The following is a 57,671-nucleotide window of genomic DNA, read 5'->3' as shown; positions in this document are numbered from 1 at the left end:
CGACCACCGTCGCGTCGTACTCCAGGCCCTTCGCCTCCAGGGAGCCGAGCGCCACCACCCGGTCGCCCAGCTCCGCGAGCCAGCGGGCGGCCTCCGCGCGCCGGTTCATGGCGACGACGACACCGACCGTGCCCTCGACCCGCTCCAGGAGCAGGGCCGCTTCGGACCGTACGGTTTCGGCCAGATCGGCCTTCCCCGCGGTCTCCCGTACCGGGACGAAACGGGGCTCGACGCCCGTCGAGCGGACCGCGCGCGGCGACTCCTTGCCCGGCATGGCGAGGGCGAGCACCTTCGCGGCCAGCTCGGCGATCTCCGCCGGGTTCCGGTAGTTCACGGTCAGCTCGAAGCGGCGCCGCGGCCGGCTGCCGAGGGCCTCGTCGCGCGCCTCGGCGGCCTCGTCCGGGTCCGACCAGGAGGACTGCGCCGGGTCGCCGACGACCGTCCAGGTGGCGTGCCGGCCGCGCCGCCCGACCATCCGCCACTGCATGGGCGTGAGGTCCTGTGCCTCGTCGACGATGACGTGCGCGTACTCGGTGCGCTCCGCGGCGAGCCGCTCGGCCCGCTCGTACTGCGTCTCCTCGCGTACGGGCATGAGCTCTTCCAGGCCCGAGAGCTGGTCCAGCGGGTCGTACTCCCGCTTCTTGCGGGGCCTGGCCGGGGCGCCGACCAGGGTGTGCAGCTCGTCGAGGAGCGCCACGTCGTGGACGGACAGCTCCCGGCGGCGCAGCGAGCGGGCGAGCCGCCGCACCTCGCCCGGGTTGAGGATCCGGCGGGCCCAGCGGCCGAGCCGCCGCTCGTCGGCCATCGCGTCGAGCACCCCGCGCGGGGTGAGCTCGGGCCACCAGGCGTCGAGGAAGCCGAGGAAGGAGTCCTCCGTCGACACGTCCTCGTCGAAGGAGGAGCGCAGCTCGGCAGCGAGCTCGGGGTCGCTGTGCCGGCCGACCGCGCCGGACTTGGAGTAGAGCGCGTCGAGGAGCAGCCGGCGGGCGCGCGGGCGCAGCAGGTTGACGGGGGCGGTGCCGCCGAGGACGTTGTGGCGGATGCGCCGGAGGTCGTCGGCCTCCAGCTCGATCCGCCGGCCGAAGGCGACGACCCGGAGCCGGTTGGGCGTCCCGGTGGGCGCGGCGGCCTCGTCGTCGTCGCCCAGGGCGAGCTGTGCCCGGGGCGCCGGGGTCTCCAGGGCGCCGCGGGCCGCCTTCCGCAGCACGTGGAGCATGCGGGAGGAGCCCTTGATCCGGGCGACGGCCGGTTCGTCGTAGGCGGTGGCCTCGGCGCCGTCGACCAGCGAGCCGACGGCGCGGATCGCGACCTGGCCCTCCTCGCCGAGCGAGGGCAGGACGCCCTCGGTGTACGAGACGAGGAGCGGGGTCGGCGAGACGATGAGGATGCCGCCCGCGTACCGCCGCCGGTCCTGGTAGAGCAGGTACGCCGCCCGGTGCAGGGCGACGGCGGTCTTGCCGGTGCCGGGGCCGCCCTCCACGTACGTGACGGACGCGGCGGGCGCGCGGATGACGAGGTCCTGCTCCGCCTGGATGGAGGAGACGATGTCCCGCATGGTGTGGCTGCGGGCCTGGCCGAGGGCGGCCATCAGGGCGCCGTCGCCGATCACGGGCAGCTCGCGCCCGTCCAGGGCGGCCCGCAGCTCGGGGCGCATGAGGTCGTCCTCGACGCCGAGGACCCTGCGGCCCTTGGAGCGGATGACGCGGCGGCGCACGACCCGGCCGGGGTCGACGGGCGTCGACCGGTAGAACGGCGCGGCGGCGGGCGCGCGCCAGTCGATGACGAGCGGGGCGTAGTCGGAGTCGAGGACGCCGATCCGCCCGATGTGGAGGGTCTCGCCGATGTCGGCCGTGTTGTCCGGGCGTACGGCGTCCTCGGCGGGCTCCACGGAGGTGTACGCGCCGTCGGGGCCCTTCTTGCCGTCCTTGCCGTACAGCAGGTCGATCCGGCCGAAGAGGAAGTCCTCGAACTCGTTGTTGAGCCTGTTGAGGTGGATGCCGGCGCGGAACACCTGGGCGTCGCGCTCGGCGAGGGCGCCGGGCGTGCCGACCTGCCCCCGCTGGGCGGCGTCGTTCATCAGGAACTCCGCTTCGTGGATCTTCTCCTCCAGCCGGCGGTAGACCTGATCCAGATGTTCCTGCTCGACACCGATCTCACGGTCTCTGACCGTGTCCACGGCTTCCTGCGCGGCCACCTAAGGCCCCCTTCTGACGTGCACTGGGCAGCCGTCGAGCGTACGCCACCGGAAGGCACCGTGTCAGGCGCGATCACCGTTCACCGGGAGGGATCCCGGAAAGCCGGGCGGCGGGTCGTCGTGCAGGAGTCGCTGGAAGAGGTGGTGGTCGCGCCATTCCCCGGCGATGTGGAGGTAGCGGGGCGCGGTGCCGATCCGGGTGAACCCGCTCTTGGCCAGGACCCGTTGGGAGACGGTGTGGTCGAGGACGGTGCACGCCTCGACCCGGTGCAGGCCGAGCTCCTCGCGGGCGGCCCGGCAGGCCTCCTCGACGAGCGCGGTGGCCACGCCGCGCCCGGTGTGTTCCCGGTCGACCCAGTAGCCGAGGGAGCCGCTGCGGAAGGGCCCGAGGGCGATCCCGGAGAGGATCGCGGCACCGACCACGGTGTCCCCCTCGACGGCGAACCACCGCACCCCGCCGTCCGCGAGCCGCTCGGCCTGCGCCTCCGGGGTGTAGTACCGCTCGGGGCGGTAGGGCTCCCAGGGCCGCATGTGCTCCCGGTTCCGCAGCAGGGCGGCGGCGAGCGCGACCGCTTCCGCGGGGTCGTCGGGTTCGGCGGGGCGGATGCGGAGTCCTTCGGCGATCATCCCCGTACCGTAACGCCCGCCTCCCGAAGGGCCCTACGGCGTGTCGTACTTGTCGTCCGCGGCCGGGTCGAGGGCCAGCCGGTAGCCGCGCTTGACGACGGTCTGGATCAGTTTCGGGGTGCCGAGCGCCGTCCGGAGGCGGGCCATGGCCGTCTCCACCGCGTGCTCGTCGCGCCCCGCGCCGGGCAGCGCGCGCAGCAGGTCGGCCCGGGAGACCACCCAGCCGGGACGGCGGGCGAGCAGCCCCAGGAGGGCCATCCCGGCGGGCGGGACCGGGCGCAGGTCGCCGTCGACGAGGACCGCGTGCCCGCGGACCTCCATCCGGTGGCCGGCGACCGGCAGGACCCGGGAGCGGGCCGGGAGCTCCTTGCAGAGCAGCTGGACGAGCGGGCCGAGCCGGAAGCGCTCGGGCTGGTACGTGTCGATGCCCTCCGCCTGGAGCGGGAGCGCCGTCACGGGGCCCACGCACACCGCGAGGACCCCGTGCCGGAGCGCGGCGACGAGTTCGTCCCGTACGCCCTTCTCCGCCGCCCGGGAGAGCAGCGAGGCGGCGGCCGGGGCGCTGGTGAAGGTGACGGCGTCCAGGCCGCCCGAGAGGGTCGCGTCGAGGAGCCGGTCCAGGGGGCCGATGTCCTCCGGGGGCATCCAGCGGTAGACGGGGACGACGACGACCTCGGCGCCGCCGGCCGTGAGGGCCTCCACGAAGCCGGGCAGCGGCTCCCCGTGCAGCTGGAGGGCGATGCGCCGGCCGGCCACGCCCTCGGCGAGGAGCCGGTCGAGGACCTCGGCCATGGACTCCGAGGAGGGCGACCAGGACTCGGTGAGTCCGGCGGCCCGTACGGCTCCCTTGACCTTCGGGCCCCGGGCGAGGAGCTCGACGTCCCGCAGGACGGCGAGGAGCTCCTCGCCGTGCCCCCAGCCGTCGGCGGCCTCGACCCAGCCCCGGAAGCCGATCGCCGTGGTGGCGACGACGACGTCCGGGGCGTGGGCGACGAGTTCCTTGGTCGCGGCCAGGAGTTCGGTGTCGTCCGCGAGGGGCACGATCCGCAGGGCGGGGCCGTGGACGACGGCCGCGCCGCGCCGGCGCAGCAGCGCGATGAGTTCGTCCGCGCGCCGCGCCGCGGTGACACCGACCGTGAAGCCGGCGAGGGGGCCGTGTTCTTGCTCGTCCATGGGGCCAGAGCCTGACGGGGGTGCGTGACGGACTCGGTTCGCCCGTATTTCCTGGTCGTTACGGTCCGCGCCGGGCACCGTGGATCACACCTTCGCGTATCCGGGCCGGGTCCGCTCGTCCACGGCCGCTCCCGTGCCCCCCGCCGTGGTCCCTTCCGCAGCCGCCTCCGTGGCACCTTCCGCGGTCTCGGGCACGGCCGTCGGCCGCCGAAGGTATACCGCCCAGGTGACGACGGTGCAGGCCGCGTAGAAGGCGAGGAAGGCGACGAAGGCCCCGGTGCCGGTGCCGGCGGTCTGGAAGGACTGGCGGAAGGCGAGGTTGATGCCGAGCCCGCCGAGCGCGCCGACGGCCCCGATGAGGCCCATGGAGGCCCCGGAGAGCCGCCGCCCGTAGGCCTCGGCGGCCTCTCCGGAGAGGCCCTTGCGGTGCCCCTGGGCGAGGAAGATCGCCGGGATCATCTTGTACGTCGAGCCGTTGCCGAGGCCGCTGAGGACGAAGAGGCCGATGAAGCCGACGAGGAAGACGGCGAGCGACTCGACGACGGAGGCGTAGATCACCACGCCGGTCGCGGCGGCCATCGCCACGAACGTCCCCAGGGTGATGCGGGCGCCGCCGTGCCGGTCGGCGAGGGAGCCGCCGATCGGCCGGATGAGGGAGCCGAGGAGCGGACCGACGAAGGTGAGCGAGGCGGCCTGGAGCGGGGTGCGTCCGAACTGGGTCTGGAGCACCAGCCCGAAGGCGAAGCTGTAGCCGATGAACGAACCGAAGGTACCGACGTAGAGGAAGGCCATGATCCAGGTGTGGCGGGCCTGCACGGCCTCCTTGGCGGCGCCGGTGTCGTTCCTGACGGGCGCGAGGTTGTCCATGAAGAGCGCGGCGCACACGGCGGCCACGACGATCAGGGGCAGGTAGACGCCGAGCACGATCCTCGGGTGCATGGCCCCGGCGGTGCCGATGACGAGCAGGCCGACGAGCTGCACGACGGGGACGCCGATGTTGCCGCCGCCCGCGTTGAGCCCGAGCGCCCAGCCTTTCTTGCGGAGCGGGAAGAAGGCGTTGATGTTGGTCATGGAGGAGGCGAAGTTGCCGCCGCCGACGCCGGTGAGCGCGGCCACCAGGACGAACGTCGTGTACGAGGTGCCCGGCTCCATCACCGCGAAGGCGAAACCGGCGGGCAGCAGGAGCAGCAGGGCGCTGAAGACGGTCCAGTTGCGGCCGCCGAAACGGGCGACGGCGAAGGTGTACGGAATCCGGATCAGCGCGCCGACGAAGGTCGCGGTCGCGATCAGGAAGAACTTGCCGGCCGGGTCGACGCCGTACTGCGGCCCCATGAAGAGCACCATGACCGACCACAGGCTCCAGACCGAGAAGCCGATGTGCTCGGAGAGCACGGAGAAGAGCAGATTCCGCCGCGCGATCCGCTCCCCCTCCTCACGCCAGAAGGTCTCGTCCTCCGGTTCCCACCGTTCGATCCACCGGCCGCCCATGTCGCACCTCCGCCGTGTCGGGTCCTGGGGCGTCCACAGCCCCGGTCCTCCGATCGCAGACGCTAGGGAGGCCGCGTTTCGGCCCGGTGCCGCGCGAGGTGACGGCGCGGGAACCTTGCTCTCACCCGGCGCACGACGACGCTGTGAGCGCTCCCCTCCTTCTTTCGGGCTCGGTTCACCTCCGGGACGCCACAGCCGGGCTCACCTCCCCGACCGTGCTCGCCCCCTCCTCCGTCGGGGGCTCCGCGCGCTCGGGGAGGTTCCCCCGGCGCGTCCCTTCGGCTCACTCGCCGGTCCCGGGGGTGGCGGGTTGTCCGGGTGTCCCCGGCTCCCCCTCCGGCAGCCAGGAGGCCGCCGGGCGGTCCAGCCAGCCCTCGTGGGCGGCGATCTCCGCGGCGGCGGTGCGCAGGGCGTCCAGGCCCCGGTGGCGCAGCCCCTTGCGCCACACCAGGCTCACGGGTGACAGGGGTACGGGGTCGACGAGCGGCCGGAGCACGCAGCCCGGCATCGGCGGGAAGTCGACGACGGCGAGGACCGGGTTGCGGTGCTTGGCCATGATCCGGCGGAACTCCTCGGGGCCGATCGCGAGCGGCGCGGGCGCGGCGACCTCGATACCGCGTCCGGCGAAGAGCCGGCCGGCGAGGTCGGTCCACTCGGGCGTGCGGTCGTTGCCGGCGCCCGCGTAGATCCGCTCCCCGGCGAGCCGGTCGAGCGGGACCTCGGGGAGGGCGGCGAGCTCGTGGTCCTCGGGGAGGATCACGGCCATCCGCTCGTACCGCACGAACTGGCTGTCCAGCCGCGTCCGGAGTCCCGCGGCCAGCCCTCCGTACCGGCCGAAGGAGGTGTCGAGCCGCCCGGCGAGGATCTCCCGCGCGGCGCCGGTGAGGCCGCTCTCGTAGCGGGCCATCAGCTCCTGTTCGGGGGCGAGTTCGCGGGCCCGGCGCAGGATGCGCTCATGGGCGAGGCCGGGGGTGTTGAGGTCGACGAGCAGCGGCCGGGGCGCGGCGCGGAAGGCGTCGCCGAGCTCGTCGTGGGCGGTCAACACCCGCCGTGCGTACGGGAGGAGCCGTTCGCCGTCGGGGGTGAGGGTGACCTGCCGGGTGGTCCGTACGAAGAGCTCGGCGCCCAACTCCCGCTCCAGGCGCCGGATGTCACGGCTCAGGGCTTGCTGGGCGACGTACAGGCGGGCGGCGGCCCGGGTGAAGTGCAGCTCCTCGGCGACGGCGGTGAAGGCGCGCAGGAGGCGGGGGTCGATGTCGTGCGAGGGGCCCGAGAAGGTCACCGCCGCATTTAACAACACAGGTGCGTGAATGGCCACCGATCAGGTGTTGGACCGGCGGGGACCGCGCCCGCGAACCTTGATCCATGCCGCAACCGGACCTCACCCTCACCCCGGCGGGCCCGGCCCTCGCCCCCCGCTACACCGAACCCCGACCCGCCACCCCCGACACCACGACATCCCGCACCACAGCACCCCGCACCCTCCGCTCCCACACCCCCGACTCCCCCACCCCCCGCAACCCCTACCTCCGCCTCTTCGCCCTCCCCGGCACCCGCGCCTTCACCGCCGGGAACCTCATCGCGCGGCTGCCCAGCGGCATGTTCGGCGTGAGCGCCGTGATCATGATCGCGGGCCGCTACGACTCCTACGCCCTGGCCGGTTCGGTCACCGCCACCGGCCTGACCGCCGGCGCCCTGGCCGCCCCCTGGATCGCCCGGCTCGTCGACCGGTACGGCCAGGCGCGCGTCGCCGTCCCGGCCACGGCGTACGCGGTCCTGGGCCACCTCATCCTGCTGCTCTGCGTCCACGGCAAGGCCCCCGCCTGGACGCTCTTCCTCGTCGCCGCCGCCACCGCCACCGCCCCGAACACGGGCGGCATGTCCCGGGCCCGCTGGGCCCACCTCCTCCGGGACGACCCGGACGCCCTGCACACCGCCAACGCCTTCGAGCAGGCCGCCGACGAGCTCTGCTTCATGCTCGGCCCGGTGCTCGCCGCGCTCCTCTGCTCGGCGCTCTTCCCGGAGGCGGGCACCCTCGCGGCCGCGGTCCTCTTCCTCTCCGGCGTGCTGCTCTTCGCCGCCCAGCGCTCCACCGAACCCCCGATCGCGCCCCGCACCGCCGCCGGCTCCCCGCTGCGCACCCCCGGCATGGTGCCGCTGCTCGCGGTCTTCCTCGCCACCGGGGCGATCTTCGGCTCCATGGAGGTCGTGACCCTGGCGTACGTGGACGGCCCCGTCGCCGGCCCGGTCCTCGCCGTCCAGGCCGCCGGCTCCTGCGCCGCGGGCCTCCTCTACGGCCGCGCCCGCCGCACCGCCCGCCTCCGCACCTGCCTGGCCGCGATGACCGTCCTGATGGCGATGCCGCTGCTGGCCGCCACGACCGGCTCCCTCCTCGCCCTCGCGGGCGGCCTGCTCGTGGCGGGCATGGCGACGGCCCCGACGATGGTCACGGGCATGGGCCTGGTCCAGCGCCTGACGCCCGCGTCCCGGCTCAACGAGGGCATGACCCTCGCGGTGACCGCCCTCCTCGCCGGCATCGCGGCAGGCTCCGCCACCGGCGGCTGGTCCGCCGACCACGCCCCCTTCCCCGCCTTCGGCTTCCTCGTCCCGATCGCGGCGGCAGCCCTGGCACTGACCCTGGCACTGTGCGCGAGGCCCTCGGCTCACTGAACTCGTACGAGTTTCCGGTACGAACCCCGTACCATAAAGTCGTACAGGACAGAGAGGAGTGGGCCCATGTCCATAAGCGCCAGCGAAGCCAGGGCGACACTGTTCCCCCTGATCGAGCGCGTCAACACCGACCACGCCCCGGTGCGCATCACCTCCAAGAGCGGCGACGCCGTCCTCATGTCGGCCGACGACTACGACTCCTGGCAGGAGACCGTCTACTTGCTCCGCTCCCCCGCCAACGCCCAGCGCCTCATGGAGACCGTGGCCCGCGATCGCGCGAGCGCACCCACGGCCGCCAAGACGATGGACGAGCTGAGGGAGCTGGCCGGGGGCGAGGAGTGAGGAGCATCCACTTCGACCCCGCCGCGTGGGAGGACTTTCTGTTCTGGCTCGCTTCGGACCGGAAGATGGCCCGCCGGATCACCCGCCTGATCGGCGAGATCCAGCGCGACCCCTTCAGCGGGATCGGCAAGCCCGAGCCACTGAAGGGCGACCTGTCGTGCTACGGGTCCCGCCGGATCGACGACGAGCACCGGCTCGTCTACCGGGCGGACGACAAGGAAGTGAAGATCCTCAAGGCCCGCTACCACTACTGACCGGCCGACAGGACGGGCACGGTCGCCGATCCGCGGGCTTGGCATGACAAAGGCCCGACAGTCCGAAGACTGCCGGGCCTCTGCCCACATGGGATGAGGTGTCCGAGGGGCCATGCCACTCGGACGCTCGGTGGAGATGGCGGGAATCGAACCCGCGTCCAACGGTACGGAAACAGAGCTTCTCCGTGCGCAGTCCGCTACGAGTTTCTCAGCCCCGGAGATCACGCGGACAAGTCTCCGACGGGCTCAGTCACTGTTTGATTTCCCTCTCACCCCCGTGACCGGGGTGAGAGGTTTAGATCCCTAAATGACGCCAGGATCCGGGTCGGGACCATCCCCGGGCTGACGCTCCTCACAGAGGCTTCTTGTCGTTACCTAAAATTAGGCAGCGAGGGCGAAGCGGGAGTTATCGCTCTTGGAGTTGGCGATTATTGGTTGCGACATATGGTTTACGAGATCATTGCCGCTTCCTCGACACGCTTCCTCTGCATCGGTATCCGCTGTCGAAACCGATCATCCCCATGTTTATTTTTCAAAGCGCGCACCTGTTGCGAGGTGTGCAAGGCCCATCGTACGTGACCGACAGGCGCCGTCGCCAGCGTATTACCCGCCGACCCGCCGCTAGGCGATCTTGGCCGCCCGCTCCCTGCGCTTGGCCGCCGCGATGGCCCGGTTGGTCTCGCGGGTGTCCTGCTGCTCGCGCAGGGTCTGACGCTTGTCGAACTCCTTCTTGCCCTTGGCGAGCGCGATCTCGACCTTGACCCGGCCGTTCAGGAAGTACAGCGCGAGGGGCACGATCGTGTGACCCGTCTCCTGCGACTTCGACTCGAGCTTGTCGATCTCCTCGCGGTGCAGGAGCAGCTTGCGCTTCCGCTTCGCCGAGTGGTTGGTCCAGCTGCCCTGCATGTACTCGGGCACATGGATGTTGTGCAGCCACGCCTCGTGGTTGTCGATCTGCACGAAGCCGTCGACCAGCGAGGCGCGGCCCATCCGCAGCGACTTCACCTCGGTGCCCATGAGGACCACACCGCACTCGTACGTGTCGACGATGTGGTAGTCGTGGCGCGCCTTCTTGTTCTGCGCGATGATCTTGCGCTCCGGCGCCTTGTCCTGGTTCTTCTTCGCAGGCTTGCCCTGCACGTTCACGAGTCCCTTTGCCATAGTGCGGTCATTTTCGCACTACGAGCCCCCTCCGAGGCCACTCAATACCGTACGAGCTCGTTCCTCGGCCCTCTCCGCTGCCGTCAGGTCGGGGGTGATGCCCCGCCCGTCGACCGCGTGCCCGGCGGGCGTGCGGTAGTGGCCGACGGTCAGCTCGGCGACGGAACCGTCCGGCAGCGTGCTCGGCATCTGCACCGATCCCTTGCCGAAGGTCCGCGAGCCGACCGTGACCGCCCGGCCCCGGTCCTGGAGGGCGCCGGTGAGGAGCTCGGCCGCGCTCATCGTGCCGCCGTCGATCAGCGCCACCAGGGGCCGGCCGGTGTCACCGCCCCCGTCCGCGTACACGGCCCGCTGCTCGCCCTCGACGTCGTACGTGGCGACGAGGCCGCCGTCGAGGAAGGCGGAGGCGGCGACGGCGGCCTCCGCGACCAGGCCGCCCGCGTTGCCCCGCAGGTCCAGGAGGACTCCGGCGCCGGCCGGGGCGTCCCGTACCGCGTCCCGCACGCGCGAGCCCGCGCCCTTGGTGAAGGCGGCCACCTTGATCAGGACGGCCCCGTCGTCGAGGCGGCGGACGGTGACGGGGTCCGTCGCGACCCGGGCCCGGCGCAGGGTCTTCGTCCAGGCGGCGCGGCCGCGCTCGACCCGGACGGCGACGGTCGATCCGGAGACGCCGTCGCCGCGCAGCAGGGAGACGACCTCGGAGACGGAGAGCGCGCCGACCGGGCGTCCGTCGACGGAGACGAGCCGGTCGCCGGCCCGCAGCCCGGCCCGCTCAGCGGGGCCGCCGGCCTGGACCCGGGTCACCTTCACCCCGCCGCCGTCGGCGGCCCGCCCCGCGGAGAGCCCGACCCCCGTGTAGGCGCCGTCGAGGGCCTGCTCGAAGTCGGCGTACTCCTTCTTGTCGTACACCGCGCCCCAGCGGTCGCCGCTGCGGCTGACGAACTCCTCTGCGGCCTGCTTGCCCGACTTCCCGTCGGCCATGGCCGCGGCGGCGGCCCGGTTGAGCGCGGCGCGGTCCACCGTGTCCGTACGGGCGGCGTCCGACGACTCCGCGCCCGCGCCGCCCTGCCGGGGCAGGGACCCGGTGGCGGCGGCGGTGGCGAGGACACCGGTGAAGACCAACGTCAGAACGGCCCCACGGAGCACTCCGCGGGGCCGGATACAGAATCGGTGATCGGTGCCGGCCGGCATGGCGCCCACTCTAGGACAAGGGAATGGCGCCGCACGGGCTTTGCCCGTACGACGCCGTTCGCCGTCAGTGGTGTCTTCTCACACCTTCAGGTACTTGCGCAGCGCGATGAACGCGGCAATGGCCGGCATGAGCAGACCGATGGCGAGGACCAGCGGCAGCTTGGCCAGGACGGCGTCCCAGCCGATGAAGTTGACCAGCTGCATCTTCTCGGCGAGCGCGATGCCGTGGTCGATGAGGAAGTACCGGCCGACGAGCAGGAGCACACAGGCGACGGTGCCGCCGAGGAGTCCGGCGAAGGCGGCCTCCATGATGAACGGCATCTGGATGTAGAAGCTGGACGCGCCGACGAGCCGCATGATGCCCGTCTCGCGGCGGCGGCTGAAGGCCGAGACGCGGACGGTGTTGACGATCAGCATCAGCGCGATGACCAGCATCAGGCCCATGACACCGAGGGCGGCGATGTTCATGCCGTTCATCAGGTCGAAGAGGTTCTGCAGGATGTTCCGCTGGTCCTGGACCGACTCGACGCCGTCCCGGCCGGCGACGGCCGTGGCGACCACCTTGTACTTCTCCGGGTCCTTGAGCTTGACCCGGAGCGACTCCTGCATCTGGTCCGGCGTGATGACGGACGCGATGGCGGTGTCGCCGTACTGCTGCTTGTAGTGGTTGAACGCCTCGCCGGCGGTCTCGTGGTGGACGGTCTCCACGATGTCCATCTTCTTCAGATCGGCCTCGATCTGTTCCCTCTGCTGCTTCGTGGCCGCGCCCTTGGCGCACTTGGGCGCGGTGGTCGCGTCCGTCTTGTTGCAGAGGAAGATGGAGACGTTGACCTTGTCGTACCAGTAGTCCTTCATCGTGCTGACCTGCTCGCGCATGAGCAGCGCGCCGCCGAAGAGGGCGAGCGAGAGGGCCACGGAGACGATGACGGCGAAGGTCATCGTCAGGTTGCGCCGGAGGCCGACGCCGATCTCGGAGAGCACGAACTGAGCGCGCATGGTGACTGCTTTCCCCTACCTGTTCTTCGCCGACCCGCTCAGTGCTGGTATCCGTAGACGCCGCGCGCCTGGTCGCGGACGAGGCGACCCTTCTCGAGCTCGATGACGCGCTTGCGCATCTGGTCGACGATGTTCTGGTCGTGGGTCGCCATGACGACGGTGGTCCCTGTCCTGTTGATGCGGTCGAGCAGCTTCATGATGCCGACGGAGGTCTGCGGGTCGAGGTTGCCGGTGGGCTCGTCGGCGATCAGCAGCATCGGGCGGTTGACGAAGGCGCGGGCGATGGCGACGCGCTGCTGCTCACCACCGGAGAGCTCGCCGGGGCGCCGGTCCTCCTTGCCGCCGAGCCCGACGAGGTCGAGCACCTGCGGGACGGCCTTGCGGATCTCGCCGCGCGGCTTGCCGATGACCTCCTGGGCGAAGGCCACGTTCTCGGCGACGGTCTTGTTGGGGAGCAGGCGGAAGTCCTGGAAGACGGTGCCGAGCTGGCGCCGCATGTGCGGCACCTTCCAGTTGGAGAGCCGGGCCAGGTCCTTGCCGAGGACGTGCACCTGGCCTTGGCTGGCGCGCTCCTCACGCAGGAGCAGCCGCAGGAAAGTCGACTTTCCGGAGCCGGACGAACCGACGAGGAAGACGAACTCCCCCTTCTCGATCTCCAGGGAGACATCCCGGAGCGCGGGGCGGTTCTGCTTCGGATAGGACTTGGAGACGTTGTCGAATCGGATCACGGATGCACCACGGTCGGCCGGGAGTAGGTGTGCGTGACCTTACGCGAACGGGGATGGCCCGCGCAGTCGCGGTCCTGGCTTGCGTGCTTTATCCTTTTCGCCCTTTCGGGCGGAAGGCGGACAATCCGGCGGGGCGCGCCGAAACGCCCCGGAGCTGGCACAGTGGTAGGGGGAACGTCCGGACCCCTCCGGGCGTTGTCCTGGTGTGGATCCCTGTGCGGGAGGAGGAGAGCGCATGACCTACGACCGACTGGTGTGCGCCAACTGCGCGGGCCCGGTCGCCGAGGGCCGCTGCCGCGTCTGCCGCGCGAACCGGGAGCGCCTGACCCCGCAGGGGCTGACCCCGGCGATGCTTCTGACGCTGGCGATCGCCCTGCTGGCCGCGATCGCCCTGCTCGCGGTGATCCAGGCGGCCTGAACGGCCCAAGACCTTGTACCGGACGGGGAGAGACACCCAGACGAGCCGGAGCGCGACGAAGGGCCGGGGAGAGTGATCTCCCCGGCCCTTCGTCATGCGCGCGCTCTCACGCGCTCACGCGGGTCCGTCAGACGGCGGCGTTGCCGCCACCGGCGACGAGACGCGGCAGCATGCGGAAGCCGATGCCGCCGGCGATCATGGTCGCGGCGCCGATGATCAGGAACGAGGTCTCGGCCGCACCGGTCTCGGCGAGCTCCTCCTTCGCCTGACCCTGCTGCACGGGCTGCGAGCCGGCGTTGTTGGTGTCGGTGTTGTTGTTGCCGGTGTCCACGCACTCGGCGCCGTCGAGGTCGACGGTGCAGGTGCCGGGGTCGCCCGCACCGGAGCCGGTGGAGCCGCCGTCGGCGCCTTCGTCCGGGGTGACGGGGCTGTCGGTCGAACCGGGGTCGGTCCCGCCGTTCCCGTTGCCGCCGTTGCCGTTGCCACCATTGCCGTTGCCGTTGCCGGGCTTGGTGGTCTCGCCACCGGGCTCGGTGGTCTCACCGGGGCCGGGCTCCGTGGTCTCGCCCGGACCGGGGTCCGTGGTCGGGGGCTCCGTGGTGGGGGGCTCCGTCGTGGGCGGCTCGGTGGTCGGAGGCTCCGTGGTCGGAGGCTCCGTCGTGGGCGGCTCCGTGGTCGGGGGCTCCGTGGTGGGGGGCTCCGTCGTGGGCGGCTCGGTGGTCGGAGGCTCCGTGGTGGGCGGCTCCGTGGTCGGCGGCTCGGTGGTCGGCGGCGGCGTCTCGCAACCGGCGTCACCGGGGAGGCACGTCTCCGTCGGGGCCGGCTCGCCGAAGGCGCCCACGGCCTGCGCGGCACCGGCCGCGGTCAGCGAAGCTCCGGCGGCGATCACCGCACCGGCGGCGATGCGCGCGAATCGGACTCGCATCTGCTTGGTCATCTGGCTGCTACCCCCAGTAGCTCAAACTCGTCATGGGGCAGCGCTCGGGGCCCCGCGCAGCAGGGGCGGCGTCACGACTGGGCCGGCCCCCGTTCACACGCGCCCCAGAAATGCGCATGCCAGTACGTCACCCTTCCGAGTTTCCGATGAAGCGTCAAGGCCGTTGCGCGTGCGATGCCCGAAAGATCCACAAGTGCCCGCCATGAGACGATGCAACTGTGACGTAAACCCGTAACTCCGGGCCCTGTGACAGCAGTTCCCTTGTCGACAAAGAGCCCCGACGGCCTCGCTTCCGCTTGCGCCAGCGAATCCGCACGACGGTACGGAACGAGTCCGGGCCCCGCACCGAGAAAGTGCGGGGCCCGGACTCGTACGGCTGAACGGGTCAGCCGGGAAGGCTACTTGTCCTGCTACTTGTCCTGCTGCTTGCGCCAGCGGATGCCGGCCTCCAGGAAGCCGTCGATCTCGCCGTCCAGGACCGACTGCGGGTTGCCGACCTCGAACTCCGTACGGAGGTCCTTGACCATCTGGTACGGGTGCAGGACGTACGAGCGCATCTGGTTGCCCCAGGAGCTGCCGCTGTCCTTGAGCGCGTCCATCTTGGCGCGCTCCTCCTGGCGCTGGCGCTCCAGGAGCTTGGCCTGGAGGACGTTCATGGCGCTCGCCTTGTTCTGGATCTGGGAGCGCTCGTTCTGGCAGGAGACCACGATGCCGGTCGGGATGTGCGTGATGCGCACGGCCGAGTCGGTCGTGTTGACGCCCTGGCCGCCGGGGCCCGAGGCGCGGTACACGTCGACGCGCAGCTCGGACTCGTCGATCTCGACGTGGTCCGAGGACTCGACGACCGGGAGGACCTCGACGCCCGCGAAGGACGTCTGACGGCGGCCCTGGTTGTCGAAGGGCGAGATGCGGACCAGGCGGTGGGTGCCCTGCTCGACGGAGAGCGTGCCGTAGGCGTAGGGCGTCTTCACCACGAAGGTGGTCGACTTGATGCCGGCCTCTTCCGCGTACGAGGTCTCGTAGATCTCCGTCGCGTAGCCGTGGCGCTCCGCCCAGCGCAGGTACATGCGCTGGAGCCGCTCGGCGAAGTCGGAGGCGTCGACGCCGCCGGCCTCGGCACGGATGTTGACGAGGGCCTCGCGCTCGTCGTACTCGCCGGAGAGGAGCGTGCGGACCTCCATCTCGTCGAGGGCCTTGCGGACGGAGGTGAGCTCCGTCTCGGCCTCGGCGAGGGTGTCCTGGTCGTCCATCTCCTCGGCGAGCTCGAAGAGCACCGAGAGGTCGTCGATCCGCCCGCGCAGGGTTTCGGCCTTCCGGACCTCCGCCTGGAGGTGCGAAAGCTTGCTCGTGATCTTCTGCGCCGCGTCCGGGTCGTCCCACAGGGACGGGGCCGCGGCCTGCTCTTCGAGCACGGCGATGTCGGCCCTCAGCTTCTCGAGGTCCAGGACGGCCTCGATCGACCCCATGGTCGAGGAGAGGGACTTCAGCTCTTCGGATACATCGACGACTGCCACGCGTCCAGCGTAACGGCTCCGGGCGAGGAGCCGAACCTTTGGCCGTGACGGCCGTACGGCTGTCCCCTGCGGCCGCCCCCCGGGGGCGTCCTGGGGCGGTCCCCTCAGGCTGCCCCCGCGCCCGTACGGCTGTCCCCTACGGCTGGGAGGACTGCTTGGAGTCCTGCGGCGGCGCGTCCCCGTCCCCGGAGGCCGCGAGGTAGCCGCCGGCGCCGAGCGCGCCGGCGACCACGACCGCCGCGACGGCGAGGGTGATCCGGCGCTTGCGGACCACGCCCGCCTTGTGGCGGGCCGAGCCGGGACGCCGGGCGCCGGCCGGGCGGGGGGCCCGGGCGGTGCCGAGGGGGCCGCCGGAGAGCTCGTCGGGGGCCGGGACCCGCATGGAGGTGTGGGTGTCCCGGTTGGAGTCGGCGGACGCGCCGGGGACGAGCGGGACGGCGGCCCGGCGCGGGCCGGGCTCACCGGCGCCCGTGCCGGTGGCGTACGCGTCGTCCTCGTACGGCTCCGACGCCTGCGCGGACCCGGGTGCCGGGTCCGAGTCCGGCTCGTCCACGTCCAGCGGCGGAATGCCCTTGAGCAGCGGCAGGACGTCCTTGAGGCGGGCGGCGAGCTCGGAGGCGCGCAGCCGGGAGGCGGGGGCCTTCGCCAGGCACTGCACGATCAGCTGCCACAGCTCCTCGGGGATGCCGGGGAGCGGGACGACGGTCTCGGTGACGTGCCGGCGCAGGACCGCGCCGGGGTGGCCGCCACCGAACGGCGTGAAGCCGGCCAGCAGCTCGTAAAGGACGGTGGCGAGGGCGTAGATGTCGACGGCGGCGCGCGGCGGGAGGCCCTCGACGATCTCGGGGGCGAGGTAGTCGGGGGTGCCGATGATCCGGGTCGCCTTGGTGCGGCCGGGGGTGTCGATCAGCTTGGCGACGCCGAAGTCGGTGAGGAGGGCGGGGTGGGCGCCGCCCGGGCCGAGCGGGCCCTCCATGTCGAGCAGGATGTTCTCCGGCTTGACGTCGCGGTGGACGACCCCGGCGGCGTGCGCTGCGGCCAGGGCGTCGGCGACGTCGGCGGTGATCGCGACGGCGGCCTCGGGGGCGAGCCGTCTCTCCCGGTCCAGGCGGGTGCGCAGGTCGGTGCCGCGCACGAGGTCCATGACGAGGGCGAGGTCGTTGCCGTCGACGACGAGGTCGCGGACCTTGACCACCCGGGGGTGGTCGAGGCCGAGGAGCGCGGTGCGCTCCTGGACGAAGCGGCCGACGAGCTCCTGGTCGGATGCCAGGTCCTCGCGCAGCAGTTTGACGGCGACGGGCCCTTCGGGTCCCTCGCCGAGCCACACCGTTCCGGCGCTGCCCCGCCCGAGGATCTGGTGGGCGGTGTAGCGGCTGCCGATGTTCCGTGCCAAGACTGCTCCCTCAGCGGCTGCGGTTCGCGTCAAAGCTACGCGTCCGCAGCCGCCGGTCGTCACTTCCGAAGCGAAATCACCCTTCGGAAGTCGATAAATCGGCAGTATTACTGCCCCGTACCGCCGGTAGTACCCCCGGAGCCGGTGGCCTCGCCGATCGTGGAGACCCAGTCCGTGATCTTCGTGATGCCGTCGCCGATGGCCTCCCAGTAGCCCTTGCCCTGGGCGACCCAGTCCTGGAGCGGGGTCAGCTCCCAGACGAGCCAGCCGGCGACGACGAACAGGACGATCGTGAACAGGCAGCCCTTGAGGCAGCCGAGGCCGGGGATCCGCATCGGGTTCGCGCCGCGCTGGCGCGGCGGGCGCGGCTCGCGGGGCGCGGGCGCCTGGGGCGGCGGCTGCGGCGGCGTGTACTGCTGCTGGGGCGGCTGCTGCGGTTGCGCGTACTGCTGCGGGGGCGGCGGGGGCGCGTACTGCTGCGGCTGGTGCTGCTGCTGGTACTGCTGCGGCGGGGCGGGACGCTGCGGCGCAGGCCGCTGCGGCTGACCCTGCTGCCCGTACTGGCCCGGCTGGCCCTGCTGCCCGTACTGGCCGGGCTGCCCCTGCTGACCCTGCTGGCCCTGCTGCTGCGGGCGCTGCGGGCGGCGGCGCAGCGGGTCCTCGCTCGGGTCGAGGTACTGCACCTGCGTCTGCTCGTTGCGGTCGCGGGCCGCGCGCAGCTGGCTCTGCCAGGGGTGCGGGTCCTCGGACTGCGGCGGCTGGGACGGTACGGGCGGCATGACGGCCGTCGGGTCGGCGACGCCCGCCGGGCCGCTGGTCGGCATCACGCTGGTCGCGGCGGCGGGGTCGTAGTGCGCCGGGGCGCCGGCGCCGCTGGGCAGCACCTGGGTGGCGTCGGCGGCCCCCGGGGTCTCCGGGACGGGCGCGGGCGCCGGGTCCGGGGCCAGGAGCGCCCCGACGCCGTCCGCGGCCTCGATCTGCGCGGGCGTGGCGTGGACGCCGATGCCGGCGGCGACGGCGCGCAGGCCGCGGGCGAGGTTCTCGGCGCTCGGCCGGCGGTCGGGGTTCTTGCTGAGGCAGCGCTCTATGACCGTCCACAGCGGGCCGGGCACGGTCGAGGGGCGGCGCGGCTCCTCGCTGAGGTGCCGGTGGAGGACTTCGAGGGCGGTGCCGCCCGCGAAGGGGGGCCGGCCGGTGACGAGCTCGTAGAGCAGGATGCCCGCGCCGTAGATGTCGACGGCGGAGGTCTGCGGGCGCCCCTCGGCGGACTCGGGCGCCACGTACGCGGGCGTGCCGACGAACTCGTGCGTCCGGGTCAGGCCCGGGGAGTCCGCGAGGCGCGCGATGCCGAAGTCGGTGAGCATCGGGTGCATCTGGCCGCCCTGCTCGGCGAGCAGGACGTTGGCCGGCTTGAGGTCGCGGTGGACGACGCCGTCGGCATGGCTGGCGGCGAGCGCGTCGGCGATCTGGGCCGTCAGGAGGGAGGCGGCGACCGGGGTGAGCGGTCCGCTCTCCCGGATGTACCGGTGCAGGTCGGGGCCCTCGACGAGGTCCATGACGAGGGCGAGGACATCGCCCTCGACGACCAGGTCGCGGGTGCGCACGATGTTGGGGTGGGTGAGCCGGAGGAGCACGGACCGCTCGCGCAGGAAGCGCATCACGATGTCCGCGTCGTTGGCCAGCTCCTCCTTGAGGACCTTGATCGCGACGGTCTCGCCGGGCTGCCCGGCCACGGCCGCCTCGGCGCCCGCCGTCTCCCGCTGGCGGGCTCGCCAGACGGTGCCCGTGGCGCCGCGTCCGAGCGGCTCCTCGAGCAGGTACTTGCTGCCGATAGGCCGCACGTCACGCGCTCCCTGCTGATCGTGGTCCTGGGGTGATCTCGTGTGCTCCCCGGGGTCCCTGTTCTCTGTTGTGACCCGTCCGGGCGTCCGACCCACTTTAGTGCCGCCGAACGGGTCACAGGCCGGTCGTCCACAGGCGGAATATGCACCGAACTTGTCCGGAAGAAGACGCTCCGCGGGCCGTGACGGTTGCCAGGCATGGTCCGAAGGCATGCCCAACCAGGCATTTTTAGGACCACAGCCGACCATTCAAGATCACTTGTGGCCGACCCGCGGGCGTGTTGTCGGTGGCAGGTGCGAGGATGCCTACAGCACGTCGCATCAGTGGGGTCGGGAGCCCCCCGCGCCGTGCCGACCTGTACCGGACGACGCGTCCGTGCCGGGTGGGGGGAGTCACAGGGCGGTTCCCCTGCCGGGCATCTCGCGCAGAAGGGACCGCTGACGGCGATGCAGATCCGGCTGACCGTCCTCGCGCCGCATTCCGGCCATGGCAGCCACGGCGGCCACGGCGCCGGGCGCGCCTGCGACGTGCTCGTCACGGCCCCCGCGGGGACGGCGCTCGCCGCCGTGGCCTCCGGTCTGGCCGCCGCCGTCACCGGCCCCGACACCTCCGCCTCGGGCACGACCGTGCTCTACGCGGGCGGGGACCGGCTCGACAGCAGGCGCTGTGTGCTCGGCGAGCCTCCGCTCGTCGACGGCGCCGTTCTCTCGCTCCAGGTCCCCGGCCCCGACGACCGGCTCGGCGAGGCCGCGTCCGCCCGGCTGCACGTGGTGGCGGGACCGGACGCGGGCGGGGTGCACCTGCTGCACGGCGGACCGATCAGAATCGGCCGCTCCGTCGACGCCGACGTGCCGCTCGACGACCCGGACGTCTCGCGCGCGCACTGCACGGTGATCGTCGGCGACGACGGCCGCGTCACCGTCTCCGACCTGGGCTCGACGAACGGGACGACGCTCGACGGCGTGCCGGTCGGCGACCGCCCGGTCCGGCTCCGCCCCGGCTCCCTGCTGCGCCTCGGCGAGTCCGCCCTCCGCCTGACGGGCCCCGGCGACGGATCCGACGGTACGGAGACGGTGGCGACTGCCCCCGACGGCGAGGGCCACCTGCGCGTCGCGCGCGGGACGTCCGGGCCGGACGGGACGCCGGCGCCCGCCGGTCCCGACGCGCCCTCGGGACGCGCCGGACGACAGGGACCTCCGGGATCTCCCGGTTCTCCGGGGCTTCCCGGACTCCCCGCCGACGACACCACCCACGGCGGCGCGCGGGGCATCCCGTACGACGCCTCTCACCACGCCCCCCAGGGCACCCGCCACGACGACGTGTACGCGGATCCGTACGCCGCCGAGCCCTACGGCGACCGCCCCGGCTCCCCCGGCCACGCGCGCGCGGAGGAGCCCGAGGGCCCCCACGACCACGTCGGCGGCGAGGCCCACAGCAGGACCCGCGAGTCCGGCCGCCAGGGCGCCGCACCGTCCCCGGCACCCGGCCGCGCGGGCGGGAAGCGCGGGCTCGGCGCCTGGGCCCGGCGCCTCGCGGGCGGGCGCGAGGAGCTCCCCGCCCGGGAGGCCGACCCCCGTACCGCCCCGGACACCCACGCGGGCGCCTCCACCGGTGCCCTGAGCAGCGGCCGTCCGGGCCCCGCCGGACGGGACGCGGCCACCGGCCCCGGCCCCGTGGCCGGCACCTGGCCCGACCCGGCCACCGTCCTGCTCGCCGCCCTCGGCCCGGGCCCCCGCCTCTGGGAGCGGGCCCAGGACCATCCCGAGTCCCTGGTGGTCCGGCTCGGCACGACCGACCGCGCCGAACTCTCCGGGGTGCCGGTCACCGTCGGGCTGCGCGAGGCCGGTTCCCTCGGTCTCGCCGGCCCCGCCGACCGGCTCGCCGGACTCGCCCGCTCCGTCGTGGCCCAGCTCGCCGCCCTGCACTCCCCCTCCGACCTGGAGATCGTGCTGATCAGCGCCGACCGGAACCGCTCCCTTGAGGAGCGGCGCCGCGCCTGGGGCTGGCTCGGCTGGCTCCCGCACGTCCGCCCGGCCCACGGCCAGGACTGCCGCCTGCTCCTGGCGTACGACCGCGAGCAGGCCCACGCCCGGACGACCGAGCTGACCCGGCGGCTCGACGACGGTCCCCTCGGTCCCGGCTGGCCCAGCGCCGACCGCGCGTCCGTCGCCGAGGCCGCCGCGCGCCACACGGGCACGGCGACGGTCGTGATCGTCGACGGGGACCCCGGTTCCGCCGCGCTGCGCGAGACCGTCGCGCGTCTCGCGGGCGCCGGGGCCGCGGCGGGCATCCACCTGCTGTGCCTCGCCGAGGCACCCTCGGCCACCCCGGAATCGCCGGTGGCCGCCACCTACGAGGCGGCCTGCGCCGCCTCCCTCGCCTTCCGCGAGTGCGGGGCCGCCGCGCTCCTGAGCGGCGACGTCGCGACGGCGCTGCGGCTGGTCCGCACCTCCGGCGGACGGGTCGCGGGCCACGGCACCGTCGGCATCGTCGACGCGGTCTCCGTCGCCTGGGCCGACCGGTTCGGCCGGGCCCTCGCCCCGCTGCGTACGGAGACGGCGGCGGCGCCGCACGGCCGGGCCGCCGCGCTGCCCCCGTCGGCCCGCCTGCTCGACGAGCTCGGCCTCGCCCGGGCGACCCCCGCCTCCCTGCTGGCCCGCTGGGCCTCCGCCGGCGACGGGACGGCCGTGCTCGGCGCGGGCCCGCGCGGCCCGCTGTCGGTGGACCTCACCCAGGAGGGCCCGCACCTGCTGATCGAGGGACCGGCGGGCAGCGGCCGCACGGAGCTGCTCCGCTCGATCGCCGCGTCCCTCGCGGCCGGCGGCCGCCCGGACCGGCTGGGCCTGCTCCTCGTGGACGGGGCGGGCGGCGAGCGCGGCGAGGGCCTCGCGGTCTGTACGGAGCTGCCGCACGTCACCGAGCACCTGGTCGCCTCCGATCCGGTACGGATGCGGGAGTTCGCGCAGGCGCTCGGCGCCGAGCTCAAGCGCCGGGCCGAGCTCCTGGGCGACGGCCACTTCGCCGACCGGCGCGGGAGCCGCACCGCGCCCGCCGCCGACCGGCTGATCGGCCAGCGCTCCCCGAGCGCCGCGGAATCCGTGCCGCAGGGCGCCCGCGCGACCGTCCGCGTGTCCGAAGCGGGCGACCTGACGGACCGTCCGAGCGGCCGTACCCTGCGCACGGGCGACGGCACGATCGGCGCGCTCCCGAGCGCGCGCGGCGCCCGTACGCCCGACGGCGACCTCGGCGGCCGCCCGAGCGGCCGGATCACGTACTCGGGCGCGGACGAGCTCGGCGGCCGCTCCAGTGGACGCACGCTCCGCACGGGCGACGGCAGCCTCCACGACGGCTCCAGCGGCCGGGTCCCGTACCCCGGCGCGGACGACCTCGGCGGACGTTCCAGCGGGCGCGTGCCCTACCCCGGCGCCGACGACCTCGGCGGACGTTCCAGCGGGCGCGTGCCCCGCACGGGCGACGGCAGCCTCCAGGACCGCTCCAGCGGCCGCGTGCCGTACCCCGGCGCGGACGACCTCGGGGGCCGCTCCAGCGGGCGCGTGGCGCGTGACGGTGGGACCGGCTTCCTGGCCGACACGCCCAGCGGGCGGCTCCCCCGGCGCGAGGGCGGGTCCCTGGACGACCGGCCGAGCAGCCGCACCCTCCGCACGGGCGACGGCGACCTCGCCGACCACCCGAGCGGCCGCGTACCGCACCCCTCCAGCGAGCAGCCCGGGGCCGCCGACCCGACCGGTGGGCGGATTCCTCGGCCCGCCGTCGGCGAGTCCGGCTCCGCCCGGGCGGCGGGCGCCGGGCCGCTGCCGCGGCTCGTCGTCCTCGTCGACGACTTCGACGCCCTGGTCGCCCCCGCGCTCGGGGCCCCCGGCCGGCCGGCCGCCGGGTCCGTCGTGCGGGCCCTGGAGGCCGTCGCGCGGCACGGCGAGCGGCTCGGGGTGCACCTGGTCGCGACCTCGTCGCGCCCGGACCGGACCGCCGACACGGAGCTGGCCCACGGGGCCCGGCTGCGGATCGTGCTCGACGCGCCCCCGGTGTCCCCCGGCCCGGACGTACCGGCGGCCGGGCGGGGCAGGCTCGGCCATCCGGACGGCCGCGTGACCCCCTTCCAGGCGGGCCGCGTGACCGGCCGCATCCCGCGGACGGCGACGCTCCGCCCGGTCGTCGTCCCGCTGGAGTGGGAGCGGATGGGCGACCCGCCCACCCGCCGCCCGGTCCGCGAGCTCGGCAACGGCCCGACGGATCTGGCCCTCCTCGCGAGCGCCCTCGACCGGGCCGCCCGTTCGGTCGAGGCGACGCCCATACCGCCGCTCGCGCCCGCCACCCGCACCTGACGGCACGTCACGAGGGAGTCACGATCACCCACTTGACACGGAAGGCGGTATTGCGGGGGCTCCGTCACCCGGCGTAGACCTGTCGGCACGGGACAGCGACGCGCACGGGAGAGACGGGGCAGCGATGCGTACAACTCTTCGTCCACGCAAGACCACAGTGACCATCACGGCGCTCACGGCGCTCACCGCACTGGCCCTCGCGGCCTGCGGTGGCGGCGACGGCGGCGGGGCGCGCGAGGATCCGGGGGACGCCACGTCCACCCCCGGCACCTCCCTCAAGGGCGAGAAGATCGAGGTCGCCGCCGTCTGGACGGGCCCCGAGCAGGAGAACTTCACCAAGGTCCTCAAGGAGTTCGAGAAGCGCACCGGCGCGACCGTCACGTTCGTGCCGGCCCAGGACCCGATCGTGAACTTCCTCGGAACGAAGATCGCCGGCGGCTCCCCGCCCGACGTGGCGATGCTGCCGCAGGTCGGCGCGATCCAGCAGGCCGCCGCCCAGAAGTGGCTGAAGCCGGTCGGCCCCGAGGCCAAGGCCCAGCTCGCCGCGAACTACTCGCCCGGCTGGCAGAACCTCGGCGCGGTCGACGGCACCCAGTACGGGGTCTACTTCAAGGCCGCCAACAAGTCCCTGGTCTGGTACAACACCGCGGTCTTCGAGAACGCGGGCGCGACCGAGCCGAAGACCTGGAAGGAGTTCCTCACCACCGCCGAGACCGTCTCGGCCTCCGGCGTCACCCCGGTCTCGGTCGGCGGCGCGGACGGCTGGACCCTCACCGACTGGTTCGAGAACGTCTACCTCTCCCAGGCGGGCCCGGCGAAGTACGACCAGCTGGCGAAGCACGAGATCAAGTGGACCGACCCCTCGGTCACCGCGGCCCTCACCACGCTCGCCGAGCTGTTCGGGAAGCCGGCGCTGCTGGCGGGCGGGACGAGCGGCGCGCTCCAGACCGAGTACCCGGTCTCGGTCACCCAGACGTTCACGGGCGGCGACCAGCCCAAGGGGGCGATGGTCTTCGAGGGCGACTTCGCGGCCGTCAACATCGCCCAGACGGAGGCGAAGATCGGTACGGACGCGAAGGCCTTCCCGTTCCCGGCGGTCGGCGGCGGCATCGCGCCCGTCGTGACGGCCGGCGACGCGGCCGTGGCGCTGAAGGACACGAAGGGCGCGCAGGCGCTGCTCGCCTTCCTGGCCTCCCCGGACGCGGCGCGGATCTGGGCGGCCGAGGGCGGCTTCCTCTCCCCCAACAAGAACCTGGACCCGTCCGCGTATCCGAACGACGTCCAGCGCGAGATCGCCAAGGCCCTCGTCGGCGCCGGTGACGACTTCCGCTTCGACATGTCGGACCAGATGCCGCAGTCCTTCGGCGGGACCCCGGGCAAGGGCGAGTGGAAGGCGCTCCAGGACTTCCTGAAGAACCCGAAGGACATCGCCGGGGCCCAGGCGCGCCTGGAGGCGGACGCGGCGAAGGCGTACCGGGCCGCCGCGAAGAGCTGAGGTACGGGCATGCCGAGGACCCCCCGCACCGACCCCAAGAGCAGGCACAGCACCAGCAGCACCAGCACCAGCACCAAGAACAGGAACAGGAACGGGAACGGGAGGAGCAGGACGGTCGCGGCGGGGTTCCTGCTCCCCGCCCTGCTCCTCCTCGGGGCGCTGGTCGTCTACCCGATCGGGTACTCCGTCCAGCGCTCGTTCTTCGACCGCTCCGGCTCCTCCTTCGTGGGCCTGGACAACTACCTCGCGCTCGTCACCGACGACTCGCTCCGCACCGCCGTGCGGAACAACCTGATCTGGCTGGTTCTCGCCCCCGCGGTCGCCACCGCGCTCGGCCTGGTGTTCGCCGTCCTCACCGAACGCGTCCGCTGGGGCACGGCGTTCAAGCTGGTCGTCTTCATGCCGATGGCGATCTCGATGCTGGCGGCCGGGATCATCTTCCGGCTCGTCTACGAGCAGGACCCGGACCGGGGGGTCGCCAACGCCGTCTGGGTCGGGGTCCACGACACCTTCGCCGAGTCCTCGGGCTTCCCCCGTGCCCGGCCGCTCCCCGTGCACCCGCTCACGGCGGCCGGTGGCGGCGACGGCGACAGGGGTGCGTACGTCACCAAGGAGGCGGTGCACGCCGGGGAGCCCGTCCTCCTCCCGCTCGTCGGGGTGGCTCCCGGCCGGATGCCGAAGGAGGCCCGCCCGGCGCACGAGCCCGCTCCCCCGCCCGAGGGGACGATCACCGGAACGGCCTGGCTGGACTTCACCCGGGGCGGCGGCGGAAAGCCGAACGTCGTCGACCCCGCCGAACTGGGCCTCGCCGGGCTGCGGATCGAGGCGGTACGGGACGGCACGGTGGTCGCCACGGCCACGGCGGCGGCCGACGGCACCTTCACCCTGCCCGCCGACCGCGCCGACGGAGCCGTACTCCGCCTCCCCGCGAGCAATTTCCGGGAGCAGTACAACGGCGTGGAGTGGCTGGGCCCCTCGCTCGTCACCCCGGCCGTGATCGGGGCGTACGTGTGGATGTGGGCCGGGTTCGCGATGGTGCTGATCGGCGCCGGGCTCGCGGCCGTGCCCCGCGAACTCCTGGAGGCGGCGCGGGTGGACGGGGCGAACGAGTGGCAGGTGTTCCGCAGGATCACGGTCCCGCTCCTGGCCCCGATCCTCGCAGTCGTCCTCGTCACTCTGATGATCAACGTGCTGAAGGTCTTCGACCTGGTCTTCGTCATCGCGCCGGGCTCGGCGCAGGACGACGCGAACGTGCTCGCGCTCCAGCTGTACCGCTCGTCCTTCGGCACGGACGCGGACCTCGGGGTCGGCTCGGCCATCGCCGTCGTGCTGCTCCTGCTGGTGCTGCCGGTGATGGCGGTCAACATCCGCCGCATTCGAAGGGAGACCCGCCGATGACCTCGCCCGCCCCGACGGCCGTGTCCACCCCGCCGGCCGCTCCCGGCCCGCCGCCGTCCCGCGCCCCTCGCGCCTCCCTCGCCTCCCGGATCGCGGCCCGCGCGGCGGGCGGCGGCGTCCGCGTCTTCCTCGTGCTGGCCGGCCTGCTCTGGCTGCTGCCGACGGTCGGGCTGCTGTTCTCCTCCCTCCGCTCACCCTCCGACATCGCGGCGAGCGGCTGGTGGGAGGTGTTCACGGCGCCGGCCCGGCTGACCACCGAGAACTACACGCACCTCCTCGCGAACGGCACGATCACCGGCTCGCTCCTCTCCACCGTCCTGATCACCGTCCCGGCCACGCTCCTCGTCCTCGTCCTCGGCTCCTTCGCCGGGTACGCCTTCGCGTGGCTGGACTTCCCGGGCCGGGACTGGTGGTTCCTGGGGGTGGTGGCCCTGCTCGTGGTCCCGGTGCAGGTCGCGCTGGTCCCGGTGTCGAAGCTGTTCGGCGCGGTCGGGCTCTTCGAGACGACGGTCGGGGTCGTCCTCTTCCACACCGCCTTCGGCCTGCCGTTCGCGATCTTCCTGCTGCGGAACTTCTTCGCGGAGATCCCGCGCGAGCTCCTGGAGGCGGCGCGGCTCGACGGGGCGGGCGAGGTGCGGCTCTTCACGCGGGTGGTGCTGCCGCTCGGCGGTCCGGCGATCGCCTCGCTGGGGATCTTCCAGTTCCTGTGGGTGTGGAACGACATGCTGATCGCGCTGATCTTCGCGGACTCGCAGTCGCCGCCGATCACGGTGGCGCTCCAGCAGCAGGTCCGGCAGTTCGGCAACAACGTGGACGTGCTGGCGCCGGGGGCGTTCCTGTCGATGGTGGTGCCGCTGGCGGTGTTCTTCGCGTTCCAGCGGCAGTTCGCGTCCGGGGTGATGGCGGGCGCGGTGAAGTAGTGGCGGCGGGCGCGGTGGAGTAGTGCTCCCGGGCGGCCTCAGGCCTTGAGCGCCGCCACCGCCGCGCGCGCGAGCTCGTCCACGTACTCCGCGGGCAGCGCCGTACGGACGACGACGAGGCGCCAGTACAGCGGTCCGACGACGAGGTCGAGGGCCTTGGCCGGGTCGGTGCCCTCGGGGAGCTCGCCGCGGGCGACGGCCTCGCGGACGATCCGGGTCATGACGCCCTGCTGGCCGTCGAGCAGCGCCTCCCGGATCGCGTCGGCGATCTCCGGCTGCCGTGCGGCCTCGACGAGCAGGTCGGGGATGACCCGCGAGGCGACCGGGTGGCGCAGGGCGTACGAGGCCATCTCCAGGAGCGCGCGCACGTCCCCGTCCAGCGAGCCCGTGGCGGGCACCGGCAGGCCCTGGACGGCGAAGGCGCCGACCAGGTCGAGGACGAGGGAGAGCTTGGACTTCCACCGCCGGTAGACGGCGGTCTTGCCGACGCCCGCGCGGCGCGCGATGCCCTCGATGGACATCCGGGCGAAGCCGACGGCCGCGAGCTCCTCGAAGACGGCGGCGCGGATGGCCTCGGTCACGTCCTCGCGGAGTACGGCGGCTCCGGCGGGGGCGCGGCGGGGGGTCGGTTCGGTCATGAACGGCATCCTAACCAACGGTGACGTGACGACGATACGGTTGCGTTCCGACGTGTGAGCGTCCTAACCTCCACGTAGCGACGATACGGACCCGTTCCATCGCCGACGACACCCGCACCCTTCGTCGAAAGCGGCCCGCGTGACCACGACCCTCGCCCCACCCGTACGAGACGACCGGCACCAGCCCCCGCCCCCGCCCGAGGACCTGCGCGCGCTCGCCCTGCGCCACGGCCTGACCGTCAGCGGGGCCCGCCCCTCGCTCCCCGCCTACGTCCGGCAGCTCTGGTCCCGCCGCGACTTCATCACCGCCTTCGCGACCGCCCGCCTCACCGCCCAGTACAGCCAGGCCCGGCTCGGCCAGGTCTGGCAGGTGATGACCCCGCTCCTCAACGCGGCCGTGTACTACGCGATCTTCGGCGTCCTCATGAACGCCAAGCACGGCGTCCCCGACTACGTCCCGTTCCTGCTCACCGGCATCTTCGTGTGGACCTTCACCTCCGACACGGTCCTGGCCGGCACCCGCGCGATCAGCGGCAACCTGGGCCTCGTCCGGGCCCTGCACTTCCCGCGCGCGAGCCTCCCGATCTCCCTCGCGCTCCAGCAGCTCCAGCAGCTACTGCTCTCGCTCACCGCGCTCGGCGCGATCCTCGTCTGCTGCGGCGAGTTCCCCACCTGGAGCTGGCTGCTCGCCGTTCCGGCCCTCCTCTGCCAGGCCCTGTTCAACACCGGCGCGGCGCTCGTCCTCGCGCGGCTCGCGGCGCGCACCCCGGACATCAGCCAGCTGATGCCGTTCGTGCTGCGCACCTGGATGTACGCCTCGGGCGTCATGTTCTCGATCCAGAACCTGGCGGGCGCCGGCCGCTTCCCGGACGCCGTGGTGCTGGCCCTCCAGTGCAACCCGGCGGCGGTCTACATCGACCTCATGCGCTTCGCGCTGATCGAGAGCTACACGGCGGCCCAGCTGCCGCCGCACGTCTGGGCACTGGCCGTCGGCTGGGCCCTGCTGGCCTTCACGGGCGGCTTCATCTGGTTCTGGAAGGCGGAGGAGACGTACGGCCGTGGCTGACACACAGGACACCACCCACGCGGACCCCCGCACCCCGACCGTCGTGGTCGACGGCGTCCACATCACCTACACGGTCCACGGCGGGCACCCCGGCGGCCGGGGCAGCGCCACCGCCGCCCTCGGCCGGATGCTGCGCCGCGGCCGTACGACTCCGGCCGGCGGCCGCCTGGTCCACGCCGTGAAGGGCGTCAGCTTCGCCGCGTACCGGGGCGAGGCGATCGGCCTGATCGGTTCGAACGGTTCGGGGAAATCGACGCTCCTGAAGGCCATCGCGGGCCTCCAGCCCGTCGAGCGGGGTCAGGTCTACACCCAGGGCCAACCCTCGCTCCTCGGCGTCAACGCGGCCCTGATGAGCGATCTGACCGGCGAACGGAACGTGGTCCTGGGCGGCCTCGCGATGGGCATGAGCCGCACGGAGGTGCGGGAGCGCTACGACGACATCGTCGAGTTCTCCGGCATCAACGAGAAGGACGACGCCATCTCCCGCCCCATGCGGACGTACTCCTCCGGGATGGGGGCCCGGCTGCGCTTCTCCATCGCCGCCGCCAGGAGCCACGACGTCCTGCTCATCGACGAGGCCCTGTCGACCGGCGACGCACACTTCCGGCGGCGCAGCCAGCGGCGGATCGACGAGCTGCGGGCGGAGGCGGGGACGGTCTTCCTGGTCAGCCACTCCAACTCCACCATCACGGAGACCTGCGAGCGGGCGCTGTGGCTGGAGGCGGGGACGCTGCGGATGGACGGTCCGGCGAAGGAGGTGGTGGCGGCGTACGAGGAGTTCACAGGCACGAGGGCGGCAACTCCTAAGAAATAGGGCATAACGGACTAGAGTGCCGGGGGATGACGAACGATCACCCGCAGCCGCCGCGTCGCCGGGCCCGGAACGACGCTCCGTCACCCACCGAGCCCCGCACCCCCGCCGCTCCCGCATCCCCCGCCGCTCCCGCCACCGCTCCCCCACCCCCCGCGTCCCCCGCCACCGCACCCCCTCCCCCCTCCCTGACCAAGTCCCCCTTCGACTCGGACACCTTCACCTCCGCCACCTTCGTCACGGTCGGCCGCGGCCCCGCCCTCGCCCTCGCCGTCGTCTGGCTCCTCACCCGCGCCGGGATGCTCCTGCTGCTCCTCCGCGACGACCTCGGCATCGGCGGGGTCGGCCGCGAGGTGGACCTCTACCGTTACTGGTACGGGCAGTTCGCCTCCGGGACCTTCCCGCCCGGCGACGTCACCTGGCAGTACCCGCCCGGCGCGGGCCTCGTGATCATGGCCCCGGGGATCGTCCCCTCCCTCACCTACTTCCAGGCCTTCGTCGCCCTCGCCCTCCTCGCGGACGCGGTCGTCACCCTCGCCCTCGCCCGCGCGGACAGCGAACGCGTCACCCACGGCGCCTGGTTCTGGGTCTGCGGCCTCCCGCTCCTCCTGCACCTCCCCCTCGCGCGGTACGACGTCCACACCACCGCCCTCGCCGTCCTCGCCCTGCTCGCCGTCAACGCCCGCTCGACGGCCGCCCACCAGCTCGGCGGGGCGCTCGCCGGGATCGGCGCCATGGTCAAGGTCTGGCCGGTACTCACCCTGATCGGCACCCCCCGGGGCCGTACCACCCGCGAGGCCTGGACCGCCGCCGTCGTCGCCGCGCTCGCCCTCCTCGCCACCCTCGCGCTGCTCTTCGACAACTCCCTCGGCTTCCTGCGCCAGCAGGGCAACCGCGGCATCCAGGTCGAGTCCCTGGGCGGCACGGCCCTCGCGCTGGCCCGGGCCGCCGACATCTGGCCGGGCCGGGTCGAGTTCCGCTACGGCTCCTTCGAGTACCTCGGCCCGTACGTCTCCACCCTCGGGCACCTCGCCCTGCTGCTCACCGTCATCGCCCTCGGCTGGCTGCTGCTCTGGCGCGTCCGGGCCCGGCGCTGGACCCCTGCGACACCGCTCGACGCGGCCTTCGCCGCCGTGCTGCTCTTCACCGTCACCAGCCGGGTCATCAGCCCCCAGTACATGGTCTGGCTGCTCGGGCTCGCCGCCGTCTGCCTGACCTCCCGCAGCACCGTGATGCGCCCGGCGGCCCTGCTGCTGCTCCCGGCGGCGGCGCTGAGCTCGCTCGCGTACCCCGTCCTGTACCTGGAGGTCCTCGCCGGCACCCCCTCCGGCCTCACCGTCATGGTGCTCCGCAACGGCCTGCTGCTCGCGGCGGCCCTGCTCGCCGCCCGCCGGCTGTGGAAGGAGACGGTGACCACCCCTGCCGACAGCTGAAGAGCGGAGAGAAAGGAGAAGGGCCCCGCCGGAACACCGGCGGGGCCCTTCCTCACGTCACGATCAGCTGTGCGACCGCAGCAGCGTGCGCATGGTCCGCATGGCCACCGACAGGTTCGCCAGGTCGAAGGTGTCCGAGCCCTGGATCTCCTCCAGGGTCGTCCGCGCGCGGCCCAGGATCGCCGTGTTCTTCTCCTCCCAGGCCTTGAACCGCTCCTCGGGGCTCGTCGTGCCGTTGCCCACGGTCAGGACGTCCGCGGTCAGCGCCGAGTGCGCCGCGAACAGGTCCTCACGGATCGAGGCGCGGGCCATCGACTGCCAGCGGTCGCTGCGCGGCAGCTCGATGATCCGGTCCATGAGGTCGGTGATCCGCAGGCGGTCGGCCAGGTCGTAGTAGACCTCGGCCACCGCGAGCGGCTCCTTGCCCGTCCGGTCCGCGATCGCGACGATGTCGAGGATCGGGAAGGCGGACGAGAAGCCGGCGACCCGCAGCGCGAGCTCCTCCGGCACGCCGACCTCGGTCAGCTCGGCCAGGATCGACTGGTACCACTCCAGGTCCGAGCCGCGCAGCAGCTGCGGGAGCTGCGTCCAGACCTCCTCGACGCGATCCGCGAAGAACTCGATGGTCTCGCTGAGCTGGAGCGGCTGCGGCCGGTTGTTGAGCAGCCAGCGCGTGCCGCGCTCGACGAGCCGACGGGAGTGCAGCCGCATCCGGGTCTGGACGTCGGCGGGCACCTGGTTGTCGAGGGCCTCGACGGCGTCCCAGACCTGGCTGAGGCGGAAGACCACCCGGGCCGCGGTCTGCGCGCGGACGATCTCCTCGATCGACGCGCCCGTCTCCTCGCGGAGGCGGTGCAGGAAGGTCGAGCCACCGGTGTTGACGGTGTCGTTGACCAGGACGGTCGTGATGATCTCGCGGCGCAGGGCGTGACCGTCGACGGCCTCGGTGAACTTCTCGCGCAGCAGCGTCGGGAAGTACGCGTGGAGCAGCCCGCGCAGGTACGGGTCGTCCGGGAGCTCCGTGCCGATCAGCTCGTCGGCCACCGTGATCTTGGTGTACGCGAGGAGGACGGCGAGCTCCGGCTGGCTGAGGCCCCGGCTGTTGTTGAGCAGCTCGCGGATCTGCCGGTCGTTGGGCAGGAACTCCAGCTCGCGGGAGAGGCTGCCGTCGCGGCCCAGGCGGCGCATGAAGCGCTGGTGGGCGTGGAGCAGCGAGGGCGACTGCGCGACGGCGTTGGCCAGGGCCGTGTTCTGCGCGTAGTTGTTGCGCAGGACGAGCGTGCCGACCTCGTCGGTCATCTCGGCGAGGATCTTGTTGCGCTGCTTGACGGTCATGTCGCCCTCGGCGACGAGCCCGTTGAGCAGGATCTTGATGTTGACCTCGTGGTCGGAGGTGTCGACGCCGGCGCTGTTGTCGATGGCGTCGGTGTTGACCTTGCCGCCCTGGCCCTCGGGGCCGCCGCTGCGGGCGAACTCGATGCGGCCGAGCTGGGTCGCGCCGAGGTTGCCGCCCTCGCCGATGACCTGGGCGCGGACGTCCTGGCCGTCGACGCGGATGGCGTCGTTGGCCTTGTCGCCGACGTCCGCGTTCGACTCGGCGGAGGACTTGACGTACGTACCGATGCCGCCGTTCCACAGCAGGTCGACGGGCGCGTGGAGCACGGCCTTCATCAGCTCGGCCGGGGTCATCTTGGTGACGCCGTCCTCGATGCCGAGAGCGGCCCTGACCTGCGCGTTGACCGGGATGGACTTGGCGCCGCGGGGGTGGATGCCACCGCCGGCGGAGAGCAGCGACGTGTCGTAGTCGGCCCAGGACGAGCGGGGCAGGTCGAAGAGGCGGCGGCGCTCGGCGTACGAGACGGCCGCGTCCGGGTTCGGGTCGAGGAAGATGTGCCGGTGGTCGAAGGCGGCGACCAGACGGATGTGCTCACTGAGCAGCATGCCGTTGCCGAAGACGTCGCCGGACATGTCGCCGACGCCGACGACCGTGAAGTCCTCGGTCTGGGAGTCGTGGCCCAGCTCGCGGAAGTGGCGCTTGACGGACTCCCAGGCGCCGCGGGCGGTGATGCCCATGCCCTTGTGGTCGTAACCGGCCGAACCGCCGGAGGCGAAGGCGTCGCCGAGCCAGAAGCCGTAGGCCTCGGCGACCCCGTTGGCGATGTCGGAGAAAGTCGCGGTGCCCTTGTCGGCGGCGACGACGAGGTACGTGTCGTCCTCGTCGTGGCGGACCACGTCGAGCGGCGGCACGACCTCGCCCGCGACCAGGTTGTCGGTGATGTCGAGCAGCGCCGAGATGAAGGTCTTGTACGAGGCGATGCCCTCGGCGAGCCAGGCGTCCCGGTCCACGGACGGGTCCGGGAGCTGCTTGGCGACGAAGCCGCCCTTGGCGCCGACGGGCACGATGACGGTGTTCTTCACCATCTGCGCCTTGACGAGGCCGAGGATCTCCGTACGGAAGTCCTCACGGCGGTCGGACCAGCGCAGGCCGCCTCGGGCGACCTTGCCGAAGCGCAGGTGGACGCCCTCGACGCGCGGCGAGTACACCCAGATCTCGAAGGCGGGGCGCGGGGCCGGCAGCTCGGGGATGGCCTGCGGGTCGAACTTCATCGACACGTAGGAGTGCGACTTCCCGTCCGCCGCCTTCTGGAAGAAGTTGGTCCGCAGGGTGGCCTTGATGACGGTGAGGAAGGCCCGCAGGATCCGGTCCTCGTCCAGGCTCGCGACCTGGTCGAGGGCGCCGTCCAGCTCCTCCAGGATGCCGTCGGTCAGCTCGGTGCCGGCGCGCTGGCGCTCCGGCGCCATCCGGGCCTCGAAGAGGGAGACGAGCAGCCGGGTGGTGTGGACGTTGTTGCGGAGGGTGTCCTCCATGTAGTCCTGGCTGAAGGTCGAACCGGCCTGGCGCAGGTACTTGGCGTAGGCGCGCAGCACCATCGCCTCGCGCCAGGTGAGCCCGGCGGAGAGGACGAGGGAGTTGAAGTTGTCGTTCTCGGCCTCGCCGGTCCAGGTGGCGGCGAAGGCCTCCTGGAAGCGCTCGCGGGCGTCGTCGCCGAGGTAGTCGCCGCCGTTGCCGGTCGGGAGCGGCATGCGCAGGCCGAAGTCGTAGACCCAGGCGTGGGTGCGGTCGGAGCAGCGCAGCTCGTACGGGCGCTCGTCGGTGACCTCGACGCCGAGCCGGTTGAGGACCGGCAGGACGGCGGAGAGGGAGATCGGGTCGCCGGTCTTGTAGATCTTGAAGCGGCGCTCGCCGGGGCCGGCGACGACGGGCTCGTAGAGGGAGAGCGCGAAGTCCTTGTCCGTACGGGCGAGGGCCTCCAGGTGGACCAGGTCGGACACGGCCGCGCGCGGCGAGTGGTCGGCCTTGTAGCCCTCGGGGAAGGCGTTGCCGTAGCGGCGGAGCAGCTCGGCGGCGCGCTCCTCGCCCAGCTCGGCGTTGAGCGCCTCGCCGAAGCCGTCGGCCCAGGAGCGGGCGGCCTCGACGAGCCGGGACTCGATGCGGTCGACGTCGGCGTCGGTCAGCTTGGCGAGCTCGGTGCCGGGCTTGACGCGGACGACGAAGTGCAGCCGGGAGAGGATCGACTCGGTGTTCCAGGCGGTGAAGTCGACGCTGGTGCCGTCGAGCTCCTCCTTGAGGATGTCGATGATCCGCAGCCGGACGCGGGTGGTGTAGCGGTCGCGCGGCAGGTAGACGAGGGCCGAGTAGTAGCGGCCGTACTCGTCCTGACGCAGGTAGAGCCGCAGCCGGCGCCGCTCCTGGAGGTACAGGACGCTGGTGACGATGGACTGGAGCTGGTCGACCGGGGTCTGGAAGAGCTCGTCGCGCGGGTAGGTCTCCAGGATCTGGAGCAGGTCGCGGCCGTCGTGGCTGTTCGGCGAGAAGCCGGCGCCCGCGAGGACCTCCTGGACCTTGCGCTTGACGACGGGGACGCGCCGCACGGACTCGGTGTACGCGGCGGACGAGAACAGGCCGAGGAAGCGCCGCTCGCCGATGACGTTGCCGTCGGCGTCGAACTTCTTCACACCGACGTAGTCGAGGTACGAGGGGCGGTGCACGGTCGCCCGGCTGTTGGCCTTCGTCAGGATCAGCAGCTTGTGCTCGCGGGCCTTGGCGCGCGCGTCGGCGGGCAGCCGGCTGAAGGAGGGCGAGACGGGGTGGGCGTGGTGGCCCTCGTCGTCGGCGCCGTGCTGCGGGTCGGAGCGCAGGATGCCGAGGCCGGTGCCGGCCACGGCGGACAGGGCGTCGCCGTTGACAAGCTCGTACTCGCGGTAGCCGAGGAAGGTGAAGTGGTCGTCGGCGAGCCAGCGCAGCAGCTCGCGGGCCTCCTCCACCTCGGTCGGCCGCAGGTCGGAGGCGGTGGGCTCGGCCGGGAGACCCTCCGCGATCCGCAGCGCGGCGTCGCGCATCTTGTCCCAGTCCTCGACCGTCTCGCGGACGTCGGACAGGACGCGCAGCAGGTCGGCGGTGATCTGCTTGAGGTCGGCGCGGTCGGTCTCGCGGTCGATCTCGACGTGGATCCACGACTCGGTGATCGCGTCGTGCGGCAGCTCGCCCTGGATCTGGGCGGCGAGGACCTCGATGAGCTTGCCGGCGACGTCACGGCGGACGAGGACCTGCGGGTGGATCACGACGTGGATGCCGCGGCCCTGGCGGGACAGCTCGTTGGTGACGGAGTCGACGAGGAACGGCATGTCGTCGGTGACGACCTCGACGACGGAGTGGCTGCTGGTCCAGCCGTTCTCCTCCACCGTCGGGGTGTGGACGCGCACGCTCGCGGTGCCCTGCGGGCGGTTCTCCGCGAGCCGGTAGTGAGAGAGCGCGGCGCCGAAGACGTCGACCGGGTCCCGGTCGCCGAGGTCCTCCGGCGCGGTGTGCAGGTAGTAGCGCTGGAGGTATTCGAGCACGGTGTCCCGGTCCGGGCGCTCCCCGGCACCCTCCGGCCCCGTCGGAAGTCGCCCCCCGACCGGGCTGTGCTCAGCTACCCGAGCGGCCCTTTCGAGCAGCTCGGCCTTGGCTTCGTCCAGCTTGGTCTGCATGTCCTCTGACTCCTGTCGCGCGCCGTTGCGTGACGTCGGTGGAAGAAAGGACACAACGCCACGACGCGGTGATTCCGGTCGAAGACGACGTTATGCCCGGATGAGAGATGCCCGGGTCGTTATCGGCCACAGAGCGCGGCGCGCCCGGACGGAAGGGATCGGCGAACGCACGGTCGGCCCGGCCGCTGTCGCGGGTCGGGCGGCAGCCGGGGGCTTCACTGCCCCCTCGGCGTATCGCGCTGATCACGGCAAAAGCCTATCTCCCCCGACCCCCGAACCGTCATGGTCCGTATGTGTACAAAAGCAGGGGGGGAAGTTTGACGTTATGGACAGCGACACATGTCCTCTTGGCAAAGCGCCCCGCCAGGGGCAGCGTGTACGCGAGCATGGGCGCAGCACGGCAGACCGACCATCTGTGACCTGGGAGAGCCATGGCGAAGATCCTGATCGTGACCGGTGACGCGGCGGAGTCGCTCGAGGTGATGTACCCCTACCAGCGGCTCCTGGAGGAGGGTTACGAGGTCGACATCGCGGCCCCGGCCCGCAAGACGCTCCGCTTCGTCGTCCACGACTTCGAGCCCGGCTTCGACACGTACACCGAGAAGCCCGGCTACACGTGGCCCGCGGACCTGGCCTTCTCGGAGGTCGACCCGGGCGCGTACGTGGCGGTGGTGATCCCGGGCGGCCGGGCGCCGGAGTACCTGCGCAACGACCCGGAGCTCCGCAAGATCCTGAAGGCCTTCTTCGACGCGGACAAGCCGGTGGCCCAGATCTGCCACGGCCCGCTCCTGACGGCGGCGATCGGCGGCCTGGAGGGCCGCAGGGTCACGGCGTACCCGGCCCTGGAACTCGACATGCAGGCGGCCGGAGCCACCTTCCAGGACTCGGCGGCCGTGGTCGACGGCCTCCTGGTCTCCTCCCGGGCCTGGCCGGACCACCCCACCTGGATGCGCGAATTCCTCAAGGTCCTCCGAGCCAAGGCCTGACACCCCGAAGGGGTGGTTGTGGGCACGCGCCCCCCAGGGTGGTTGTGGGCATGCGTTCCGCCGGGGCGGAACGGGTGGGCACAACCACCCACCGGGCCGGATCCGGCCCCCCGCCCCACCCACCACCGGACAGGGCCGCCCCACCGGCCCGGACCCAGCCCGGCCCGGCCCAGTCCGACCGCTACCCCAACCCCTCCGCCACGGACACCGCCTCCGCCAGCGAGTCGACCACCGGCACCCCCACCCGCTCCAGGGACGCCCGACTGTGCGACCCCCCGGTGTAGAGCACCGCCTGCGCGCCGACGTGCGCCGCCGCCACCGCGTCGTCCGCCGCGTCGCCGATGACGACCACCCGGTCCGCGGGGACGCGGAGCGCCTCCAGGTGCCGCACCATGTGCCCGGACTTCCCGTCCGTCGAGTCGCCGACCCGCCCGTCCATCCGGAGGAACCGCTCGGCGATCCCGTGGCGCCGCACGAGCGGTATCAGCTCGGCGTGCGGCGCGAGCGACAGCAGCGACTGCGTGAGCCCGGAGTCCTGCCGCGCCGCGAGCAGCTCCGCGGCGCCGAGCGTGAGCCCGCACCCTTCCGCCCGCGCCCAGTAGTGCCGGTGGAAGGCGCCGTCCATGACGGTCCATTCCTCGTCCGTGGGCAGCCGCCCCATGAGCCGCTCGTAGAACTTCGGCACCGGCACCGTGTACAGCTCGCGGTACTGCTCCAGCGTGATCGGCGCGAGCCCGATCTCGGCGAAGGCGGCGTTCGACGCCCCGATCACCGCGCCGATGTCGTCGAGCAGTGTCCCGTTCCAGTCCCAGACCAGATGCTTAGCGTGCTTCCCCATTGGAAGAACGGTACCGGCAGGCGCCGACAACGCACCCAGCCCGGTCCCCCCTAGGGCCGGACAGGCCCTAGCCCAGCAGCCCGGGAATCTCCTGCACCCCGAACCACAGCAGCTCGTGGTCCTCGGCCCCGTCCACCACGAAGCGCGCGTCGTCGTCTCCCTGGTCCGCCGCCCCGAGCGCCGCGGCCGCCGCGGTGACGTCCGCCTCGGCGTCGTCCGCGTCGGCGTGCACCGCCGCGGCCTTGGCCAGCGCTACGGCCCCGGCGATCCGGACCTCGCCGATCGACCCGGCGTCGAGCCCCCGGTCGGGATCCACGGTGGCGTCCTTGTCGGCCACGTCGACGGCGACGACGACCCGGCGCCGCGGCGCCCCGGGGTCACCGGCGATGAGCCGCAGGGAGGCGGAGGCGGCCCGGTTGAGCGCCGCGTACTCCAGCTCCTCGATGTCGTCGGAGACGTACCACTCGCGCAGCGCGGGCGTGACGGCGTAGGCGGTCAGCGGGCCGGGGCCCAGCTCGCCCGCCTTGTGCGCCTGTGCGAGACCGGGGAGGGTCAGGGGGACGTACACGCGCATGGCTGGCCGCTTTCGTAGACGGAGAGGCCCTCAGGATACGTGCGGAGTCCCCCTTCGGGCTGGCGGACCGAACTCCCCGCCCGTCCACCGCCGACGGCCCCCGCCAAGCCCCTGAAGAGGCGCTTTCCCCCCGCGTCACCCTGATAGGTGATTCGCCCGCGGCGCGGCCCCGCGGCCCCGGACTCCTTGCGGGGGCTCGTACCCCACCCGTACAAGATCCCCAACGGAAGTTACCGACTGGTACCACTCGGTTACGCAACGACAGGGGCCCGCCATGACCACCATGAACACCGCACCCGCCACGCCCGTCGCCACGGACATCGCCACGGACATCGCCCCCGCACCCCTCTCGCCCACGGCCACCACCCGCCCGCGCACGCCACGTCCCCGCACCGCCCCGGGCGGCCCCGCCGGCACCCGCCCCCGAGGCGGCGCGGGCACCCACCCCCGCACCCCGCCCCGCGCGCTCCCCCCGCACACCGTCTTCGCGGAGCGCCTGCTCGCGGTGCTCAGCGGGGAGCGGCCGGTCCACTGGATGCTCGGTCACACCGTCGGGGAGGCGTACGAGCAGCTCGTCCGGCTGGCTCCGACGACGCCCCTGCGATCGCTCGGCCCCCGCCCCGTCCTGCGCCGCTGCGCCGTACAGCTGGACCCCCACCGCACGGCCGTGGAGGCCTTCGCGAGCATCGCCACCGGCCCTCGCGTCCGGGCCATGGCGTTCCGTCTGGAGCGCGGCCCCGACCACCGCTGGCGCTGCGCCGCCGTCGAGCTCGACGGCCTCGGCACGGCGGCCCGCCAGCCATGACGAAGGGGCCGGCCGCCCACCGGGCGACCGACCCCTCCACCTCACGCCATCACGGCGTCACGGCGTCACGATGTCACTTCTTGCGACGACGCCCACCGCTCGCGTTCTTCTGCGCCTTGCGACGCTCCGCCCGCGTCATCCCGTCGCCCGACTCGTCGTCGGAGGCGAAGTCGCCCTCGACGACCCCGCCGTCACCGTCGACGGTCGGCGCGGAGAAGTGGAGCCGGTCCGGCCGCGCCGGAGCGTCGAGCCCCTTGGCGCGGATCTCCGGACGCCCGTTCCCGGCGCCGGACGGCACCGCGTCGCCCTTGTCGAGCGAGGGGGCGGTCGCCTGCACCGGGACCTCCTCGACCTGCTGCTCGACCTGGACCTCCAGGTTGAACAGGTAGCCGACGGACTCCTCCTTGATGCCCTCCATCATGGCGGTGAACATGTCGAAGCCCTCGCGCTGGTACTCGACCAGCGGGTCCTTCTGCGCCATGGCGCGCAGGCCGATGCCCTCCTGGAGGTAGTCCATCTCGTAGAGGTGCTCGCGCCACTTGCGGTCCAGGACCGACAGGACCACGCGCCGCTCCAGCTCGCGCATGATCTCCGAGCCGAGCTGCTTCTCACGCGCGTCGTACTGCTCGTGGATGTCGTCCTTGACCGACTGGGCGATGAACTCGGCGGTGATGCCGGCCCGGTCCCCCGCAGCGTCCTCCAGCTCGTCGACGGTGACCTTCACCGGGTAGAGCTGCTTGAACGCGTTCCACAGACGGTCGAGGTCCCACTCCTCCGCGAAGCCCTCGGCGGTCTCCTGGCGGATGTAGTCGTCGATCGTGTCGTCCATGAAGTGCTGGATCTGCTCGTGCAGGTCCTCGCCCTCCAGGACGCGGCGGCGCTCGCCGTAGATGACCTGACGCTGCCGGTTGAGGACGTCGTCGTACTTCAGGACGTTCTTACGCGTCTCGAAGTTCTGGGTCTCGACCTGCGACTGGGCGGAGGCGATCGCCCGGGTGACCATCTTGTTCTCGATCGGCACGTCGTCCGGCACGTTGGCCATGGCCATCACGCGCTCGACCATCTGCGCCTTGAACAGGCGCATCAGGTCGTCGCCGAGCGAGAGGTAGAAGCGGGACTCGCCGGGGTCGCCCTGACGGCCGGAGCGGCCGCGGAGCTGGTTGTCGATACGGCGGGACTCGTGGCGCTCGGTGCCCAGCACGTAAAGACCGCCGAGGTCCTTGACCTCCTCGAACTCCGCCTGCACGGCCTTCTTGGCCCGCTCCAGGGCGCCGGGGAGGGCCGCGGCCCACTCCTCGACGTGGTCGACCGGGTCCAGGCCCGCCTGGCGCAGCTCGGCCTCGGCGAGGTCGTCCGGGTTGCCGCCGAGCTTGATGTCCGTACCGCGACCGGCCATGTTCGTGGCGACGGTGACGGCGCCGCGGCGGCCGGCCTGGGCGACGATGCTGGCCTCGCGGTCGTGGTGCTTGGCGTTGAGCACCTCGTGCTGGACGCCGCGCTTGGAGAGCTGCTGCGAGAGGTACTCGGACTTCTCCACGGAGGTCGTGCCGACGAGGATCGGCTGACCCTTCTCGTGCTTCTCCGCGATGTCGTCGACGACGGCGGCGAACTTCGCGACCTCGGTCCGGTAGATCAGGTCGGACTGGTCCTTGCGGATCATCGGCCTGTTCGTGGGGATCGGGACGACGCCCAGCTTGTAGATCTGGTGGAACTCGGCGGCCTCGGTCATGGCCGTACCGGTCATGCCGGAGAGCTTCGCGTACAGGAGGAAGAAGTTCTGCAGGGTGATCGTGGCGAGGGTCTGGTTCTCGTCCTTGATCGCCACCCCTTCCTTCGCCTCGATGGCCTGGTGCATGCCCTCGTTGTAGCGGCGGCCGGCGAGGATACGGCCGGTGTGCTCGTCGACGATCATGACTTCGCCGTCCATGACGACGTAGTCCTTGTCCTTCTTGAACAGTTCCTTCGCCTTGATGGCGTTGTTCAAGTACCCGACGAGGGGGGTGTTCACCGACTCGTAGAGGTTGTCGATGCCGAGCCAGTCCTCGACCTTGGCGACACCGGCCTCGTGGATGGCGACGGTGCGCTTCTTCTCGTCGACCTCGTAGTCGCCGGTCTCCTCGATGCCCTTGAGCGGGTTGCCGGGCTCGCCCTTGGAGAGGCGGGTGACCAGCTTGGCGAAGTCGCCGTACCACTTGGTGGCCTGGTCGGCCGGGCCGGAGATGATCAGCGGCGTACGGGCCTCGTCGACGAGGATCGAGTCGACCTCGTCGACACAGGCGAAGTTGTGGCCGCGCTGGACGAGCTCGTCCTGGGACCACGCCATGTTGTCGCGGAGGTAGTCGAAGCCGAACTCGTTGTTCGTGCCGTACGTGATGTCGCAGGCGTACTGCTCACGGCGCTGGGCCGGAGTCATGTTGGCCAGGATGCAGCCGACCTGGAGCCCGAGGAACTTGTGGACGCGGCCCATCATCTCGGAGTCGCGCTCGGCCAGGTAGTCGTTGACCGTGATCAGGTGCACGCCCTTGCCGGACAGCGCGTTGAGGTACGCCGGGAGGGTGCCGACGAGGGTCTTGCCCTCACCGGTCTTCATCTCGGCGACGTAGCCGAGGTGGAGCGCGGCGCCACCCATCAGCTGGACGTCGTAGTGGCGCTGGCCGAGGACGCGCTTGGCGGCCTCGCGCACCGTCGCGAAGGCTTCCGGCATGAGGTCGTCGAGGCTCTCGCCGTCGGCGTACCGCTGCTTGTACTCGTCCGTGAGCGCCCGCAGGTCGGCGTCGGAGAGGTTGACGAAGTCCTCTTCGATGGAGTTGACCTGGTCCGCGATGCGGTGCAGTTTGCGCAGGATCTTGCCTTCGCCTGCACGCATGAGCTTGTTGAAGACGGACACTGAGGCTGGTCTCCTTGCCGGTCGGGCCTGGCACTGGGTCTTGTGATCGACGCGAGCGCGGGCACGGCAGGTGGTCCCCACCGCAACGGCCATCGTAAGCGAGACCGCCCTCGCGAAGGGAGGCCCGCAGTGCCCGAGCCGCAAGGCCACCCTCAAAGAGAACGCACGAGGTGGGCGGAAGGTGCCGCACCTCCCGAAAAGTGTTCGCTTCCGGTCGGGCGGCTCACCACAATCCAGGCATGGAGCCGATCACCCTCACCACCGACCGACTGCGTCTGCGGAACTTCGTCCCCGGCGACGCCGACGCGGTGTACGAAATCTGCCAGGACCCGGACATTCGGCGCTGGACGGTCGTCCCGGACCCTTATACGCGGCAGGACGCGGACTTCTTCCTGAACCGGCTGGTGCCCGACGGCTGGCGCGAGGACTCGGACTACTCCTTCGCCGTCGAGCCGGTGGCCGGCGGCCCGCTGCTCGCCGCGATCTCGCTGACCAGCCGCAGTTCGGGCGTCTGGGAGGTCGGCTACTGGCTGCGCAAGGAGCATCGGGGCGGCGGCTACATGACGGAGACCGTCCGGGCCCTGGCCCACTGGGCGTTCACGGGGCTCGGCTGCACCCGTCTCGTCTGGCGCGCGGAGCTCGGCAACACCGGGTCGCGCGCGGTGGCCGAGCGCGTCGGCTTCGCCCTGGAGGGCGTCCAGCGCGCCGGCCTCGTCAACAAGGGCACGCTCCGCGACTGCTGGGTCGGCGCCCTGCTGCCCTCCGACTTCGGCCTGCCGAGCCCGCTGCCGTACCTCCCGGCCCCCGACCGGCCCGACCGGCCCGACCAGGCCTGACCCGCGGCCCGCGGCTGTCAGTGCCGGGTTCTAGGGTGCGGTGCATGACGACTGCGCCGCGCCCCGCCGCCGAACTGTCCGCCGACGAAGCCCGCCGGATCGCGCTGCGCGCTCAGGGGTTCCTGGGCGCGCCCGACCGCAGGTCCGGGGTCCGCGGGGTGCTGCGCGCCCTCGGCCAGGTCCAGCTCGACACGATCTCCGTCCTGGCCCGCTCGCACGAGCTCATCCCGTACGCGCGCCTGGGCGCCGTGGGCCGCGGGACGGTCGAGGACGCCTACTGGACCGGCGTCTCCGATGGCGCGCTTCCGACACGACCCCATGCCTTCGAGTACTGGTCGCACGCCGCCTGCGTCCTGCCGATCGAGGAGTGGCCCCACTTCGCGTTCCGCCGCCGCGCCTACCGCGACCGCCCGCACTGGCACCACGACCTGTCGGCCGGGGCGTACGACAAGGTGATCGACCAGCTGCGGTCCGAGGGCCCGCAGACCGCGACCGAGCTGGGCGGCGCGAAGAACAAGGGCGAGTGGTGGGACTGGTCCGACGCGAAGATCGCCGTCGAGCGGGCGCTGATGCACGGCGAGGTGGTGGTGGTCGAGCGGCGCGGCTGGAAGCGGGTCTACGACCTGGCCGAGCGGGCGATCCCGCAGGCACTGCTCCATGACGAGCTGGACGACACCGAGTGCGTACGGCGCCTGGTGCGGCAGGCGGGCGAGGCGCTGGGCGTGGGCACGCGCGCGGACATCGCGGACTACCACCGCATCAAGGGCGAGCAGTTCGACGCGGTGGTCGAGGCCTCGGGGCTCGTTCCTGTCACGGTGGCGGGCTGGGGGAAGCCCGCGTGGGCGGACCCGGCGGCGCTGGCCTCCGAGCCCCGCGGCCGGCACCGGACGACGCTGCTGTCGCCCTTCGACTCGCTGATCTGGGAGCGGGCGCGCACGGAGCGGATCTTCGGCTTCACGCACCGCCTGGAGGCGTACGTGCCGAAGCAGAAGCGGGTGCACGGCTACTTCGCGATGCCGGTCCTGGCGGGGGGCCGTCTGGTCGGCCGGGTGGACCCGGCGCGCGAGGGCGGCACGCTGGTCGCCCGGCAGGTCACCCTGGACGGCCCGAAGGCCGTACCGGCGGTGGCGCGGGCGCTGCGCGAGGCGGCCGAGTGGGTCGGCTGCGACGCGGTGTCGGTGGTCCCGGACCGCGTGAACCACCCCGAGCTCGCACCCGAGCTGGTACGCGCCCTGAGCTGAACGGCCGAGCGGGGGCGCAGGGGCGCCGCCCTACCGGATCTCGAGGATCTTCTCCCGCATCGCGTAGACCACGGCCTCCATGCGGGAGTGCAGCTGGAGCTTCTCCAGGATGTTCCGCACGTGGTTCTTCACGGTGTTCTCGGAGATGAAGAGCTCCTTGGCGATGTCCCGGTTGTTCATCCCGGTCGCGACGAGCTTGAGGACCTCCAGCTCACGGTCCGTCAGCCGGGGTGCGGGCACGAGCCTGCGCTCGTCGGTGCGCTGGATCATCGACTTGAACTCGGTGAGGAGTTTGGACGCCATCGACGGACTGATCTGCGACTGCCCGTCGGCGACCGCGCGGATCGCCGTCGCGACCTCGTCGGTGGAGATCTCCTTGAGGAGGTAGCCGGTCGCCCCGGCCTTGATCGCCTCGTAGAGATCGGCCTCCTCATCGCTGATCGTCAGCATGATGATCTTCGCGCTGGGGGCCACCTCCTTGATGGAGGTGCACGCCTCGATGCCACCGCGCCGGGGCATCCTCACGTCCATCAGGACGATGTCGGGCAGCAGATCGGCGGCCTTGTCGACCGCCTCGGCTCCGTCGCCGGCCTCGCCGACGACCTGAATGTCCTCCTCCTGCGCGAGGACGATCTCCAGACCGCGACGGAAGAGGGCGTGATCGTCCACCACGAGGACCCGAATCGGCTCCTTGCGGCAGTCACCGCTGTCCGAATCCGATCCTTCCGCACCGCACTCCGGAGTGACCGCGCCATAGGGCTCACGTCCCCTGAGCACCGGCCCGAAGCTGTCCGCCATCGTTCCTCCCCCTGAAGGCCGTGGCCTGAATTCGTTTCCGGTCCGCCAACCACTGCTCGACGAGCACCGGTTGGCGTGCACGACATGATTTCATGCCCCGGCGGCGCGCGGGGTTACCCATGGGCGCACGGGGGTGCCCCTGGGGGCGCGAACCGCGCTCCAGGGGCACCGTGAGGGACACCTGAGGTGTGTGTGGGTGGTGCGGTGGCGACCTGTCAGCCGCCGAGTGCACCGCCGGCGCCGCCACCCTCGGCGAGCGGGTCGCTCTCCAGGTGGATGACGCCGTAGTCGTACGCGTGTCGCCGGTAGACGACGCTCGGCTGCTTGTTGTCAGCGTCGACGAAGAGGTAGAAGTCGTGGCCGACCAGCTCCATCTCGTAGAGCGCCTGGTCGAGCGTCATGGGGGCGGCCCGGTGGGTCTTCTCGCGCACCACCAGCGGGCCTTCGCCCTGGACCTCGATCGAGCCCATCATCGTGGTGGGCACCTTGTCCGACTCGTCGGCGACCAGCTGGCCGTCTCCGTTGAGCTGGGCGGCGCCGGGCACCACGTCCCCGACCTCCGCTGCCGACAGCCTGCCGTTTCCACGGCGGGTGTAGCGCTTGTCGTGCTGCTTGCGCAGCCGGGCCTCCAGCTTGTCGCTGGCGAGGTCGAGGGCTGCGTAAGGGTCGCCTGCCGCCGCTTCGGCCCGGATGACCGGGCCTCGGGAGTGGAGGGTGATCTCCACGCGGTCCGACCGGTCGGCCTGCCGCGGGTTGTGCTCCTTGGACACCTCGACGTCGAGGCTGATCACCTTGCCGTCGAGCTTCTGGATCCTCTCCAGCTTCAGCTTCTCGGCCACGTGCTTGCGGAACCGCTCGGGCACCTCGGTCTTGCGGCCCTTGACGACGATGTCCACGCAGAACTCCGTTCCCGGATCGCCCTGATCGGCTCCTCGGCCGCCGGGCATCTCCCTTTGCACCAGACTCCGGTGGTTACCGGAGCTCGGACTTGGCGACTTTCACCTCCTCCTCCCCAGTCGACAAGATCCCCACCCCATCGACAAGAGGTTAATTCGCCCTGAACTCCTGTCCTGTAGGCGCAACCATGTATTCGGCGAGGCAGTGGCGTTCGCCATTCCTCACAACCGAACATAGCCCCTTCGGACGGGTGTCGGCACCCGCTACCGCGACATACCTCCGTTCGGGTGCCTTCACCTCTCACCACCTGCAACGATCCAAGTTCCTGACGAGTTCCGGTTTATTTCGAACGAAGCGGGAGAGGATGCGATCACAGCGGCCCCCCGCTGTTCGAATCCATGCTCCGGCGCGGACCGTTCCGGTGATCTCTCCGCCATTCCCCGCGGTAATCCGGGAATGAACGGAAGATGGACGCCACCGAGTGCGCGCGCCGCCTCCGCGAGCGAAGCACCCGTCGTCATCAGGTCGTCCACGAGAACCACCCTTCCGGCCTCCAACAGGCGCGCGCCGCCCGGTACGACCTCCAGCGCACCCGAGAGGTTCGCCAGACGTCCGGGCGCTCCGAGACCCGACTGGTCCGCCACGAACCGCCGCTGCCGCAGTACGGACACGACCCGGGCGTCCCGTCCCCCGCGCCGCAGCCGGGCGGCGGCGGCCAACGCGATCCGTCGCGTCGGATCGTGGCCACGTGCCCGCACGGAGCGCCGCGAGGACGGCACCGGTACCAGCAGTAGGGGCGGGGAGTCGCGGCCCGTGGCGGGCCCTGCAGCGGCCTCCACGGCACCGGCGAGCGCGCCGCCCAGGGGCCCGGCGAGCGCCAGCGCCCCGCGCTCCTTGTGAGCGAGGAGGAGTTCCCGTACGGAATCGGCGTACGGCGCGACGGCATGGACCAGCGGCAGCCCCGCCGGCTCGGGCGCGGGCCGCACCCTGCGCGGGCCGGCCCCGGTCAGCGCGCCCGCGCACTCCGGGCACAGGACGGTGCGCGGCCTGCCGCAGCCTCCGCAGGCGACCGGCAGCACCAGCCCGGCGATCTCGCGCCACCACCCCCGCATGACTCCACTGTGCGCGCTCCCGCCGCAGCGGACCACCCCTGTGGAAAACCGGCGGGGTTCCCCGGAACCCCCAAGTCCCCAGGAACCCCACCCGACCCCGGAAGTACGTCAGGTGCGCCCCGAGTCCGGCGTGCCGCGAGCGGTCCCGCTATCCGGGATAGACGGGCGAGGTGCCGGCCTTGACCACCGGCTGCCAGTTCGTGCCCGGCGCCAGCCGGACGATGCCGTCGTTCCCGGAGTTCGCCACCACCGGCGCCCCGTCGCCGTTCGGCGCGGTCACCGAGCTCACCCCGTTCAGGCCGGGGAGCACCGAGCTCGCGGAGGTCGAGCCGTCCGTCTGGAGGTAGCGGATCTGCTGGACACCGCCCGCCTCCTTGCCGACGACGACCAGCCGGCTCGGTCCGGCCCAGGAGACGGCCGTGACCGACTCCATCCGCGGCGCGGCGGGCTGCAGGCCTTCGACGGACACCTCGGTCTCCGCCCCCGCCTTCTGCCGCTCGACCCGGCCGATCTGCAACGTGGTGCGCTCGCCCTGCTTGACCAGCAGGGCGATCCGCACGCCGTCCGCCGAGACCCGCAGCGCCTCGACGCGCGTGCCCTCCGTCAGCCACGGCGTACGGACCTCGACGGGTTCGCCGGAGCCGCCCGGCACCATCCACAGGTGCGCCGCCGCGGGGTTGCGGTCGGCGACCCAGAGGTCGCCCCGGCCGTCCCAGCTCGGCGCGGAGAGCCGGTCCGCGGGACGGACCGCCTTGCTCGTCAGCACCGCCGGCAGCGGGTCCTGCTCCGTGCTGATCGAGGAGACGAACAGATCGCGTCCGCCCGACCCGACCCCGGCGGCCCGGGTCTCACCACGGTCGACGGCGACCGAGGTCAGCGGGGTCGTCCCGCTGCCGAACGGCCCCGGCACCACGGTCGGCTCGTCGGTCTCCTTGCCCTGGACCGCCAGCCTCATCAGCTTGCCGTGCTCGTCGAGGAAGTACGGGCTCTCCTCGGACGCGGTGCTGCGGACCGCCGCGAACTCGGCCGCCTGCCCCTTGCCCAGCCGGCACAGCGAGTCCCCGTTCGACTTCTGGAGCTCCACCTGCTCGACGCGTACGGAGGTCAGGTCGCCCAGCGTGAAGAGCAGCTGCGCCGCCATCCGCCGGCACGCCTCGCCGCCCACCAGTTCGGCCTTGGCGTTGAGCGGCACCTTCAGCGTGGACTGGTCGTCGGTCGTCAGCGAGGTGACGCCCGCCTTCAGCTCCGTCCCGGAGGGGAACTGCGAGTCGACGGCCGACTTCAGCCAGTTCGTCGGCCCTTCGAGCAGCGCCCTGACCGTCTGCGTCACCGGGTCCATCTTGGTGACCGGGTCCTGCCGCTGCCGGATGTAGACCGGGTCGGCCACGACCCAGTCCTCCCCGGAGGCGAAGTAGTACTTGTTGACCGACCGGTAGTTGCGCAGGAAATCGGCCTCGCCCAGCACCAGGCCGGACGGCAGGCTGTCGATGCGCCATTCCTTGGTCTTGCCGTCCGCGGAGGGCTGCTGCACGACGTGGATCGACTGGACGTACTGGGTGGGGCTGTTCGGCTGGTACGCGTGGCGGGCGTCCACCCTCGCGATCTTGCGGCCGGAGAGCGGGTAGGCGCGGCCCTGGTTGTCCGGGTCGGCGTTGCGGTCGGCCTGTTCGCGGTCGGGCGCGGTGGTGAGCACGGTGATGCCCTGCTCCGGCTTCCAGCTCCGCGCAGCCTGCTTCGTGAGGTACTTGCGGGCCGTGGCGAAGCCGGGGTCGTCGCTGGTCATGGCCTCCAGGAAGCCGTCGACGATCTCGTCCGGGTCGGCGTTCTCCCGCGGTGCGACGGCGTAGACCCGCACCTGCGAGTCGCCGAGGTTCGCCCCCTTCACCACCTCCACTTCTCCGCTGTCGGGCATCGTCGCGCACCCGGTGACGACGAGCACGCCGCACGCGCTCAGCACGACCGCCCGTGTGCTCCGGCCCCGCCCCGCGTGCCCCTCTCGGGAGTCAGCGCCCACGTGTCCCGTCCTCCCGCTCCGCGTTCCCGGTTCCCCCGGCGGTCGCCGTGCTCGTCTGGCCGCCGTCGCTGTCCGTCGCCGCCCGCGGCACCACCCGGGCTCCGCTGCCGGGCAGCGCCGTCGGGTCGACGGTCGCCCGCGACGGCACGGGCAGCCTCGGAGGTACGGGGAGCGACGGCCGGTCCCCGACGGGCTGCGCCGGAACCGCCACGCGACGCGCGCTCTCCTGTGCGCGTCCGGCGGCGGCCTGCTCACGATTGCGCCGCGAGTCCTCGGGCTCCAGCGGGATCGGGGAGCCCCGCAGCGGCTCGTCCGCGGTCCTCGGCAGGGTCAGCCGGAACTGCGAACCACCGCCGGGCTCGCCCCAGGCCTGCAGCCAGCCGCCGTGCAGCCGGGCGTCCTCCACGGCGATCGACAGGCCGAGGCCCGTACCGCCGGTGGTGCGCGCGCGGGCGGGGTCGGCTCGCCAGAAGCGGTTGAACACGCGGGTCGCCTCGCCCGGCTTGAGTCCGACGCCGTAGTCGCGGACGGCGACGGCGACGGCCCCGCCGGCGGCGGCGAGCTTCACCACCACGTCCCGGCCCTCACCGTGCTCGACGGCGTTGACGACGAGGTTGCGCAGCACCCGCTCGACGCGGCGGGCGTCCGCCTCGACCACCACGGGCTGCTCGTCGCCGAGGACGACGATCCGGGTGCCCTTGCGCTCGGCGAGGGGTTCCGCGCCGCCGATGACCCGGCGCACGACCTGGCGCAGGTCTATCGGCTCGGCCTCCAAGGCCGCCGCTCCGGCGTCGAAGCGGCTGATCTCCAGGAGGTCGGAGAGGAGTGATTCGAAACGGTCGAGCTGGTCGCCGAGGAGCTCGGCGGCACGCCCGGTGACGGGGTCGAAGTCGACACGGGCCTCGTGGATCACGTCGGCGGCCATCCGGACCGTGGTGAGCGGGGTCCGCAGCTCGTGCGAGACGTCGGAGACGAACCGCCGCTGCATCCGCGACAGCTCCTCCAGCTGCTGGATCTTGAGCTGGAGGCTCTGGGCCATCTTGTTGAAGGCCTCGCCGAGCCGCGCGATGTCGTCCTCGCCGGTGACCTTCATCCGCTCCTGGAGACGGCCGGCCGAGAGCCGCTCGGCGATCCCGGCGGCCATCCGGACGGGTGTGACGACCTGGCGGACCATGAACCAGGCGATGGCGCCGAGCAGGACGACGACGAACAGCCCGGCGGTCGCCAGGGTGCCCTTGACGAGGGTGAGGGAGTCCTCCTCCTGCGTCAGCGGGAAGAGGTAGTACAGCTCGTACGGGGTGCCGTCGGCGTCGTTCAGCCGCTTGCCGATCACCAGCCCGGCTTCGGACGCCTTGCCGCTGGTGTACTGGATCCGGGTCGACTTCTGGAACGTGTTCGCGCCCTGGGCGACGGAGAGCCGCAGGTCGGCGGGGATGCTCGTGGTGGGGTCGACCTCGCCCGAGGCCCGGGCCCCACGGCTCGCGGTGTCACCACTGTCGAGGGAGAGCGCGACCACGTTGAAGGCGCTCTGGCCGCCACTGGCGAGTTGCTCGACCAGCGTGGAGCGCCAGTTCACGGACGCGCCGGTCCGCCCGCCGTCCTGCTGGCCGGGTGCCGACGGTGTGGTCGCCGCCCGGTCCTGCGCGGCGGAGAACCCCCCGGCGGCCTGGCTCTGCGCGGCCCTCTCCTTGGCTTCGAGCAGCCCGTTGCGGACCTGCCCGATGACGACGAGGCCGAGCAGCAGCACGACACCGAGAGACATCAGCAGAGTGCCCGCGACGACCCTCAGCTGGATGTTCCGCCGCCACAGCCGCACAGCGGGCAGCAACGGTCGGCGGACCCAGCGAGCGAGGAGCCGGAACACCGGTCCACCCGGCGCCCCGTCGTTGAGGAGCCGTCCGCCCAGCAGACGGCCGAAACGCGGGCCCCCCCGCCCCGGTCCGGCAGTCCGCCCCTTACGGTCTCCCGGGTCCCCGGGCTTCGGAGCAGTACTGCCTGTAGTCATGTCAGCTCGGTCCCGCCTTGTAACCGACGCCACGGACGGTCACCACGATCTCCGGGCGCTCGGGGTCCTTCTCGACCTTCGAGCGCAGCCGCTGGACGTGCACGTTCACCAGCCGGGTGTCGGCCGCGTGCCGGTATCCCCAGACCTGCTCCAGCAGGACCTCACGGGTGAAGACCTGCCACGGCTTGCGCGCCAGCGCGACGAGCAGGTCGAACTCGAGCGGCGTCAGGGCGATGGACTGCCCCTCCCGCTTCACGGAGTGCCCGGCCACGTCGATGACCAGGTCACCGATGGTCAGCTGCTCCGGCGCCGGCTCCTCGGACCGCCGCAGCCGCGCCCGGATACGGGCGACGAGCTCCTTCGGCTTGAACGGCTTGACGATGTAGTCGTCGGCCCCGGACTCCAGGCCCACCACCACGTCGACGGTGTCGCTCTTCGCGGTCAGCATGACGATCGGCACACCCGACTCGGCCCTGATGAGCCGGCACACCTCGATGCCGTCCCTCCCGGGCAGCATCAGGTCCAGCAGCACCAGGTCAGGCTTGGCCTCCCTGAATGCGGCAAGCGCCTTGTCGCCGTCCGCGACGAACGACGGATCGAACCCTTCACCCCGCAGCACGATGCCGAGCATCTCGGCCAGTGCGGTGTCGTCGTCGACGACAAGAACGCGTCCCTTCATATCGACATCATCCCATTAGCCAATCGTTACCTGCCGTGACCTGTCCCACAGCGTCTCCCCCAGCCCGGGCCGCGACCTCGTGGATCGCGCTCCCCTCGGCCCGCCGTCGCACGGATCGCGCGTCCTGGTCGGGTATTCGCACAGTGTGCCGCCTACCGGCCGGACAATGAAGGTCCGGACAAAGGTACGAACGGCATGGCCGCTCCCGCCCACGGGTGGGCCCCGCGTGGCACGATGGCACCCGGCCCGCCGCCGCGAGAGGTGTCGGCCGCCGTGACCGAGCCGGTTCGCCGATCCGGCACCGCGACCATTTCCCCGAGGTGGACGACCGTGAACGACACTCCGGGCTGGACCTCGCCCGGATCCGCCCCCTCCGACGGCCAGGACGGCTCCGGGATCCCCCGGCCGACGACCCCCGCCGACGCGAACGGTTCCGCCCCTCAGTGGTCCAAGGACCAGCCGCCCGCGGGCCAGTGGACCCCGCCCGCGGCCCGGACACCACCCCCGGCTCCCGGCCGGAACTGGGGAGCCCCACCCCCCAACGCCCACTGGGGCAGGCCGCCCGCCGCGAAGCCGGGCGTGATCCCGCTGCGCCCGCTCGGCATGGGCGAGATCCTCGACGGCTCGGCGAAGACCCTGCGCACCTACTGGCGCACGGTGCTGTCGTTCTCGGTCCCGGTCGCGGTGATCTCCCAGATCGCCAACATCCTGGCGCAGCGGTACCTCGTCCCCGTGACCCCGGTACCGAGCCCCGACGCGACACCCGCCGAGCAGCTGGAGTACTCGGTCCAGTCGGCCCAGGACTCCCTGGTCGGGCTCGCCCCCGCCCTGCTCGTCACGCTGATGGCCTCCCTGATCAGCGCCGCACTGCTGACCGTCGTCATCAGCCGCGCCGTCGTCGGCCGCCCGGTCACGCTCGGCGACGCCTGGCGCGAGGCCCGCCCACGCCTGCTCCAGCTCATCGGACTGACCCTGCTCCTCACGGCGCTGACCGTGGGCATCGCATGCGTCGGCCTGCTGCCCGGATTCCTGGTCGGCGGCGCCCCTGGCGTGGCCCTGACCCTGCTCGGCGGGCTCGGTGCCGCGGTGGCAGCCGTCTGGCTGATCATCCGTTTCGGCCTCGCCTCCCCCGCCCTGATGCTGGAGCGCCAGGGCATCATGACGTCGCTGAGGCGCTCGGCCAAGCTGGTCCAGGGCTCGTGGTGGCGGATCTTCGGCATCACCGTGCTCACACAGCTGCTGATCTTCGTCTTCGCCATGATCGTCGCGATCCCGTTCCTCATCGTCGGCATCGCGGTCGACGGCGAGGGCTTCTCCGGCCTGCTCACCGGCTCCACCACCGCCTTCGGCTGGCCGTTCCTGATCGTCACGGGCATCGGCAGCGTGATCAGCAGCGCGGTCACCTACCCGATCTCGGCCGGTGTCACGGTCCTCCTCTACGTGGACCAGCGCATCCGCCGCGAAGCCCTGGACCTCGAACTGGCCCGGGCCGCCGGCCTCCCCGGCTACGGCCCCACTCCCGGCGACGAGACCATCAGGGGCTGATGCCGTGACGGTCACGGGGGGAAGGACCGCACCACTCACGCTCCTGCGCGCCGACGGCGACGTACCGGTGGACATCTCCCGCCTCCCCGCCCGCGAGGCGGCGGAGCGGGAGCTGTCCAAGCCGATGTACCACGACAACGACCCGAACCTCCTCCAGCGCGGACTCGACCGCTTCTGGGAGTGGGTCGACGACCTCTTCGGCGCGGCCTCCACGGCCACCCCGGGCGGCGTCGTGGGCCTCGTCGCCGTCGTCCTGGTCGTCGTCGCGCTCGTCGCCGCCCTGTGGTGGCGACTCGGCACCCCCCGCCGGTCACCGGCCACGGCCGGCGACTCCCTCTTCGCCGACGGCCCCCGCACCGCCGACCAGCACCGCGCGGCCGCCACCCGCCACGCCACCGCCGGCCACTGGAACGAGGCCGTCCAGGAACGGATGCGGGCCATCGTCCGCTCCCTCGAAGAACGCGCCCTGCTCGACCCCCGCCCCGGCCGCACCGCCGACGAGGCCGCCGCCGAAGCCGGCCGCTCGCTCCCCTCCCACGCGGACGACCTGCGCCTCGCGGCCCGCGCCTTCGACGACGTGACATACGGCGGCCGCACCGCCGACGAGCCCGCGTACCGCCGCATCGAGGACCTGGACACCGCCCTGGAGCGGACCCGGCCCACCCTCGACACCGCTTCCCCGGGGGCGCCCTCATGAGCCGACCGGCCGTCGAGTCCACCTCGACCGACCTGTCCGCCCGTCAGATCTGGACCCGCGTCCGCGGCGCCGCCCTCGTCCTCGCCCTGCTCCTCATCGGCGGCCTCGCCCTCGCGACGGTCCGCTCCACCGAGTCCCACGGCGCCCTCGACCCCCGCTCCGCCGACCCCACCGGCAGCCGCGCCGTCGCCGAGCTCCTCAGGGGCCACGGCGTCACGGTCACCACCGCCACCACACTCGACGAGGCCATCGCCGCCACGGACCCCCGAACCACCCTCCTGGTCACCACACCTGACCTGCTGACGGAGACTCAGCAAGCCACCCTGCGCTCGACGATGACGACATCGGCCGCCCGCACCGTCCTCCTCGGCGCCGGCCCCGCCTCCCTCTCCACCCTGGCCCCGGACGTCACCAGCGACGCCGACACCCCGGTGACGAACCGCACCCCCGCCTGCACCCTGCCCGCCGCCACCCGCGCCGGCAGCGTCGAGCTCGGCGGCGAGCGCTACGTCGTCACCCCCGGCACCGAGGCCGACGCCTGCTACCCCGCCGACGGCAGCCCGACCCTGGTCCGCCTCCCCGGCACCGGCGCCACCGACACCGTCCTCCTCGGCTCGCCCGACATCCTCTACAACAACCGTCTCGACCAGCAGGGCAACGCCTCGCTCGCCCTCCAACTCCTCGGCTCCCAGCCTCATCTCGTCTGGTACCTCCCCTCCCTCGCCGACACCTCGGCCACCGCCGACACCTCCACCGGCGACACCACGGACAACTTCCTCGCGCTCGTCCCCTCCGGCTGGCTGTGGGGCACGCTCCAACTCGCCGTCGCCGCCCTGCTCGCCGCCATCTGGCGCGCCCGCCGCCTCGGCCCCCTGGTGACCGAACGACTCCCCGTCGCCGTCCGCGCCTCCGAGACCACCGAGGGCCGCGCCCGCCTCTACCGCAAGGCGAACGCCCGCGACCGCGCCGCCACCGTCCTCCGCACGGCGACCCGCACCCGCATCGCCCCCCTCCTCGGCGTCCCCGTCCAGGACGCCCACTCCCCCGACCGCCTCCTCCCCGCGCTCTCCGCCCGTCTCCCCGGGACCACCGCGGACCCCAGGACCCTTCTCTTCGGCCCGGCTCCCGCCGACGACGCCACCCTCATCCGCCTGGCGGACCAACTCGACGCCCTCGAAAGAGAGGTACGCACCTCATGAGCGCCCCGACCCCCGAGACCGCTACGGACTCGGACAGCGCCCGCGCCTCCCTGGAGGCCCTGCGCACCGAGATCGCGAAGGCCGTGGTCGGCCAGGACCCCGCCGTCACCGGTCTCGTCGTCGCCCTGCTCTGCCGGGGACACGTCCTCCTCGAAGGCGTCCCCGGAGTCGCGAAGACCCTGCTGGTCCGCTCGCTCGCGGCCGCACTCGAACTCGACACCAAGCGCGTCCAGTTCACCCCCGACCTGATGCCGAGCGACGTCACCGGCTCTCTCGTCTACGACAGCAGGAGCGCGGAGTTCTCCTTCCAGCCCGGCCCGGTCTTCACCAACCTGCTGCTCGCCGACGAGATCAACCGCACGCCCCCGAAGACCCAGTCCTCTCTCCTGGAGGCGATGGAGGAGCGACAGGTCACCGTCGACGGCACCCCGCGCGCCCTCCCCGAGCCGTTCCTGGTCGCCGCGACCCAGAACCCCGTCGAATACGAGGGCACCTATCCCCTCCCCGAGGCTCAACTGGACCGCTTCCTACTGAAGCTGACGGTCCCTCTGCCCTCACGAGCCGACGAGATCCAGGTCCTCACCCGTCACGCCGAGGGCTTCGACCCCCGCGACCTGAAGGCCGCCGGCGTCCGCCCGGTCGCGGGTCCCGCCGAACTCGAAGCCGCCCGGGCCGCCGTGGCCAAGGTCGCGGTCTCCCCCGAGATCGCCGGCTATGTCGTCGATATCTGTCGTGCCACGCGAGAATCCCCCTCACTCACGCTCGGGGTCTCCCCCCGAGGCGCCACCGCTCTGCTCTCCACCGCCCGCGCCTGGGCCTGGCTCACCGGCCGGGACTACGTCACCCCGGACGATGTGAAGGCCCTCGCGCTCCCCACCCTGCGTCATCGCATCCACCTGCGGCCCGAGGCCGAGATGGAGGGAGTCACGGGGGACTCCGTCATCAACTCGATCCTCGCCCACGTCCCCGTCCCCCGCTGAGAACGGCGCCCCATGGCCCTCACCGGACGAACCGCCCTGCTCGCCGCCCTCGGATCGCTCCCCGTCGGCATCCTCGCCCCCAGCTGGGCGGGGATGCTCGCGGTGAACGCGCCCCTCTCCCTAGCAATTCTGTGCGACTACGCGATGGCCGCGCCAGTACGAAAGCTCCAGTTCACCCGAAGTGGTGACACATCCGTTCGACTCGGTGACGCGGCGGACGTCCAGCTCACGGTCACCAACCCGTCCGGCCGCCGCCTCCGCGCCCAGCTCCGCGACGCCTGGCCGCCCAGCAGCTGGCTTCCCGGCACCGAACAGGCCGCGTCCCGCCAGAAGCTCACCGTTCCCGCCGGCGAACGCCGCCGCCTCACCACGAGCCTGCGCCCCACCCGCCGCGGCGACCGCCACGCCGAGCGGATCACCGTCCGCTCGTACGGGCCCCTCGGCCTCGCCGCCCGCCAGGGCAACCACGAGGTCCCCTGGACGGTCCGCGTCCTGCCGCCCTTCACCAGCCGCAAGCACCTGCCGTCCCGCCTGGCCCGCCTCCGCGAGTTGGATGGCCGCACCAGCGTGCTGACCCGCGGCGAGGGCACCGAGTTCGACAGCCTCCGCGAGTACGTCCCGGGCGACGACACCCGCTCGATCGACTGGCGTGCCACCGCCCGCCAGACCACGGTCGCCGTCCGCACCTGGCGCCCGGAGCGCGACCGCCACATCCTCATCGTCCTCGACACCGGCCGCACCTCGGCCGGCCGCGTCGGCGACGTCCCCCGGCTGGACGCCGCGATGGACGCCGCCCTCCTCCTCACCGCGCTCGCCTCCCGAGCCGGCGACCGCGTGGATCTCGTGGCCTACGACCGCCGCCTCCGCGCCCAGGTCCAGGGCCGCACCGCACGCGATGTCCTGCCGGCTGTCGTGAACGCCCTCGCCCCGCTCGAACCGGAGCTCGTGGAGACGGACGCCCGCGGCCTCGCCGCCACGGCCCTGTCACGCGCCCCGCGCCGCTCGCTCATCGTTCTCCTGACGGCCCTCGACGCGGCCCCGATCGAAGAGGGCCTCCTCCCGGTGCTGCCGCAGCTCGCGCAGCGCCACACGGTCCTGGTGGCCTCCGTCGCCGATCCTCGGATCGCCGCCATGGCAGGTACCCGCGGCACGATCGAAGGCGTCTACGAGGCCGCGGCGGCCACCCAGACCCAGTCCCAGCGGGCCCGTACCGCGGATCAGCTCCGCCGCCACGGCGTCACCGTCGTCGACGCCGCCCCCGACACCCTGGCCCCTGCCCTGGCCGACGCCTACCTCGGCCTGAAAGCAGCCGGCCGCCTCTGAACTCCCGCATCCCTCCGCCGGCCCACCACCGAAATGGGAATCGCCCCCAGAACGCAGAAAAGCCCCGCACCATAAGGTGCGGGGCTTTCCCACAATGATTGTTCGGCGGCGTCCTACTCTCCCACAGGGTCCCCCCTGCAGTACCATCGGCGCTGAAAGGCTTAGCTTCCGGGTTCGGAATGTAACCGGGCG

General features: G+C 72.4%; 43 protein-coding genes, 1 rRNA gene, 1 other RNA gene and 1 pseudogene (1 of these 46 running past the window's edge). 20 read left to right on the top strand and 26 right to left on the bottom strand.

Going from position 1 to position 57,671, the window contains the following annotated elements; translation table 11 throughout:
* From ACFC0G_RS20880 to ACFC0G_RS20860, 5 genes are all read right to left on the bottom strand, one after another.
* Positions 1 to 2,194, bottom strand: the 5' portion of a protein-coding gene (locus tag ACFC0G_RS20880; protein WP_376405322.1) for a HelD family protein. It extends 149 nt beyond the left edge of the window; 2,194 of the gene's 2,343 nt are visible here — the first part of the coding sequence; the start codon lies at positions 2,192 to 2,194; its stop codon lies beyond the left edge, outside the window.
* A gap of 63 nt (positions 2,195 to 2,257) precedes the next feature.
* Positions 2,258 to 2,821 carry a GNAT family N-acetyltransferase gene (locus ACFC0G_RS20875; protein WP_376405320.1) on the bottom strand — a complete coding sequence of 188 codons (564 nt, stop codon included), beginning with the start codon at positions 2,819 to 2,821 and terminating at the stop codon, positions 2,258 to 2,260.
* Between the two features lie 33 nt (positions 2,822 to 2,854).
* On the bottom strand, positions 2,855 to 3,994 hold the full coding sequence (locus tag ACFC0G_RS20870; RefSeq protein WP_376405318.1) for a uroporphyrinogen-III synthase: 1,140 nt from the start codon (positions 3,992 to 3,994) through the stop codon (positions 2,855 to 2,857).
* Positions 3,995 to 4,078: 84 nt separating this feature from the next.
* Positions 4,079 to 5,482: a nitrate/nitrite transporter gene (locus ACFC0G_RS20865; RefSeq protein ID WP_376405316.1), complete on the bottom strand. Its 1,404-nt coding sequence runs from the start codon at positions 5,480 to 5,482 to the stop codon at positions 4,079 to 4,081.
* A gap of 283 nt (positions 5,483 to 5,765) precedes the next feature.
* Complete coding sequence (locus ACFC0G_RS20860) at positions 5,766 to 6,764, bottom strand: LysR family transcriptional regulator (RefSeq protein ID WP_376405314.1); 999 nt, start codon at positions 6,762 to 6,764, stop codon at positions 5,766 to 5,768.
* 83 nt (positions 6,765 to 6,847) lie between these two features.
* On the opposite strand from ACFC0G_RS20860, the gene ACFC0G_RS20855 reads away from it, so the two are divergent.
* From ACFC0G_RS20855 to ACFC0G_RS20845, 3 genes are all read left to right on the top strand, one after another.
* Positions 6,848 to 8,152: an MFS transporter gene (locus ACFC0G_RS20855; RefSeq protein WP_376405312.1), complete on the top strand. Its 1,305-nt coding sequence runs from the start codon at positions 6,848 to 6,850 to the stop codon at positions 8,150 to 8,152.
* Positions 8,153 to 8,218: 66 nt separating this feature from the next.
* A complete protein-coding gene (locus ACFC0G_RS20850) occupies positions 8,219 to 8,494 on the top strand; it encodes a type II toxin-antitoxin system Phd/YefM family antitoxin (RefSeq protein WP_376405310.1) in 276 nt (91 codons plus the stop codon).
* Complete coding sequence (locus tag ACFC0G_RS20845) at positions 8,491 to 8,748, top strand: Txe/YoeB family addiction module toxin (protein ID WP_376405308.1); 258 nt, start codon at positions 8,491 to 8,493, stop codon at positions 8,746 to 8,748. Before ACFC0G_RS20850 ends, ACFC0G_RS20845 begins: the two co-directional genes overlap by 4 nt.
* A 128-nt stretch (positions 8,749 to 8,876) precedes the next feature.
* Here the strand turns inward: ACFC0G_RS20845 and ssrA are convergent.
* The 5 genes from ssrA to ftsE form a co-directional block, all read right to left on the bottom strand.
* Positions 8,877 to 9,269: a transfer-messenger RNA gene (gene ssrA, locus ACFC0G_RS20840) on the bottom strand.
* Positions 9,270 to 9,369: 100 nt separating this feature from the next.
* Positions 9,370 to 9,909 (bottom strand): SsrA-binding protein SmpB, encoded by a 540-nt coding sequence (gene smpB / locus ACFC0G_RS20835; RefSeq protein WP_260605744.1) that lies wholly within the window; start codon positions 9,907 to 9,909, stop codon positions 9,370 to 9,372.
* Between the two features lie 18 nt (positions 9,910 to 9,927).
* Entirely contained in the window at positions 9,928 to 11,100 is a 1,173-nt protein-coding gene (locus ACFC0G_RS20830; protein ID WP_376405306.1) for a S41 family peptidase, read from the bottom strand.
* Between the two features lie 78 nt (positions 11,101 to 11,178).
* Positions 11,179 to 12,096, bottom strand: a complete 918-nt coding sequence (gene ftsX / locus ACFC0G_RS20825) for a permease-like cell division protein FtsX (protein WP_376405304.1) — start codon at positions 12,094 to 12,096, stop codon at positions 11,179 to 11,181.
* A 38-nt stretch (positions 12,097 to 12,134) separates the two neighbouring features.
* A complete protein-coding gene (gene ftsE / locus ACFC0G_RS20820; protein ID WP_024761477.1) occupies positions 12,135 to 12,824 on the bottom strand; it encodes a cell division ATP-binding protein FtsE in 690 nt (229 codons plus the stop codon).
* Between the two features lie 235 nt (positions 12,825 to 13,059).
* On the opposite strand from ftsE, the gene ACFC0G_RS20815 reads away from it, so the two are divergent.
* The gene (locus ACFC0G_RS20815) at positions 13,060 to 13,242 is read left to right on the top strand and encodes a hypothetical protein (protein WP_376405301.1); all 183 of its coding nucleotides are present in this window, start codon (positions 13,060 to 13,062) and stop codon (positions 13,240 to 13,242) included.
* 127 nt (positions 13,243 to 13,369) lie between these two features.
* Here the strand turns inward: ACFC0G_RS20815 and ACFC0G_RS20810 are convergent, their stop codons facing one another.
* The 4 genes from ACFC0G_RS20810 to ACFC0G_RS20795 all read right to left on the bottom strand — a co-directional run bounded on the left by ACFC0G_RS20810 (position 13,370) and on the right by ACFC0G_RS20795 (position 18,927).
* Positions 13,370 to 14,179: an LPXTG cell wall anchor domain-containing protein gene (locus ACFC0G_RS20810; RefSeq protein WP_376405299.1), complete on the bottom strand. Its 810-nt coding sequence runs from the start codon at positions 14,177 to 14,179 to the stop codon at positions 13,370 to 13,372.
* A gap of 410 nt (positions 14,180 to 14,589) precedes the next feature.
* On the bottom strand, positions 14,590 to 15,693 hold the full coding sequence (gene prfB / locus ACFC0G_RS20805) for a peptide chain release factor 2 (protein WP_376405297.1): 1,104 nt from the start codon (positions 15,691 to 15,693) through the stop codon (positions 14,590 to 14,592).
* Between the two features lie 136 nt (positions 15,694 to 15,829).
* A complete protein-coding gene (locus ACFC0G_RS20800; protein WP_376405295.1) occupies positions 15,830 to 17,086 on the bottom strand; it encodes a serine/threonine-protein kinase in 1,257 nt (418 codons plus the stop codon).
* Between the two features lie 107 nt (positions 17,087 to 17,193).
* Positions 17,194 to 18,927: a serine/threonine-protein kinase gene (locus ACFC0G_RS20795; RefSeq protein ID WP_376405293.1), complete on the bottom strand. Its 1,734-nt coding sequence runs from the start codon at positions 18,925 to 18,927 to the stop codon at positions 17,194 to 17,196.
* Between the two features lie 447 nt (positions 18,928 to 19,374).
* On the opposite strand from ACFC0G_RS20795, the gene ACFC0G_RS20790 reads away from it, so the two are divergent.
* The 4 genes from ACFC0G_RS20790 (at position 19,375) to ACFC0G_RS20775 (ending at position 27,084) form a co-directional block, all read left to right on the top strand.
* A complete protein-coding gene (locus ACFC0G_RS20790) occupies positions 19,375 to 23,271 on the top strand; it encodes an FHA domain-containing protein (RefSeq protein WP_376405291.1) in 3,897 nt (1,298 codons plus the stop codon).
* A gap of 124 nt (positions 23,272 to 23,395) precedes the next feature.
* Positions 23,396 to 24,766 (top strand): ABC transporter substrate-binding protein, encoded by a 1,371-nt coding sequence (locus ACFC0G_RS20785; protein WP_376405289.1) that lies wholly within the window; start codon positions 23,396 to 23,398, stop codon positions 24,764 to 24,766.
* A gap of 9 nt (positions 24,767 to 24,775) precedes the next feature.
* Positions 24,776 to 26,164: a carbohydrate ABC transporter permease gene (locus ACFC0G_RS20780; protein WP_376405287.1), complete on the top strand. Its 1,389-nt coding sequence runs from the start codon at positions 24,776 to 24,778 to the stop codon at positions 26,162 to 26,164.
* A complete protein-coding gene (locus ACFC0G_RS20775; protein WP_376405285.1) occupies positions 26,161 to 27,084 on the top strand; it encodes a carbohydrate ABC transporter permease in 924 nt (307 codons plus the stop codon). Before ACFC0G_RS20780 ends, ACFC0G_RS20775 begins: the two co-directional genes overlap by 4 nt.
* A 38-nt stretch (positions 27,085 to 27,122) precedes the next feature.
* Here ACFC0G_RS20775 and ACFC0G_RS20770 read toward each other — a convergent pair whose 3' ends face one another.
* Positions 27,123 to 27,722 (bottom strand): TetR/AcrR family transcriptional regulator, encoded by a 600-nt coding sequence (locus ACFC0G_RS20770; RefSeq protein WP_376405283.1) that lies wholly within the window; start codon positions 27,720 to 27,722, stop codon positions 27,123 to 27,125.
* A gap of 139 nt (positions 27,723 to 27,861) precedes the next feature.
* On the opposite strand from ACFC0G_RS20770, the gene ACFC0G_RS20765 reads away from it, so the two are divergent.
* Genes ACFC0G_RS20765 through ACFC0G_RS20755 form a run of 3 tightly spaced genes read left to right on the top strand, consistent with a single transcriptional unit; the run spans position 27,862 to position 31,032 of the window.
* Entirely contained in the window at positions 27,862 to 28,788 is a 927-nt protein-coding gene (locus ACFC0G_RS20765; RefSeq protein WP_376405281.1) for an ABC transporter permease, read from the top strand.
* The gene (locus ACFC0G_RS20760) at positions 28,781 to 29,602 is read left to right on the top strand and encodes an ABC transporter ATP-binding protein (protein ID WP_376405279.1); all 822 of its coding nucleotides are present in this window, start codon (positions 28,781 to 28,783) and stop codon (positions 29,600 to 29,602) included. The genes ACFC0G_RS20765 and ACFC0G_RS20760 overlap by 8 nt, the downstream gene beginning before the upstream one ends.
* 26 nt (positions 29,603 to 29,628) lie before the next feature.
* Entirely contained in the window at positions 29,629 to 31,032 is a 1,404-nt protein-coding gene (locus ACFC0G_RS20755) for a glycosyltransferase 87 family protein (RefSeq protein WP_376405277.1), read from the top strand.
* A gap of 63 nt (positions 31,033 to 31,095) precedes the next feature.
* Here the strand turns inward: ACFC0G_RS20755 and ACFC0G_RS20750 are convergent, their stop codons facing one another.
* Entirely contained in the window at positions 31,096 to 36,063 is a 4,968-nt protein-coding gene (locus ACFC0G_RS20750) for an NAD-glutamate dehydrogenase (protein WP_376405275.1), read from the bottom strand.
* A 431-nt stretch (positions 36,064 to 36,494) separates the two neighbouring features.
* Here ACFC0G_RS20750 and ACFC0G_RS20745 point away from each other — a divergent pair, with 431 nt between their 5' ends.
* Positions 36,495 to 37,049 carry a DJ-1/PfpI family protein gene (locus ACFC0G_RS20745; RefSeq protein WP_376405273.1) on the top strand — a complete coding sequence of 185 codons (555 nt, stop codon included), beginning with the start codon at positions 36,495 to 36,497 and terminating at the stop codon, positions 37,047 to 37,049.
* Positions 37,050 to 37,230: 181 nt separating this feature from the next.
* Here the strand turns inward: ACFC0G_RS20745 and ACFC0G_RS20740 are convergent, their stop codons facing one another.
* Together ACFC0G_RS20740 and ACFC0G_RS20735 are read right to left on the bottom strand one after the other, a co-directional pair.
* The gene (locus tag ACFC0G_RS20740) at positions 37,231 to 37,887 is read right to left on the bottom strand and encodes an HAD family hydrolase (protein WP_376405271.1); all 657 of its coding nucleotides are present in this window, start codon (positions 37,885 to 37,887) and stop codon (positions 37,231 to 37,233) included.
* 67 nt (positions 37,888 to 37,954) lie between these two features.
* On the bottom strand, positions 37,955 to 38,461 hold the full coding sequence (locus ACFC0G_RS20735) for a DUF6912 family protein (RefSeq protein WP_376405269.1): 507 nt from the start codon (positions 38,459 to 38,461) through the stop codon (positions 37,955 to 37,957).
* 274 nt (positions 38,462 to 38,735) lie between these two features.
* On the opposite strand from ACFC0G_RS20735, the gene ACFC0G_RS20730 reads away from it, so the two are divergent.
* Entirely contained in the window at positions 38,736 to 39,266 is a 531-nt protein-coding gene (locus ACFC0G_RS20730; RefSeq protein WP_376405267.1) for an Rv3235 family protein, read from the top strand.
* Between the two features lie 73 nt (positions 39,267 to 39,339).
* Here ACFC0G_RS20730 and secA read toward each other — a convergent pair whose 3' ends face one another.
* On the bottom strand, positions 39,340 to 42,153 hold the full coding sequence (secA, locus tag ACFC0G_RS20725) for a preprotein translocase subunit SecA (protein ID WP_376405265.1): 2,814 nt from the start codon (positions 42,151 to 42,153) through the stop codon (positions 39,340 to 39,342).
* Between the two features lie 239 nt (positions 42,154 to 42,392).
* Between secA and ACFC0G_RS20720 the strand changes: the two genes are divergently transcribed.
* On the top strand, positions 42,393 to 42,989 hold the full coding sequence (locus ACFC0G_RS20720; protein ID WP_376405262.1) for a GNAT family N-acetyltransferase: 597 nt from the start codon (positions 42,393 to 42,395) through the stop codon (positions 42,987 to 42,989).
* A 44-nt stretch (positions 42,990 to 43,033) separates the two neighbouring features.
* The gene (locus ACFC0G_RS20715) at positions 43,034 to 44,230 is read left to right on the top strand and encodes a winged helix-turn-helix domain-containing protein (protein ID WP_376405260.1); all 1,197 of its coding nucleotides are present in this window, start codon (positions 43,034 to 43,036) and stop codon (positions 44,228 to 44,230) included.
* 30 nt (positions 44,231 to 44,260) lie between these two features.
* Here the strand turns inward: ACFC0G_RS20715 and ACFC0G_RS20710 are convergent.
* The 6 genes and pseudogenes from ACFC0G_RS20710 to mtrA all read right to left on the bottom strand — a co-directional run.
* Positions 44,261 to 44,929 (bottom strand): annotated as a pseudogene (locus tag ACFC0G_RS20710) (response regulator); the annotation flags it as partial.
* Positions 44,930 to 45,243: 314 nt separating this feature from the next.
* Positions 45,244 to 45,924 (bottom strand): ribosome hibernation-promoting factor, HPF/YfiA family, encoded by a 681-nt coding sequence (gene hpf / locus ACFC0G_RS20705; RefSeq protein ID WP_024758627.1) that lies wholly within the window; start codon positions 45,922 to 45,924, stop codon positions 45,244 to 45,246.
* A gap of 294 nt (positions 45,925 to 46,218) precedes the next feature.
* Complete coding sequence (locus ACFC0G_RS20700; RefSeq protein WP_376405258.1) at positions 46,219 to 47,037, bottom strand: ComF family protein; 819 nt, start codon at positions 47,035 to 47,037, stop codon at positions 46,219 to 46,221.
* A 148-nt stretch (positions 47,038 to 47,185) separates the two neighbouring features.
* Positions 47,186 to 48,994: an LpqB family beta-propeller domain-containing protein gene (locus ACFC0G_RS20695; RefSeq protein WP_376405256.1), complete on the bottom strand. Its 1,809-nt coding sequence runs from the start codon at positions 48,992 to 48,994 to the stop codon at positions 47,186 to 47,188.
* Between the two features lie 46 nt (positions 48,995 to 49,040).
* Positions 49,041 to 51,056 (bottom strand): MtrAB system histidine kinase MtrB, encoded by a 2,016-nt coding sequence (gene mtrB / locus ACFC0G_RS20690; RefSeq protein ID WP_376405254.1) that lies wholly within the window; start codon positions 51,054 to 51,056, stop codon positions 49,041 to 49,043.
* A gap of 1 nt (position 51,057) precedes the next feature.
* Positions 51,058 to 51,735 (bottom strand): two-component system response regulator MtrA, encoded by a 678-nt coding sequence (mtrA, locus tag ACFC0G_RS20685; RefSeq protein WP_024758631.1) that lies wholly within the window; start codon positions 51,733 to 51,735, stop codon positions 51,058 to 51,060.
* Between the two features lie 330 nt (positions 51,736 to 52,065).
* Here mtrA and ACFC0G_RS20680 point away from each other — a divergent pair, with 330 nt between their 5' ends.
* From ACFC0G_RS20680 to ACFC0G_RS20660, 5 genes are read left to right on the top strand one after another with little or no spacing between them, the layout of a single operon-like run.
* Complete coding sequence (locus ACFC0G_RS20680; RefSeq protein ID WP_376405252.1) at positions 52,066 to 53,280, top strand: hypothetical protein; 1,215 nt, start codon at positions 52,066 to 52,068, stop codon at positions 53,278 to 53,280.
* 4 nt (positions 53,281 to 53,284) lie between these two features.
* Complete coding sequence (locus ACFC0G_RS20675) at positions 53,285 to 53,977, top strand: DUF4129 domain-containing protein (RefSeq protein WP_376405250.1); 693 nt, start codon at positions 53,285 to 53,287, stop codon at positions 53,975 to 53,977.
* Entirely contained in the window at positions 53,974 to 55,176 is a 1,203-nt protein-coding gene (locus tag ACFC0G_RS20670; protein ID WP_376405248.1) for a DUF4350 domain-containing protein, read from the top strand. Before ACFC0G_RS20675 ends, ACFC0G_RS20670 begins: the two co-directional genes overlap by 4 nt.
* On the top strand, positions 55,173 to 56,156 hold the full coding sequence (locus tag ACFC0G_RS20665; protein WP_376405246.1) for an AAA family ATPase: 984 nt from the start codon (positions 55,173 to 55,175) through the stop codon (positions 56,154 to 56,156). The genes ACFC0G_RS20670 and ACFC0G_RS20665 overlap by 4 nt, the downstream gene beginning before the upstream one ends.
* 12 nt (positions 56,157 to 56,168) lie before the next feature.
* Positions 56,169 to 57,479 (top strand): DUF58 domain-containing protein, encoded by a 1,311-nt coding sequence (locus ACFC0G_RS20660; protein ID WP_376405245.1) that lies wholly within the window; start codon positions 56,169 to 56,171, stop codon positions 57,477 to 57,479.
* Positions 57,480 to 57,579: 100 nt separating this feature from the next.
* Here the strand turns inward: ACFC0G_RS20660 and rrf are convergent.
* A 5S ribosomal RNA gene (gene rrf, locus ACFC0G_RS20655) occupies positions 57,580 to 57,671 on the bottom strand; the annotation flags it as partial.

This window comes from Streptomyces sp. NPDC056169 (assembly GCF_042268445.1).
Taxonomy (GTDB): domain Bacteria; phylum Actinomycetota; class Actinomycetes; order Streptomycetales; family Streptomycetaceae; genus Streptomyces.
The sequence above is the reverse complement of the archived record's forward strand: the minus strand, read 5'-3'. Positions and strand labels throughout refer to the sequence as shown.

What these genes read in the sequence shown, in the direction of transcription:
- ACFC0G_RS20770 (WP_376405283.1), bottom strand. Translation starts at nt 27,722, where the DNA reads ATGACCGAACCGACCCCCCGCCGCGCCCCCGCCGGAGCCGCCGTACTC.
- ACFC0G_RS20720 (WP_376405262.1), top strand. Translation starts at nt 42,393, where the DNA reads ATGGAGCCGATCACCCTCACCACCGACCGACTGCGTCTGCGGAACTTC.
- ACFC0G_RS20700 (WP_376405258.1), bottom strand. Translation starts at nt 47,037, where the DNA reads ATGCGGGGGTGGTGGCGCGAGATCGCCGGGCTGGTGCTGCCGGTCGCC.
- ACFC0G_RS20865 (WP_376405316.1), bottom strand. Translation starts at nt 5,482, where the DNA reads ATGGGCGGCCGGTGGATCGAACGGTGGGAACCGGAGGACGAGACCTTC.
- ACFC0G_RS20670 (WP_376405248.1), top strand. Translation starts at nt 53,974, where the DNA reads ATGAGCCGACCGGCCGTCGAGTCCACCTCGACCGACCTGTCCGCCCGT.
- ACFC0G_RS20750 (WP_376405275.1), bottom strand. Translation starts at nt 36,063, where the DNA reads ATGCAGACCAAGCTGGACGAAGCCAAGGCCGAGCTGCTCGAAAGGGCC.
- ACFC0G_RS20815 (WP_376405301.1), top strand. Translation starts at nt 13,060, where the DNA reads ATGACCTACGACCGACTGGTGTGCGCCAACTGCGCGGGCCCGGTCGCC.
- ACFC0G_RS20785 (WP_376405289.1), top strand. Translation starts at nt 23,396, where the DNA reads ATGCGTACAACTCTTCGTCCACGCAAGACCACAGTGACCATCACGGCG.
- ACFC0G_RS20830 (WP_376405306.1), bottom strand. Translation starts at nt 11,100, where the DNA reads ATGCCGGCCGGCACCGATCACCGATTCTGTATCCGGCCCCGCGGAGTG.
- mtrA (WP_024758631.1), bottom strand. Translation starts at nt 51,735, where the DNA reads ATGAAGGGACGCGTTCTTGTCGTCGACGACGACACCGCACTGGCCGAG.
- ACFC0G_RS20850 (WP_376405310.1), top strand. Translation starts at nt 8,219, where the DNA reads ATGTCCATAAGCGCCAGCGAAGCCAGGGCGACACTGTTCCCCCTGATC.
- ACFC0G_RS20855 (WP_376405312.1), top strand. Translation starts at nt 6,848, where the DNA reads ATGCCGCAACCGGACCTCACCCTCACCCCGGCGGGCCCGGCCCTCGCC.
- ACFC0G_RS20775 (WP_376405285.1), top strand. Translation starts at nt 26,161, where the DNA reads ATGACCTCGCCCGCCCCGACGGCCGTGTCCACCCCGCCGGCCGCTCCC.
- ACFC0G_RS20810 (WP_376405299.1), bottom strand. Translation starts at nt 14,179, where the DNA reads ATGACCAAGCAGATGCGAGTCCGATTCGCGCGCATCGCCGCCGGTGCG.
- smpB (WP_260605744.1), bottom strand. Translation starts at nt 9,909, where the DNA reads ATGGCAAAGGGACTCGTGAACGTGCAGGGCAAGCCTGCGAAGAAGAAC.
- ACFC0G_RS20790 (WP_376405291.1), top strand. Translation starts at nt 19,375, where the DNA reads ATGCAGATCCGGCTGACCGTCCTCGCGCCGCATTCCGGCCATGGCAGC.
- ACFC0G_RS20665 (WP_376405246.1), top strand. Translation starts at nt 55,173, where the DNA reads ATGAGCGCCCCGACCCCCGAGACCGCTACGGACTCGGACAGCGCCCGC.
- ACFC0G_RS20875 (WP_376405320.1), bottom strand. Translation starts at nt 2,821, where the DNA reads ATGATCGCCGAAGGACTCCGCATCCGCCCCGCCGAACCCGACGACCCC.
- ACFC0G_RS20730 (WP_376405267.1), top strand. Translation starts at nt 38,736, where the DNA reads ATGACCACCATGAACACCGCACCCGCCACGCCCGTCGCCACGGACATC.
- ACFC0G_RS20740 (WP_376405271.1), bottom strand. Translation starts at nt 37,887, where the DNA reads ATGGGGAAGCACGCTAAGCATCTGGTCTGGGACTGGAACGGGACACTG.
- ACFC0G_RS20660 (WP_376405245.1), top strand. Translation starts at nt 56,169, where the DNA reads ATGGCCCTCACCGGACGAACCGCCCTGCTCGCCGCCCTCGGATCGCTC.
- ACFC0G_RS20735 (WP_376405269.1), bottom strand. Translation starts at nt 38,461, where the DNA reads ATGCGCGTGTACGTCCCCCTGACCCTCCCCGGTCTCGCACAGGCGCAC.
- ACFC0G_RS20870 (WP_376405318.1), bottom strand. Translation starts at nt 3,994, where the DNA reads ATGGACGAGCAAGAACACGGCCCCCTCGCCGGCTTCACGGTCGGTGTC.
- ftsX (WP_376405304.1), bottom strand. Translation starts at nt 12,096, where the DNA reads ATGCGCGCTCAGTTCGTGCTCTCCGAGATCGGCGTCGGCCTCCGGCGC.
- ACFC0G_RS20780 (WP_376405287.1), top strand. Translation starts at nt 24,776, where the DNA reads ATGCCGAGGACCCCCCGCACCGACCCCAAGAGCAGGCACAGCACCAGC.
- ACFC0G_RS20755 (WP_376405277.1), top strand. Translation starts at nt 29,629, where the DNA reads ATGACGAACGATCACCCGCAGCCGCCGCGTCGCCGGGCCCGGAACGAC.
- ACFC0G_RS20745 (WP_376405273.1), top strand. Translation starts at nt 36,495, where the DNA reads ATGGCGAAGATCCTGATCGTGACCGGTGACGCGGCGGAGTCGCTCGAG.
- mtrB (WP_376405254.1), bottom strand. Translation starts at nt 51,056, where the DNA reads ATGACTACAGGCAGTACTGCTCCGAAGCCCGGGGACCCGGGAGACCGT.
- ACFC0G_RS20715 (WP_376405260.1), top strand. Translation starts at nt 43,034, where the DNA reads ATGACGACTGCGCCGCGCCCCGCCGCCGAACTGTCCGCCGACGAAGCC.